The organism is Thermocrinis jamiesonii, from assembly GCF_000702425.1.
Lineage (GTDB): Bacteria > Aquificota > Aquificia > Aquificales > Aquificaceae > Thermocrinis > Thermocrinis jamiesonii.
Genome location: NZ_JNIE01000004.1, coordinates 166009 through 209149 on the forward strand (window position 1 = coordinate 166009; position 43141 = coordinate 209149).

Genomic DNA, 43141 nt, shown 5'->3' on the forward strand with positions numbered 1-43141 from the left:
GGATATTATAGAATTTGTCAATCAGCTCAATCAGGTGGATACGGAACAAATAGAAGGCTTTGAAAATCCTCCGGAAGGAACCTTTCTAAGGGAAGATGTGCCCCAAAATCCCTTACCGCGAGAGAAAGCTCTCATGAATGCTCCTGAAAAGGAAAATGGATTTTTCGTAGTTCCAAGAATACTTGAAGTTTAGCTTGGGAGGTATTAAGATTTAAAGCTATGGTAGAGGTTAAATCAAAAGAAGCTGAGGAAAAAAGGAAGGCTTTAGAAAGTGTCCTTGCCTCCATTGAAAGGAAGTTTGGTAAAGGTTCTATTATGCCTCTGAAAAATGCGGAAAAGGTAAAGGTAGAAACTATATCAACCGGTTCTCTGTCTTTGGATATAGCCACTGGAGTAGGCGGCATACCAAGGGGAAAGATAATAGAGATCTTTGGACCTGAGTCTTCGGGAAAAACAACTTTAGCACTGCATGTAATAGCAGAAGCTCAGAAGAATGGAGGAATAGCGGTATTCATAGATGCAGAGCATGCCCTTGATCCCAAATACGCCCAAAAAATTGGCGTAGATGTGGAAAACCTTTACATATCCCAGCCAGACTATGGAGAGCAGGCTTTAGAAATAGCAGAAAGTCTTCTCAGAAGTGGTGCGGTGGATGTGATAGTAATAGACTCTGTAGCTGCTTTAGTGCCAAAGGATGAGCTGGAAGGAGAAATGGGAGAAGCTCATGTAGGCAAGCAAGCCAGACTTATGGCTCAGGCACTGAGAAAGTTAAAAAGTTTAGCCCACAATGCCAATGCAGCGGTGATATTCATAAATCAGCTTAGGGAAAAGATAGGGGTGATGTTTGGAAATCCAGAAACCACACCCGGAGGAAGGGCACTGAAGTTCTTTGCAGACATGCGTTTGGATGTAAGAAGGATAGGGGATGCAAAGGAAGGAGAGAGTAAAGTAGGTAGCAGGGTGAGAGTTAAGGTGGTAAAAAATAAATTGGCTCCTCCTTTTAGAGAAGCAGAGTTTGATATGATCTACGGTGAGGGGATATGTAAGCTTTGCGATTTGGTGGATACTGCAGCAGAGCTTGGGGTTATTAAAAAAAGCGGAGCTTGGTACAGTTACGGAGAAATAAGGTTAGGGCAGGGGAGAGACCAGGCAAAAAAATTCCTTCAAGAAAATCCAGAGCTTGCTAAAGAAATAGAACAAAAAGTTAGGGAGGTGGCAGGTATTGCTACAGCTAATACTAAGGAAGGCGATTGAACTTGGTGCATCAGACATTCATTTAAAAACTGGTTCTGTGCCAGTTGTTAGGGTAAAAAAAAGACTGCTACGTTTGGAGGATTTTAAACCCATTGAAGGTGGGCAAATGGAAACGTTTTTAGCAGAAATACTGGGTAAAAACAGGAAAAAGCTGGCGGAATTTGAAGAATTAGGTGAAACCGACGTCTCTTACTCCATTCCCGGTTTAGCCCGTTTAAGAGTAAACGTGTATAAACAAAGAACAACTATAGCTATGGCTTTTAGGGTCATACCTTATAGCATCCCTCCCTTTGATACACTTAACTTACCCCCTGTTTTAAGGAAGGTTGTAAATGAACACACCAAAGGGTTGATCTTAGTTACAGGACCCACTGGATCCGGCAAATCAACTACGATAGCATCTTTGATAGATGAGTTAAACGCCACAAAGGACTATACGATAATAACCATAGAAGATCCCATAGAGTACCTTTTTAGGGACAAAAGGTGCTACATAGTTCAGAGGGAGGTAGGAATAGATACTTCTTCCTTTGCCAGGGGACTAAGGGCAGCCTTGCGGGAAGATCCGGACGTAATATTCGTAGGTGAAATAAGAGATCCAGAAACTGCGCTAATAGCCCTACAGGCTGCAGAGACGGGACACTTGGTCTTTTCTACATTGCACACGCTGGATGCCAAAGAAACTATAAACAGACTCATAGGCATGTTTAACTTAGAAGTGAGAGAGCAAATAAGGATTCAGTTGGCAGAAACTCTTGTGGCAGTTTTTTCTCAAAGGCTATTACCAAGAAAGGATAGAACCGGTGTCATACCAGCGGTGGAGGTTTTGATAAACACTCCATCCATAAAGGAATGCATACTTGATCCAAGTAAATTTGATGAAATATCCACTCTTATGGAAAAGGGTAGGACTGTTTACGGAACTCAGACCTTTGACCAACATTTGGAGGAGTTATACAAAAAAGGTCTGATAGATTATAATACCGCCTTAGCTTACGCCAGCAAACCGGCGGATTTAGAACTTAAGTTGAAGGGTATCTCTTCGGGTGGTAGAGGTTTCTTTTGATGAAGATAGCAGTTGATGGCCCTTCGGCCAGTGGTAAAAGCACCGTAGCAAAGCTTTTATCCCAAAGATTGGGCATACCTTACTTAGAAACAGGCTTGTTATACAGAATGTTTGGCTATATAGCCTTTAAGGAAAAAGTAAAACCTGAGGAGTCATTAAAGTTATTTGAAGAGGATTTTAGAGTAGTTTTTGATGTGGGAAAAACAGAAGTGTATTGGAAGGGTAAAAATCTAGCAGAAGAGCTCAAAGGGGAAGAAGTGGGAAAGTATGCATCCCTTTTAGGGGAGATTCCAGCCTTTAGAGAGAGAATGATTGAATTTTTTAGACGTTTGGTAGGGGATTCTCAGGTGGTGGCAGAAGGAAGGGACGTAGGCACCCACATATTCCCAGAAGCGCCACTAAAGTTTTTTATAACCGCTTCAGCAGAAGAAAGGGCAAGAAGAAGATACTTAGAGCTAAAGTCCAAAGGCTTGGAAGTATCATACGAGGAAATTCTCAGGGTTATTCAAGAAAGGGATCTTAGGGATGCCCATAGGCCGGTTTATCCTTTCAAACCAGCGGAAGACGCCCACATCATAGACACAACAAACATGAGCGTTGAGGAAGTTTTGGAAACCATGTTGAAAATCCTTAAGGAGAAAAAGGTTTGAGTTTGGACATTCAGAAGCTTTTGGCAACTGCAAAAGCTCTAAGAGAAATAGATTTGGGAGAAATATACTTACTGAGAGATACAGCAAAACAGGAAAAACCAAATAAACACCATCTTTTAAAACAACTTTACGAAAGGCTTGAGAGGGAAAGAAAATGCGTTCTGTATGAGTCTGCCAGCGGATACGTGTTTGGAGAGGGTGATCCAGACTCTCCTGTTGTTTTTGTTGGAGAAGCACCGGGAGAAGAAGAGGACAAACTAAAAAGACCTTTCGTGGGTAGGGCTGGACAGTATCTAAACAGCAAGTTGGAAGAAGTAGGACTAAAGAGAGAAAAGATCTATATTACCAACGTAGTAAAGTCCAGACCACCGGGCAACCGAGCGCCTACAAAAGAGGAGATGGCATCATGCCTTCCTTACCTTAGAAAGGAAATAGAGATCATAAAGCCAAAGTTAATAGTCTGTCTTGGTGCTACTGCAATGAAAGGAATACTTGGTAAAGAGTATGCCATTACCAAATACCGTGGGCATATTTTTCCCTATCCTTACGATACAAAAATAAAAGTTTTTTTAACTTATCACCCAGCTTACGTGTTGAGAAACCCGTCTGCAGACAAAGAATTCACTGAAGACCTAAGGGCTATAGTAAAGCTCATTGCTGAAGCTTGATTTTCAGGAAGCCTTCCTCAAGCTTTGCTCCAGAGGGCTCATAACTTCTGAGTTTTCTTGGTAACATTATATGGCTTTTAAAGTTTTTCCAGCGAACTATGATTTCAGCACCGCTTTTTATGACAGAAAGCCCATCTTTTGTGAGGAACGGCGCTCTTAACTTTACGGTGTATCCGCCGTCCTCCTCTATAAACTCGTAAGGTTTCTCTTTGAAAAACACTGTGTATGGGTCTTTGTCTGCGTAAATTAGGTCTGCCAAAATACTCAGTTTTTCCTCTCCTACCACCTCATCCTCCATAAGGGGAACTTTGAAGGTAGGTATTGGATAAAATAGCGCCTCCATCTCTTCCAGATATTTTTTCTGTGTTAAGACCCACTTTGACATGCTGTCACACTCACTTAAGTTTGTGGGTAAAACCTTGTTTATTATTACCGCATCTACGTTGGTGCCAAAGAGGTTAAAGTAGAGCATAGCCCTCTGGCTTTCCTTTAAAACCATCTTCTCTGGATTTGCTACAAGTCTAACCGAGGTTATCTCTGGGTCTATCAAAAGCTCATCCACTCCTTTGAGCTTTTCATAAAAGTTTTCCAAAGCTTTGAAATACTCATCGTCCGGTAGTGGGACATCGGTTATCCTCTGAGCTATTGGCCTTGCTACCTTCATTATAGTTCTTTCTACCCTAAAGATCTTCTTCATATACCACTTTAGCACCGTGGGCATAGAAACAAAACGCAAAGATTCTCCGGTAGGTGGGAGGTCAAGTATTAAAACATCAAACTCTTTTTCTCTGTAGTATTTATTCACATATAAAAGGCTAGTGACCTCTTCCATACCGGGAAGTATGGCAAGTTCTTCTGAAACTATCTCGCTTAGCCCAGTGGTGTTAAAGAGGAGTTCCAAAAACCTATACACGTCCCCCCAGTATCTGTCTATTTCTTCCTGCACATCTATTTCTTGTATATAAAGCTTATCATTTATCTTTATAGGAAGACCTTTGGCATTTATTTTTTCTTGCTCTGGTATGTCAAAGGAGTCTCCTAAGCTGTGGGCTGGATCTAAGGAAACTATTATGGTTTTGTAGCCTAGTTTGGAAAGTCTGTATCCTGTTGCTGCGGATATGGTGGTCTTTCCTACTCCACCTTTACCAGAAAAAAGTATTATTCGCATAAAATTACAATATAATACGCGTTAGCAATGAAGAAGAAGATAGTTAGTCAAATAAACCTAAGGGAAGATAGATTGCCCCCGGGGCAAAAGTGGATCTCTGCACCCATAGTTTATGACATCGTGGATGAATTGCCAGAATGGGACCTTTCTAAGTATAGGTTCAAGGTATGGGGAGAGGTAAAAAAACCTTTAGAGCTTTCCTACGAAGAGATATTGTCTTTACCTGCGGTAGAGCTTGTTGCAGACTTTCATTGCGTTACCCGGTGGAGTGTAAAGGATATAGTCTGGGAAGGTGTGCAAACAAAAACTATTCTAAGTATGGTAGAGCCTACTCAGGACGCTAAATTTGTTTTAGTCCATTGTTTGGAAGGATACACCACCAACATGCCAATAGAATACCTTTTTGAGGAAGACAGTATATTAGCCTACAAAATGTATGGCAAACCAATTCCAAAAAGGCACGGGTTTCCTCTAAGGCTTGTGGTTCCCAAGTTGTATGCTTGGAAGAGTGCTAAGTATGTTTGTGGGCTTGAGATTTTAAAGGAGGATGTGCCAGGCTTTTGGGAAAGGAGAGGTTACAATATGAGAGGAGACCCTTGGAGAGAGGAAAGGTATTGGTAAGGCTCAACGCCTTTTTGTCTATGTGTGGTATTGCATCCAGAAGAAAGGCAGACCAGCTTATTCTTGAAGGCAGGGTAAAGGTAAATGGTATAACAGTTAGGGAGTTTGGTTGGAGAATAGATCCTCAAAAGGATGTGGTAGAAGTAGATGGAAAGCCTGTAAAACCTCAAAGGTATAGATACATAGCCCTTTACAAACCTTGCTGTTATCTTACTGCCTTAGGGAAATCACAGGATGGTAAAAAGACCATTCAAGAGCTCATAAAGGACATTCCGGAAAGGCTCTATCCTGCGGGAAGGCTTGATTACAACGCAGAGGGTCTTTTGATTCTTACCAACGATGGACAGCTAGCAAACAGGATAATGCACCCGCGCTATAAACTTCCAAAAACTTACCAAGTTTTGGTAAAGGGAAAGGTAAGTGCAAAAACCTTAGAATCTATGAAAAGGGGCGCCTACTTAGAAGACGGCTTTGCAAAACCGGTTAGCGTTCGCATACTCAGATACGAGAAGGACAACACCCTTTTGGAAATTGTTTTTACAGAGGGAAGAAAGCATATCGTAAAAAGATTCACCGCCCACTTTGGACATAAGGTTTTGAAACTCAAAAGGACCGCCATAGGTCCTATAAAACTTGGAAAGTTAAGCCCGGGAAAATGGAGGGAGCTTTCAAAAGAGGAAGTAATAGCACTCAAAAAAGCTGTTAAAATGCTAAACTGATGGAAAGCGTCCTGAAGTTTTTATTTTTTGTGGTTGCCTTTGTGGTTTTCTTGAGGCTTGGACTAAAGCTTTATGTGTTAAAAAAGGCAAAGAGTAAGGAAGGTATGAAGGTTGAAGGGTTAAGTAGCGGTGTGCTTTACTTTTATTCTCCACGATGTGGAGCTTGCAAGGCTATGGAGCCCCAGATAGACCTCCTTTCTAAGGAGCTGGAAGTTAGAAAGTTTGATGTTTTTTCGGATGATGGACAAAGAGAGGCAAAGAAGTTTGGAGTTATGGCCACACCCACCACCGTTCTTGTGAAAGACGGTAAGGTGCATAAAGTTTTTGTGGGTATAGTCAGTGCAGATAGGATCCTCAAAGAGTTTAAGCTCTGATAATCCTGCTTACCTTCTCTACCCCTTCCAACTTTTTTAGCGCTCCAATTACTTTGTTTAGGTGTTCCAAACTGTTTAGCTCCACCACAAACTCCATCACCGCCTCGCCCGTATGCAAACTCTTTGTAATTGACTGAAGAATGTTTGCGTTTAGCCTTGCCAAAGTAGAGGCAACTTCTCCAAGAATACCTACCCTGTCTTTTACCCACAGACGAAGTGGCACACTTTGTTTGCCCTGCGCACTTGCCCAATTTACCTTTACTACCCTTTCTGGAAAGTGTTTTTGGATGTGCTGTAGGTTGGGACAGTTGGCTAAGTGAATGATCAAGCCCTTGCCCTTTGATACAACTCCAAGGACCTCATCCCCCGGTAATGGGCTACAGCACTTTGCTATCTGATACATAACCTTTTCTATACCTTCCAACTGAACCTTTGTGTCATTATCCTTTCCTACCTTTTCCTTAGATTCAATTTTCTTCAAACCAAGTATTTGGTAAATTCTTTCTTTACTCAATTTACCACTTCCTACCATCAGATATACTTCATCGTCCTTCTGTATGTCTTCAGCATTTTTTATCTGGTTTAGCAAAGCCTGCCTATCTATGTTTAACTTTTTGGATAGAAGGTCCAAAGTTTGCTTTCCATCTTCTATCCACTTTTCCCTTTCTAACTCCTTAAGGTAAGCCTTTATTCTGCTTTTTGCCTTTGAAGTTACTACGAACTTTAACCATTCTGGGTTTGGTTTTTTTGTTGGGTTGGTGATTATTTCCACTTGGTCTCCATTTTGTAGTTTGTAGTCCAAAGGCACGATCCTTCCATTTACCTTTGCCCCTGCACAGTGATTTCCTATGTCCGTGTGTATGTGATAGGCAAAATCCACCGGAGTAGCTCCCTTTGGAAGCACTATCAGGTCTCCCTTAGGAGTAAATACGAAGACCTCTTCCGAAAAGAGCTCTAACTTTATGTTTTCCAAAACTTCCTGCGGGTTTTTACTGCCTTTTAAGCTTTCCACCAAACCTTTTAGCCAGCTATAAACCGTGTTGTCTTTTAAGTTGATGGATTCTTTGTAGGCCCAGTGGGCTGCAATACCCTTTTCAGCTCTTTCGTGCATCTCCCAAGTTCTTATTTGCACCTCAACAACCTTTCCCTTTGGACCAATGACTGCGGTGTGCAAAGATTGATAAAGATTTGGCTTTGGCAAGGATATATAATCGTCAAACTTTCCGGGAATGGGTGTGAAGGTATTGTGTATTATACCAAGCACCAAGTAGCACTCTTCTACCGTATTGACGATAACCCGAACGCCTAAGATATCGTGCACATCCTCTAAGCGTATGCCTTTTCTTATGGTCTTCTGCCATATGCCGTATAGGTGCTTTGGTCTGTAAGTAATTTCCGCATTTACGTTGTGGGTTTTCAGAGCTTCTTTAAGCTTAGGAATGAAGAGCTTTTTTAGGTATTCTTCAAGTTTTTCCTTATTTTCCTTTATGAATTCTTTTACCTTCTCGTACTCTTTTGGGTAAAGGAACATGAAACATAGGTCTTCAAGCTCGGTTTTTATCCGCCAAATACCCAACCTGTTTGCCAAAGGCACGTATATTTCCAAAGTTTCTTTTGCTATCCTTATCTGCTTTTCCTTCGGAAGATGTTGCAGTGTCCTCATGTTGTGTAGTCTGTCCGCAAGTTTCACCAATAGGACCCTAAGGTCTTTTGCGGTAGCCAAAAGTAATTTTCTGTAGTTTTCCGCCCTCTCTGAACCTACGTCCTTAAACTTGTATTTTCCTATTTTTGTGACACCTTCCACAATGTCTGCGACCACTGCACCAAAGAGTCTTTTTATCTCCTCGTAGGATGTTTGGGTGTCTTCCAGCACATCATGAAGCAAAGCGGATATTATTGCTTCTTTTCCCAAGCCCATTTCTGCTGTTATGATTGCGACCTCCAATGGATGGATCACGTATGGTTCCCCGGATGCTCTTTTTTGTCCTGCGTGTTTTTCTTCTAAAAACTCTATAGCCCTCAGAACCTCATCCCTATCCCTTTCCTCCACAAAGCTAAACAGCCTTTCCACCTTTTTGGAAAGAAGAGCTTGCATAGTTGAAAATTTAAATCTTCAGGGCAGTTTTTCCAAAAAGAAGGTTTGATTGGTGTATATGCATATTTTGGATGCTATCAGCAGGGATTCTTTTACTATTTCCTCCGCAGAAAGGTTGGTATGTTTGTAAAGCGCCAAGGCACAGGCCCGAGCATAGTCTCCACCAGAACCTATGGCTATAACTGGCTCGTCTGGCTCTATCACGTCCCCAGTTCCCGAAACTACAAAGATACTGTTAAGGTCTGCAGCCAAGAGCACCGCATCCAACCTTCTCAAAGCCCTATCCATCCTCCACTCTTTACCAAGCTCTACGCAAGCCCTAAGGAGGTTACCTCTAAATTCTTCCAACTTATTTTCCAGCCTTTCCATTAAAGCAAGCCCATCTGCCGCAGACCCAGCAAAGCCTACGATAACTTTGTTGTTGTATATTTTCCTAACCTTCTTTGCACCATGCTTTAGCACAGAATGTCCCAAAGTTACCTGCCCATCCGAGCCCATAACAGTGTTGCCATCTCTTCTAACCGCTATAACTGTTGTCATTTAAAAGAAATATATCATAAAAGCCTTTCATTGGTGTATAATCTATAGCCTAAGGAGGTTTTTTCATGGCAGTTCCTAAGAGAAGAACTTCTAACTGGAGAAGGGATCAAAGAAGAGCTCAAAATTTCTTTTCTAAGGTCAAGCCCAAAGCTTTGGCAGAGTGTCCAAGCTGTGGGGAATGGATAATGCCCCATAGGGTATGCCCTTACTGCGGTTATTACAAGGGGAGACAAATCATAAGCATGCAATGAAAAAAATCAAAATAGCAGTGGATTGTATGGGAGGGGATTATGCCCCGGAGGAGATAGTCAAGGGCTGTATTCTGGCATACAAAGAGCTTGGCTTGGAAAGTTATTTGGTGGGGGACAAAGACGCCATACTTTCCATACTTAAGAGGGAAGGGTTTAAAGAAAACGGTCTAAAGGTGGTGCATGCGGAGGAAAAAGTTGAGATGGATGAGCCTCCATCTGTTGTCCTAAGGAAGAAGAATTCTTCCCTTTATCTTGCTGGAATGCTCGTAAGAAATGGGGAGGCAGACGGTTTGGTTTCCGCCGGGAATACAGGAGCAGTGCTAACAGTGGGAAAGTTTGTGGTGGGAACAGAAGAAGAGGTGGAAAGACCCACCATAGGAGTAGCATTGCCCAATCCCAAGGGTAAAACAGTCCTTTTGGATGTTGGAGCAAACGTAGATTGCAAGCCAAAGCATCTTCTTCAGTTTGCCATAATAGGACATACCTATGCGGAGGAAATCCTTGGGATAAAAAATCCAAGGGTTGGACTGTTGAGCATAGGGGAGGAGGAAGGTAAAGGAAACGAACTGGTAAAGGAAACCTATCCGCTTTTAAAGGCTTCAAAGTTGAATTTTTTAGGTAATGCAGAAGGTAGGGACATATACGCTGGAACCTTTGATGTGATCGTATGCGATGGCTTTGTAGGTAATGTTATTCTTAAGGCAAGTGAGAGCTTAGGCTTAGCGGTTTTGCAGATGATAAGGGAGGAGGTTAAAAAGAGTCTTTTGGCAAGAATAGGTGCCCTTCTGATGAAACCCGCACTGAACAACTTCAAAAAAAAGGCAGACTTTACCGAATACGGAGGCATACCCCTTCTTGGTGCAAAAAAGCCAGTCATCATAACCCACGGTAGGGCAAACGCAAAAGCCATAAAGAACGCCATAAGAGTAGCAAACGAGTTTTTAGTTCATCATTTTAACGAAAAACTAAGGGAAAACTTGATAAAATTGGCTCCAGAAGAGGTTAGAATCTGATGGGCATAACGCTTCAGGGTTTGGGTTACTATGTCCCACAGGATGTGCTTAGTAATTTTGACTTAGAGAAGATAGTAGATACTTCTGACGAATGGATCACCACAAGAACAGGTATAAAGGAAAGGAGAATAGCCAAGAACGAAACTCTTATTGACATGGCGGAAAAGGCCAGTAAGATGGCCTTGGAGGATGCAAAGGTGGATCCAAAGGATGTGGACGCCATAGTGTTTGCAACCATAACACCACACTTTAGCTTTCCAGCTTCCGCCTGTCTTTTGCAGGATAGATTGGGATGTAAAAACGGTTTTGCCTTTGATATTTCTGCAGCTTGCAGTGGTTTTCTTTATGGGCTGGAGGTTGCCAAGGGTCTGATAGTGGGAGGAAGCGCTAAAAAGGTTCTTTTGGTGGGTGCAGAGAAACTTTCAGAAATAGTCAATTGGCAAGACAGAAGCACATGCGTTCTCTTTGGTGACGGTGCAGGTGCAGTGCTTGTTTCATCTGAGGGAGAAGGAGAAATTTTAGCTTCTGTAATGAGGTCAGACGGGGAAGCTTGGAACATTCTCTATGCGGAAAAGTGCGGTTATATAAATATGAGAGGTAGAGAGCTGTTTAAGCTGGCGGTTAGAAGCATGGAGGAGGTTTGCCAACAGGTAATATCAACGGTTGGACTTAAGGTGGAGGACATAGACCTGGTAATACCCCATCAGGCAAACATCAGAATAATGGAAGCTTTAGCAGAAAAGCTCGGCATCCCTATGCAAAAGGTCTATTCAAACATCCACAAGTATGGCAACACCAGCGCAGCTTCTATTCCTATAGCCATGGCGGAAGCCTATCGGGAAGGCAGGCTCAAAAGGGGCTATACGGTTTTGATGACCGCCATGGGTGCTGGGCTAACTTGGGGTGCTACACTGATAAGGTTCTGATGCTAGAAGGTTTAGACGCTAAGCTGTTGGGCACATACAGACCACCAAGGCGTGTGGTAATAGACAGCAGGCAGGTGGAAGAGGGGGATCTTTTTATAGCCATAAAAGGTTCAAGATACGATGGACACGACTTTGTGGATTCTGCCTTTTCAAGAGGAGCTTACGGCGTTATTGTGGAGAAGGAGGTAAAAGTGCCAAAAGGAAAGTTTGCCCTTGTGGTAAAAGACACTCTTTCTGCCCTAAGGACTCTGGCTTTGGAAAAAAGAAAGGCTTTTGGTGGAAAAGTTGTAGCGATAGCAGGCTCTGCGGGAAAGACCACCACAAAGGAAATGATAGCTTTCTTGCTTTCAAAGGTAGGCAAGGTGTGTAAAACTCCAAAAAATCAGAATTCTCAAATTGGAGTGCCTTTGGCTTTGGCAAACTTTGAAAGGGACTGTCAGTTTTGGGTGGTTGAGATGGGAGCAAGCCAAAAGGGAGACGTCGCAAAGCTTGTAGATCTGGTAAAACCCCACATAAGAGTAATCACAGCCATAGGGGAGGAACACTTGGAAACCTTTGGCTGTTTGGACGATGTGATTGTAGGAAACGGGGAAGTTTTTAAGGATATGGAAAAAGATCACTTTGGCATCTGCCCTCACTATGTTTCTCATTGTTACGATATCCCAAATAAGATTACCTTTGGGGATGGATCGGAGCTTTTTGCCCAGAACGTGCGCATTAGCACAGAAGGTGTTTCCTTTAAAGTAAAAGAAGAGGAGATCTTTATTCCCATCCCAAGTCTTGGTGCGGTGGAGAATGCCCTCTGTAGTTTTGCAGTGCTTAAAGCCTTGGGCTTTGATTGGAAAAACTTTAAAGATTATCTTAAAGAGTTCCAACCTATTGAGGGTAGGTTTAAGACCTTCAGACTTGGCAAGTGGTTTTTAATAGATGACTCTTACAATGCCAACCCACTGTCGGTTAAAAACGCCCTTCACACCCTCTCAAGATTTGAAGGCTTTAAGATTGCAGTATTGGGAGACATGCTGGAGCTTGGAGAAAACTCTCCAGAGTATCACAGAGAGGTAGGTAGATTATGCCATCAGCTTAACATAGATCTGTGCCTTTTTTACGGGGAGTATATGAAGTTTGCTTGGGAAGAGTGTATAAAGAAGGGGTGTAGAGCACAACACTTTGTGGATAAGCTGGACATAGTGAAATATCTGAAAAACTTTTCTCAAGTTGAGTGTGTGGTGCTGTTTAAGGGTTCAAGGGCTATGGGGCTTGAAGAAGTATTGCAAAAATTAAATATTAGAATATAATAAAATTCTTATAAGGTGGAATAGATGATACTCGTAGCGCTTGTGCTGATGTTTGGTTTTGTGTTTGGAAGGGAGCTTAAGCTGACGGAACTTATCCAGTATGCGTTGGAAAACAACAGGGAGCTAAAGGCGTTTGAAAGAGAGCTTGAGGCGGGAAAGTTTGAGCTTAGGTCCGCAAAGGGAGCGTATCTTCCACGCTTTAAGTTGGAAGAGACTTTTACCCGAACTGATATACCAGCGTATAGCTTTATGAGCAGGTTAAACCAAAAACGTATAACTTTGCAAGACTTTGACCCGAATCGCCTTAACAACCCAAAGGCTATAAACAACTTTGAGACAAAGGTAGGTTTTGAGATACCCATATGGTTAGGTGGTAAGGTTCAAATAGGCGAAAGGATCGCAAGGTTAAACCTTTCCGCTCTTGAATACGAATACTTCCGTAAAAAGGAGGAAATAGCCTTAAAGGTGTATGACGCATACCTAAATGCGGTGCTTGCGAAAAAAGCCATTGAAGTTTCCGAGCAAGCTTTAAAAGACGCTATGGAGCACCAGAGGTTAGCGGAGGAGATGCACAGAGTAGGTATAGCTTTGCTTTCGGATGTACTTAGGGCAAAGGTTTATGTGGAACAGGCGAAGGAAAGGTTGAATGCGTCCAAAAAGGATTATGAAGTTGCCAAAAGGGCATTGGAGATAGTGGTGGGAACTGAACTTGGAAAGTTTGACGTGGAAGACATAAAAGAGTGTCCGATGATTGAGGTAAAAGATAGCAAGGAAACCGCTCTTCAAAGAAGGAAGGATCTAAAGGCTATGAGAAAGAGGGCAGAACTTTTTGGTGAATACTACAATTTAGAAGTCTCAAACAACCTTCCTCAGGTATATGCGGGCGCCTTTTACTTTCTAAATTCCAAGGATCATCCCTTTGGTGCAGACGGCAAAGGATACATGCTCATGCTTGGTGTTTCTTTAACCTTTGATACGGGCCTTAGCACGCTAAACAAAGCAAGGGCACATCTGGAAAGAAAAAGGGCTATGGAAGAAAGAATAAAGGGTATGGAGGACCTGATAGGCTTTGAGGTAGATAGAGCCATTGCTGAGTATCATAAAACTCTTAGCGCATTAAGTTCTGCCAAAGAAAGGGTGAGGGCAAGCAAAGAGGTGGTAAGGGTAATGGAAGTAAGATATAAAAACGGTTTGGCTCGTATGGTGGACCTTTTGGACGCCCAAACTCAGCTGGACATGGCAAGGTTTGAGGAGATTAAGGCATTAACAGAGTGTTGGAAAACAATAGCTCAGCTAAATTACTCCATGGGCACAATTTTGGAGGTCAAAAAATGAAAGGATACTTAAAGTATATCCTTTTTTTGGTAGTTATACTGCTCAGCATTCTTTGGCTTGGTGGTTTTTTGAGGGAAAGGATTCCCACAAAAGAGGTGGTGCAAGAAGTAAGATTAATTGAAGGTTTAGAAATAGGACAAGTGGAGAGGTTAGAGCAGATAGATTATGCCTATACAGGGACAGTTGTAGCTGACAAGAGGGCAGAGGTCTCAAGTAGGCTAATGGGCAGAGTGGTGAGCGTAAGCGTAAAGGAGGGTGATTGTGTAGGAGCTGGTAGGTTGTTGGTAAGCTTAGACGCAAGGGACATACAATCCCAGGTGCAAGCTTTTGAGAAACAGAAAGAGCAGGCCGAGTTTGCTTATAAATCCGCTATGGCACACTACGAAGCCATCAAAAAAACTTACGAAAGATACCTAAATCTTCTAAAAGAATCAGCCATAACCCAGCAGGAGTTTGATCAGATAAAGGCTCAATTTGAGTCTGCCAAAGCTCAGCTTGAACAAGCAAGGGCGGGTGTGGAAGCAGTAGAGCTTCAAAAGAATGCGCTAGCTCACAATTTGTCCTATGCGAACATATCCGCACCTTTTGCGGGATGTGTTGTTTCCAAAATGGTGGATGTGGGAGATTTGGCAGTTCCCGGACAACCCCTAATCATACTTGAAAGTGGTCCATACAAGGTGGAGGTCTTTTTGCCTGAAAGATACATAAATAAGGTAAAAGTAGGAGATCGCTTCAAAGTTGCGGTAGATGGACGCGTCTTAGAAGGTAAAGTGGTGGAAGTTTCTGGAGCCATAGACCCTGCTACGAGAACCTTTAAGGTAAAGCTCTCTATACCTTCAGACGGAATTAGAAGCGGTATGTTGGCAAGCGTGTTTATTCCAGAGAAGGGTCCTGTGCTTTTGGTTCCCAAATCTGCTATAGTTAAGCACTTTGACTTTACGGGCCTTTGGGTAGTAAAGGAAGACAACACGCTTGAACTCAGGTTTGTAAAGCTTGGAGAGGAGATAAATGATAAGGTTCAGGTGTTGAGCGGTGTAGAAGAAGGGGAAAGGATCGTTATAAATGGCGTAGAGAAAGCTTGCCAAGGGTGTAAGGTTGGAGGCTGATTATGTATGGACTTGCAGGTAGGTTAGCCAACTACTTCATAGACTCCAAGCTCACACCTATCCTTATACTGGTATCCTTAGCCTTGGGTGTCTTTGCGATAATCACCACACCCAAGGAAGAAGAGCCCCAAATAGTGGTTCCTATGATAGACATAATGATCTCTTATCCTGGAGCTACTCCTGAAGAAGTAGAAAGAAGGGTGGTTGTTCCCTTAGAGAAAAAGCTGTGGGAACTAAAAGACATTGAATACATATACTCCTACGCAACGGAGGGTATGGCGGTAGTTACCGCAAGGTTCTATGTGGGAACGGACCCAGTAAAGGCCTTGGTGGACCTAAACACAAAGATGATGTCCGCCATGGACTTGGCACCTCCTGGAGTAATACTCCCACCCCTTATAAAACCCAAATCCATAGACGATGTTCCTATACTTACCCTCACACTTTGGGGCAAAAATTACGACTGGTATGACCTCAGGCGCATTGCCGCAAGCTTAGAAAACGAGATAAAGAAGATAGAAAATGTGGCGGATGTTTTCATAGTGGGTGGTAGGCCAAGGGAGATAAGGGTAATCTTAGACCCTAAGAAACTAGAACACTATAGAATCTCTCCATTGTATGTAGCCAATGTGCTAAAGAGTGCAAATGTTCAGGCATACAGCGGAACCCTTTTGCAGAATAACTACGAATACAGGGTAAGAACAGGAGTCTTTTTTGAATCAAAGAAAGACGTGGAAAACGTAGTTTTGACAGTCTTTCAGGGCAGGCCTGTATACCTAAGGGATGTGGCGCATGTGTTGGATGGTCCGTCGGAGATAAAGGACTATGTGCTTATGGGCTTTGGACCTGCAGGAGCTGTGGATGGTGTAAAACCTGGTGAGCTCCACCCGGCGGTTACCATAGCGATCTCTAAGAGAAAAGGAACCAACGCAGTAGATGTCGCAAATGAAGTCTTAAAGCTGGTAGAGTATCTAAAAGCCAAAAAACTTCCAAAGGACATAAACATAGAAGTAACCAGAAATTATGGAAAAACTGCAAAAGAAAAGTCTGATGAGCTTCTCAAAAAGCTGTTCATAGCTACCGCCTCTGTTATCTTGCTGATGGCTGTTGCTCTTGGATACAAAGAAGCCATAGTGGTTGGTATTGCGGTGCCTGTAACTCTTGCCATAGCTCTCTTTATAAGTGAAGTGCTTGGCTTTACCTTAAATAGGGTCACCCTATTTGCGCTGATATTTGCCATAGGTATTTTGGTAGATGACGCCATAGTGGTGGTAGAAAACATACACAGATGGTTTGAATTAAAGCTGGCAAAGTATCCTAAGGAAGCCATAGTTAGGGCAACTGACGAAGTAGGAAACCCAACCATACTTGCTACTTTTACGGTAATTTCTGCCCTTATGCCCATGGCTTTTGTCACGGGTTTGATGGGTCCATACATGAGACCCATTCCGATAAACGCTTCTGTCGCCATGTTCTTCTCCTTGTTGGTTGCATTTATCATAACCCCTTGGGCTTCTTACATATTCCTAAAAGGTGATTTTGACAAAAAAGAGCATCAACATATAAACCTAAAGGAAACCAAGTTTTGGAAGATATACGCAAAGATAATAGTTCCCTTGCTTGTTAGCAAACCAAAAAGATACGCCTTTTACAGCTTTACCTTAGGCCTTATGGCACTTTCAGTGGGACTTCTTCTTACAAAGGCTGTGGTGGTTAAGATGTTACCTTACGACAACAAGAGCGAACTGCAGATCGTAATAGACATGCCTGATGGAACACCAAAAGAGAAAACCCTTGAGCTGGCAAAGGCTATAGGAGATTACATATCAAAGCAGAGTATAGTCAGAAACTATCAGATATATGTGGGCACCTCTTCTCCTTTTAACTTCAATGGTTTGGTTAGACACTACTACCTAAGACAGAGCCCGAACTTGGCAGATATTCAAGTTAATTTAGTGGATAAGCAATTGAGGAAAGATCAATCTCATGACTTTGCCAAAAAGATAAGGCCTGCGGTTCATGAAATAGCCAAAAAATACGGTGCAAAGTATGTAGCGGTAGTGGAAGTGCCTCCAGGCCCACCCGTATTGTCCCCCATTGTAGCAGAAGTCTATGGTCCAGACCTTAAGGTTCAAGAAGAAACCGCCCTAAAAATTCTGGAAATATTCAAAAACTCCCAATCCATAACAGACGAAGGTATATACCTAAGGACACCTACAAAGATGTTTGTCCTAAAGGCAAAGGAAGATAGGCTGAAACTTGCAGGGCTAAATAAAGAAGAGCTGGTTTATACCCTAACCGCCTTGATCCACGGACACAGTGTAGGACTGCTTCAAAATACGGACACAGAGCATACTCCAATAATCCTAAGACTTGATGAAAAATATAGAACTCCGGAGCTGTTGCTAACTTTGAAGATTCCCACAAGGGAAGGAAGGTTAGTGCCGCTCTCTGAGCTTGTGGAAATACAGCAAATAGACACACCGCAGGATATATACCGCAAAAACCTAAGAAGGGTAGTCTATGTTATAGGGGATGTCGCTGGAAGGGAAGAAGCGCCTTTCTATGGCATACTTGACGTAAGAAAGGATGTGCTTTCTATATCCACCCAATACGGAAAGCCCGAAGAACTTTGGATGAGCTTACCACTCATAGAGGACCGCATTTACGTAAAGTGGGATGGAGAGATGCACATTACCTTAGAGGTTTTCAGAGACTTAGGTCTTGCCTTTGGTGTAGCCCTATTTGTTATGTATGTTCTCATACTCGGATGGTTCAAAGACTTTAAAATACCTGGCATTATCATGGCTCCCATTCCTCTCACTTTGGTAGGTATAGTTCCCGGGCATCTTTTGATGGGAGCATTCTTTACCGCAACGTCTATGATAGGCTTTATAGCCCTTGCAGGTATAATAGTGAGAAACTCTATCCTACTTGTAGATTTTGCGGAGGAAAAGATAAAGGAAGGAGTGCCTTTACATTTGGCGGTTGTGGAAGCGGGAGTAGTAAGAACAAGACCTATACTGCTTACCGCCATAGCCATAATAGTAGGTTCTTTCGTCATCATCTTTGACCCTATCTTCAATGGCTTAGCCATATCCTTGATATTCGGAACCATAGGCTCCACCACGCTTACCTTAGTGCTTATACCCGTTATGTATTACGCTTCAAGGGCTAAGTCTTTGGAAAAAGTCCCATCTAAGGAAGAAATATACGAAGACATAGGTCTATAACTTTGGTAAAATACGATTTATGAACTATCCCATGGTTTTTGAGGATGAAGAGAAGATAGTTGTAGTTTATTCAGAAGAGCCCCATCACTATGTGGAAGAAGACAACGGTGTAACTATATACTACTCAAAACTGTGGGAAGTGGTTAAAATAGTCATCAAGAAAGATGACAAACACCACATTATTAAGCTCTGAGTTTCTATTAGTTGAAGGAGGGAAAAGGCTAAAAGGTAAGGTTAAAATCTCCGGTTCAAAGAACGCATCCTTGCCCATCATGATGGCTACCCTTTTGACGAAGGAACCTTGCACAGTAAGAAATGTGCCAAAACTTCTTGACGTGAAGAATGCAATTGAGCTTTTGGAGATAACGGGAGTAAATGTAAAGTTTGAAGATCACATCCTTTTTGCAGAGGCTAAGGAGCTAAAAAGCTATATTGCACCAGATCACTTAGTTAGAAGGATGAGGGCATCCATACTTATAGCTGGACCCCTTTTGGCGCGTTTGGGTAAGGCAGTGGTAGGTATGCCAGGAGGTTGTTCCATAGGAGCACGCCTTATAGACCAACATCTTAAAGTTTTTGAAAAGGGTGGTGCGTCCATAAACATAAGGAATGGCTACCTTCATATGGAAGTTAAAAAAATAAAACCGGTGGAACATACCTTTGAGGTCATAACCGTCACTGGGACAGAAAATGCCCTTATGTTTTTGAGTAGGTGCGACAAAAGGAGCATTCTCAGAAACGTAGCCTTAGAGCCGGAGGTTATGGATTTAGTAGAAGTATTAAGAAAAATGGGTGTGGATATTGAGGTAGAGGGAAGAACTATGGTAATAAAGGGTAATCCTGAGTTAAAAGGATTTGAGCATACAGTAATACCGGACAGAATTGAAGCAGGAACTTTGGCAGTCGCTGGGTTTATAACCGGCGGAGATGTGATTTTAGAAGGTGTGCGTCCAGAACATATGGGAAGCCAGTTGGAAAAACTAAGGGAAGCTGGAGCGGTAATAGAGATCATCGGTTTGAATAAGCTTAGGGTAATAGGTAAAGGCAAGATATATCCGTTGGAAATATCCACCTCTGAGTATCCAGGTTTTCCAACGGATATGCAAGCCCAGTTTATGGTTCTTTGTTGTATTGCGGATGGAGTTTCTCAGATAACAGAGAACATTTTTGAAAACAGATTTCAGCATGTAAATGAACTTCAAAGAATGGGTGCAAACATAAAGCTAAGAGGGAAAACAGCGGTAATTATCGGACGGGATAAGTTAAGCGCTGCGGAGGTATTTTCTACAGACCTTAGGGCGAGTGCTAGCTTAGTTTTAGCGGGTCTGATAGCAGAGGGCACCACAGTTGTAAAAGAGATCCATCACTTAGATAGGGGCTATGAGCGTTTGGAGGAAAAACTAAACAGTCTTGGTGCAAGCATAAAAAGGATGGTCCATGCAAGAAGCATTATATAGGGCAAAGATACTTCAGTCCGCTTTACCCTACATAAGGAAGTTTTATGGAAAAGTTTTTGTAATAAAGTATGGTGGTTCTGCCATGCTCAACGATGAGCTAAGGGATAGCTTTGCAAGGGATGTGGTGCTTTTGGCTTATGTGGGTATAAAGGTGGTGGTTGTTCATGGAGGGGGTCCTCAAATAAGCCAGATTTTGGAAAAGCTCGGCCACAAACCCCACTTTATAGGTGGTATTAGAAAGACCGATCAGGAGACCATGCACGTGGTGGAGATGGTCCTTTCGGGAGATATAAACAAAGACATAGTAGCCCTTATAAATACGCACACCAAAAAGCCCATCTATGCGGTAGGCTTTTCTGGAAGGGATGGAAATCTGATAAAGGCGAGAAAGTTGGATAAAGAAAGGTATTTCAGGGACTTAGGATTGCCAGTGCCAGAGGAGGACTTAGGTTTTGTGGGAGATGTGGAAGAGGTAAATGCGGAACTACTGCTAACCCTTTTGGAAAAGAGCTATATTCCAGTAATAGCGCCTGTGGGAGTAGGAGAAGGTGGTGAAGCTTACAACATAAATGCGGACATATGCGCCTCAAAGATAGCCCAAGCATTAAATGCAGAAAAGCTCATATTCCTAACAGATACAGAAGGGGTCAAAGATGGAGAAGGTAGGCTGATATCAACACTTAAAATTGACGAAGTTTCAAGGTTAATACAGGAAGGAATTGTTAAAGGTGGCATGATTCCTAAGTTGAAAAGCTGTGTGGAAGCTCTGCAAAACGGAGTTAGAAAGGTCCATATCATAGACGGTAGGTTACCTCACTCCATTCTATTAGAGGTTTTCACCGACGAAGGGATAGGAACGCAAATAGTGGTTTAAAGAAGGTAAATAAAAGGAAGCAAATACCACTCAAAGCGTGTGTTTTATCTTATAATAGTTAAACTATGGCTAAGGTGAAAGGTTTAAAGTGCAGAGAGTGTGGAAAGGAATATCCTATAGAGCCTATACATGTTTGTGAGTTTTGCTTTGGTCCCTTGGAGGTGGTCTATGATTACGAAGAAATAAAGAAAAACATCTCTAAGGAAAAGATAGAAAAAGGTCCAAAGAGCCTGTGGAGATACATAGACCTTTTGCCAGTAGAAGAACCTAAGGTTGGACTTACAGCGGGATTTACCCCCCTTAGAAAGGCGGAAAACTTAGGAAAGGCACTGGGCTTAAAAGAGCTATACATAAAGGACGACTCGGTGAATCATCCTACCCTTTCCTTTAAAGACAGGGTGGTTTCTGTTGCTCTTTCAAAGGCTGTAGAGTTTGGTTTTGACACCGCTGCATGCGCATCTACGGGCAATTTAGCAAACTCCGTAGCAGCTCACAGCGCACAGGCAGGTCTAAACTGTTTTGTCTTTATACCCGCAAACTTAGAATCTCAAAAAATATACGGAAGCTTGGTCTTCTCTCCCACAGTTGTGGCAGTGGAGGGTAACTATGATGACGTAAACAGGTTATGTTCAGAAATAGCCAATGAACTCTATTGGGCCTTTGTTAACATAAACATAAGACCTTACTATGCAGAAGGTTCAAAAACCCTTGCCTTTGAGGTGGTGGAACAACTTGGATGGAGAGCGCCGGATGCTGTGGTAGCACCAGCCGCTTCCGGTTCCCTGATTACCAAAATATGGAAAGGCTTGAAGGAAATGAAGCTCGTAGGTTTAATAGATGAGCTAAAAACAAGAGTTTATGGAGCTCAAGCGGAAGGTTGCAGTCCCATAGCCCAAGCTTGGAAAGAAGGAAGGGACTACATAAAACCTGTTAAGCCAAACACCATAGCAAAATCCATAGCCATAGGCAATCCTGCAGATGGCATATACGCTTTGCAAGTTACCAAAGAAAGTGGAGGAGACTGGGAAACCGCAACAGACGAAGAGATCATAGAGGGCATAAAGCTCTTGGCAGAGACGGAAGGAATATTCACAGAAACTGCGGGTGGAACCACCATAGCGGTTCTAAAAAAGTTAGCCCAAAAGGGCGTATTCAAACCTGACGAAACGGTAGTGGTCTACATTACAGGAAACGGCTACAAGACCTTGGAAGTGTTAGAAGGACAGTTGAAGGAAACTATAAGGATAAAACCTACCCTGTCGGACTTTAAAGAGAAGATCCTTGCGAGAGTGTGAAGGTTATAATAGCAATTGCTCTCTTTCTTGCCTTTTCTTGTGGTGAAAGGCAGAGCATTCCTCCCATAATAGTTCAAACCCTTGAAGGTAAGAAGTTATCCTTAAAAGAGCTAAGAGGGAAAAAGGTTGTTATTTACGTGTGGAGCAGAACGTGCGTAGGACATGCAAAGGATCTAAAACTGCTCAACGAGATATCAAAGAGTAGAAAGGACTTATACGTTATATCCTATGCAGTTGCGATGGTTAAAGAGGACGTGATAAATTCATACAAAGAAATAGGAATTAAACCAGAATTTATCACGCTTTTGGACCCAGAGGTAAGGTTCAACGAATACTACAAAATAGTCTTTCTTCCTTCCACCTTCATCTTTGACGAAAAGGGAATGTTTTTGGGATCTTATCCTGGACTACCGCAGGATAAACTTTCAAGCCTGAGAAGTTCTCTTTCCAGCTCCATTAACTTTTCTTCCAAATCATCAGACTCTCCAATTTTTATCTCTTTTCCTACCAAAAGCCAACCCTTTGTAAAAGGGTAAGGTACTATTAGCCTATCCCAAGTGTTTAACCTTTTGCACTTTTCAAACTTTACACAAGCAGGAACAATCCCTGCTCCAGTTTTCTTAGCCAAAAAAACAACCCCCTCTTTGACTTTAAAGGCTGGACCTTTTGGACCATCTACGGTAATTGCTATGTTCTTACCATTTCTCAAAAGCTCTATAAGTTTCAAAATCGCAGTTCTACCTCCCTTTTCCCCCTTACCATTCTCCGTAGAACCTCTAACAGTTTCAAAACCAAGCCTTTTTAGAATACCATCCGCTATGTCCCCGTCTCTGAATCTACTTACCAATACCACAATGCCCCTATCCATACCAAACAGAGCCAAACCCAAAGCATATCCGTGCCAAAGTGCGTATATCTTTCCCCTGTCCTTTTCAAAGTCATATCGGTTTTGCCATCTTATGGTTCTTCCGATTATCCTGAGGGCGAAGGATATAAGGGGTAGTAAGATTAAAGCCAACTCTCTTACAAGCTTTTTTACCATCGCTCAAGGATACTTTCTATGTTATTCTTTATCCACCTTGCATCCAACCAATAGATAGGATTTACCTCATAGCCATGGACGATAATACCAAAGTGCAAATGATCCCCAAAGGCAAGACCTGTTTTACCCGTGTTCCCTATAACCTCTCCCTTCTTTACAAACTGACCTTCTTTTACTGAAGTGTTTGAAAGGTGTCCATAAAGACTAAAGAGTCCAAGACCATGATCTATGATAATCGTGTTGCCGTATATTCCAAGATTTCCAACAAAGACAACCACCCCATCGTTTGAAGCCAACACCGGAGCTTGCTCAACAGAAGCAAAGTCATAACCCATATGTCTGCTGTAGCTTATCTGCTTGCCCTCATAGTAATAAAACCTTTCAATTCCATAATCTGATATTACCTTACTTTTTGGAAGTTGTATAAATTCACCATTCCAGAGTTTTGACTGCTCGCTTTCTTTACATATTTGGGATATTTTCTGTATGTCTTTGTGTCTCCAATCTTCGTTGATTTTTCTGAAGGCTTCCTCAGGGCTTAAACCTTTGGCTTCTTCCCCCAAAAGTGGATAGATGACCGAATTTATAAGATCATCAGTCAGTCTAATATGCTCTTTTTTAAAGTATTTCTTCCTTACAGCAAGATTTAAGCTTTTGCTGGTTTTGTTCCCCGCTAAGTCCTGTGCGGTCAAATTTATCTCCAGCCTTTCTCCATCTAAAGGAACAGGAACCAAGGCAAAATACTGATTTTCCTTTAAAGGCGTCATGCTAACCTTAAGTCCGTTTGTCTCAAGATCTACCTTAGATCCGTCGCTTTTAACCTTTATGGCAACTGTAGAGCCTTGGCTAACATCTTGGGAATAAGAAACAACTTCCAAAGATGGTGGAGTTAAATCTATGTCCGCATCTAAGGTGTAACTCTTGGTTCTTAAAAAGCCAGAACTTACCTTGAGATTGACAACCGCTTTCCCCTCTTTAAGTCCCATAGATTTGCTATTTATCCTTACCTCTATCTTTTCCGTTCCTTGGGGAAATTTTTCCTTTAACACTAAGTAAGATTTCCCTTCTTGTTCTATTAACAGCTCCACTTCCTTTATTTTTGCATTGCTTGCCCTTAAAACATAGTTACCCTCTGCGGGTATAAGTTTCAAGGATTCTACGTTTTCAATTTCAGGTTCTGCACTAATAGACAAAAAAAGCACATAAAAGCTGATAAAAACTAAGGAGAGTATGGCCAATCTCCTTATAAGCCTTATTAACAGGGGACTTTTTCTTTCTCTGTAGGTGTAAGGTTTGTATCTATACTTCACCAAATACCTCCTGTAAAGAATACACTTTTAGCCTTTTACCGCTTTCCAAATAACACCTTATAGCCTCGAGCATTGCATATCCACCCCTCACAGTGGTTGTGTATGGGATCCCTTGCTGAACTGTAGCCCTTCTGATGTGGTAAGCATCCGTTCTTGCACGTCTGCCAGTGGGCGTGTTTATCACCGCATGCACCTCTGAATTTTTTATCATATCAACTACGTTAGGTCTTCCTTCCGAAACTTTTAACACGTGTTTTACATCAACTCCCCTTTCTTTCAAAAACTTATACGTTCCAGAAGTTGCAAGCACTTCAAATCCGAGATCAATAAAACCTTTTGCCAAATCAACTACCTTAGGCTTATCCCTATCAGCTACACTTATAAATATTCTTCCCTCCGTTGGCAATTTATTACCAGCTGCAAGCTGACTTTTGTAGTAAGCCAACCCAAATTTCTTGTCTATTCCCATAACTTCGCCGGTGCTTTTCATTTCAGGCCCCAAAACCGGATCTACTTCAGGAAACCTGTTCCACGGAAAGACCACCTCCTTGACTGTATAGTATTCCCAGTCCTTTGGTAAAAAGTCACTACAGTAATGAGCTTTGCCTTCTTTGAGCCTTTCAAAAACTTCCGGAACTAAGTCCCTTAGTTTTTTACCAATGCAAACCTTAGCTGCAAGCTTTGCCAAAGGATAGCCTATACTTTTGCTTACAAAAGGTATAGTCCTTGACGCTCTTGGATTAACCTCCAGCACATAAACCTCTCCGTTCTTTACCGCAAACTGAAGGTTGATAAGCCCCTTTGTTTTAAGAGCCTTAGCTATCAGCTTGGTTTTCTCCTTTATCTCTTGGGTTACTTCTTCTGTTAGCGTGTAAGGTGGGATGGATGCAGCGCTGTCACCAGAGTGAACACCTGCCTCTTCAATGTGTTCCATAACCGCACCTATTAGAAAGTCTTCTCCATCTCCTATGGCATCCACATCCACTTCCACGCTGTCTGATAGATACCTGTCCAAAAGTATGGGCCTTTCGTAACTCACCTCCACAGCTTCCTCAAGGTAATCCAACAGCTCTTCTTCCTCATAAACTATCCTCATGGCTCTACCACCGAGCACATAAGAAGGCCTCACAAGAAGTGGATAACCTATTTCTCTTGCACATCTTAAAGCCTCTTCTTTTGTTCTTGCGGTCCTACTTTCTGTTTGTCTAATGTTGAGCTTGTTCATCAATTCTCTGAACCTTTCCCTGTCCTCGGCTATATCTATGCTTTCCGGATCGGTGCCAAGTATAGGAATACCCAAGTTTCTCAGTGGTATGGAAAGCTTAAGTGGTGTCTGCCCACCAAACTGTATTAAAACACCGTCAGGATTTTCCTTTCTTATGACTTCCAACACATTTTCCAAAACCACTGGCTCAAAGTAGAGTTTGTTCGCTGTATCGTAATCTGTGGAAACAGTTTCTGGATTGCAATTTATCATTATGGTTTGAATACCTTCTTCCTTTAGCGCAAAGATGGCTTGCACGCATGCATAGTCAAACTCTATGCCCTGACCTATCCTGTTTGGACCGCTCCCAAGGATTAAGATCTTCATTTAAAAGTATGATTTTAACCTAACAAAGTAGAGGTCAGCTCTTCAAGCGAATCGAAGGTATAATCTGGTTCAAAGTTTGCTTTTTTGAGCTCTTCTTTTCTGTATTTACCCGTGGTCATAAACACGGTCTTTATCCATCCAAGCTTCTTTGCTCCTATCAGGTCTGTGTATATATCGTCGCTTATAAGATAAACTTCGCCCCTTTCCAACCCCTCCAAAGCATAATTCAAAAACTCCTCAGAAGGCTTTCCAAGGTTAGGAAGCTCTCCCTGGTAGTTGGTAGCATGCTTTAGCATCATAGCTATAGATCCTGCTCCTGGAAAGTAAAGTCCATCATCATCCTTTACTATCCTGCTTAGGTTTACTGGGATAATCTTTGCCCCTTCCAGAAAAACCGCAGATACTGCCAGTTTTAATTTTTGAAAATCCAAATTTCTGTCTTGGGCTATTACCACCGCCTGAACTCTGTGATCCTTCACCACTTCAAAGCCCTCTTCCTTAAGATACCTCTCCACCGACTCCATACCTATCAAAAGCAAACTTTGAACGCCAACAGACTTTAAATACATAGGTAATATTTTCAACGGTGTTAAAAAGTTTTCTTCTTTGATCCTCAAACCTTTTTCATTTAAAAGCTTTACCAATTCTGACGGTGGTCTTGTTGAGTTGTTGGAAACTATCCTGAATGGAATTTTTTCAGACTCAAGCTTTTCCAAAAACTCTTTAGCTCCATTCAAAGGGTTTAATTTTTTGTCCCCTACCAAAACACCATCAAGGTCTATAAGGAAAACCTTCATTGCTTGAAGGGTATGCTAATCCAAAGTTCATCGAAGTTTTCTCTTTCCCTCTTTATATCAACTTCGATTTTGTCTATATCAAACTGAGAGTATTTGGAAAAAACATACACTAAGTCATCTTTCAATTTTTCTACAAAATTTGGGGGAAGCCCTCTTCTTTCGTAGGAAAGGACTAAAGTAAGCCTCCTTTTTGCTTCGTCCTTGCTTTTACTACGCCTAAACCTAAAAATATAATCCAACATTACGCTTATCTCCCAAATAGTTTTTCAAAGAAGCTCCTTTTTTTTCCATGAAAAACCATAGGTACATCTTCCCCCAATATTCTCTTAGCTATATCCATAAGGGCTTTTGAAGCTGGATAATCATCCTCAAGCACAATAGGTTCCCCTCTGTTGGTATAGTCCACCATTTTTGGCTCCTCTGGGATAACGCCTATTAGTGGAGCTCTAAGGATCTCCACAACATCATCCACCGAGAGCATTTGACCTTTATCTACCGCATCCCATCTTATTCTGTTTATAATCAGTTTGTAGTCCGTTTTGCCCATATTTTCTAACATACCTATTATTCTATCCGCATCTCTTACTGAGGAAACTTCAGGATTTACCACCACCAGAGCAACATCGGCCGGGGAGGCTGCTATTTGAAAACCCCTTTCTATACCAGCTGGGGAATCTATAAATATATAGTCATACTGGTTTGATTCTTTTATCTCGTTCACAAGACTAAGCCATTTTTCTGGATCGACCGCATCTTTATTTTTTGTTTGATTGGCTGGCAAAAGCCAGACACTAAAACCCCTTTTGTCCTTCACTAAAGCCTTGTGGAAAGACACCCTTCCTTCCAAAACGTCAAGCACGTCATAAACTATCCTATTTTCTAAGCCTAGAATCATATCTAAGTTTCTAAGACCTATGTCTGCATCCATACATAGCACCTTTTTTCCCATTTTTGCAAGGGCTATAGACAAGTTAGCAGTAATGGTTGTCTTTCCAACGCCACCCTTACCAGACGTGACCACTAATACCTCAGTCATGCTTTCATACCCTTTCAAGAATTATAGCACCACCTTCCACTTTTGCAATCTCCGGATAGCCAGGGGACACTCTTTCCTCTTCGTTTGATATGGCTATCTTTCTTCCGATTCTTATTTGCTGAGGTTCCATACGCAGAGCTACTACTACTGCGCTTTCATCACCAAGGGCACCAGCCACCGCTATGCCTCTAAGAGTACCCATTACGATTATGTTCCCAGTTGCTATTATCTGTGCATCTTTATTTACGTTTCCAAGCACAAGCACATCCCCATTGTGCTCTATTTTCTGCCCAGATCTTAAATGTTTTTCTACTACGAGAAGTCTATTTACAGCTTTTTCTTCAAAAGACGCTTTTATCTTTCTTATGTTTCTTAGGCTCTTTTTAATCAGGAAATGCTCAATCTTTTTTGTTAAATCTCCGTCCCCCTCTACCAAAAAATAAGCACCTTCGGAAAGTTTGGAACTTAAAAACTTCTCCAGTCGCTCGAATACCTCTGATTCCTCCGCCCCTTGATCTACCCTTATCAATATCACAGGTAAGGTTATTCCTTTTATTTCTATCATTTTTCTTAAGCTCCGGGGGAGGGACTCGAACCCCCAACCTGGTGGTTAACAGCCACCCGCTCTGCCCGTTGAGCTACCCCGGATATAGTTAAAAATTATATCAAAATCACAAACCAAGTTCCCTCATTTTTCTCCAAAGGGTAGTCCTGTGCATTCCCAGGATTTTGGATGCAAGCGTTTTGTTTCCTCCCACTTGTTCAAGCACTTTTTTTATCCTCTCTTTTTCCTCTTCCAGATCTTCCCTCCTTTGGACATCCAACTGAAGATCCTCTAAGTTTATCAGCGTCCCCCTCGCAGTTATAACCGCCCTTTCTATAATATTTTCAAGCTCTCTGATATTTCCGTAGAAAGGATAAGAAAGTAAAGCCTTCATAGCATCGGAAGATATTCCCTTTATCTTTTTACGGTAAGCCTTTGAAAACTTCTGAATAAAGTGATTTACCAAAATGGGAACATCTTCCAACCTTTCTCTCAAAGGTGGAATGTAAATTCTTATAACACTTAGTCTGTAATATAGATCCTCTCTAAAGAGTCCTTTTTGAACTAACTCTTTAAGATTTTTGTTCGTGCTTGCTATAATTCTTACATCTACCTTACGTGGTTTTGTGTCTCCAAGTCTTTCAAACTCCTTTTCTTGAACTAAGTGAAGGATCTTTGCCTGAAGGCTCAGTGGCATATCTCCGATCTCATCCAAAAGCAGAGTTCCACCATCTGCCAGCTCTACTTTTCCAGGTTTATCCCTTACCGCACCAGTAAAAGCGCCCTTTACGTATCCAAAAAGTTCAGCTTCCAATAAGCCTTCGGGAATAGCTGCACAATTTACTTTTACAAAAGGTTTGTCTCTCCTTGGAGACATGTAATGAATATACTTAGCAAGCAAAGACTTACCAGTTCCTGTTTCTCCTTCTATGAGCACGTTTGTGGGATATTCAGCCACGCTTTGGGCTAGTTCTAAAACCTTTTGGAAAGAGGGACTTTTAAAAACTATAGTATTTTCTTCTCCAAAGTTACAGCTTAGAACTTCTTGAATAGGATATAAAGATACCACATAGCCAAAGCCAGAGCTCATTGGAGAGACAAGCACAGAAGCTTTTTGTTTTCCACAGGGAGTTTGAATATAAACGTCTGCCCTTTCGCCCTCTGGCGGAAGCTCTTCTATAGACAATTCTATCAATTCTTTCACATTCTTTCCTACCAGATTCTCCTCGTAATCTCTACACAGCATACGATGGGCTATTTTATTGTGCTCCAAAACAAAACCATCTTTATCCACCACCAATATAGCCTCTACTATGGAGTTAAGTATGGCTTCTTTGTAGGACCTTTGCCTTTCTGCCTCCACTATGCAATGAACCACGTTTGTAACATCCCTAAAGGTTTCTACCAGGTAGCCATCATCCAAAAGGCTCATGCTCCAACAAACATGCCTTTTATTCCAGATTTCTACATCATAAACCTGAAGCCCTTCTCTCTCTTCAAAAACTAAGCTTGCGGGACAGCTGTTGCATATGGAAAAAAGCCCCCTGCACTCCTCCCCTGCTTTTAGATCCTTACCTATAAGCCTTTTTGCAGACGGATTGGCATAAACTATCCTCAGATTTTTGTCTATTACCAAAACCCCCTCAAACAGGTTTTCAAAAGTTTCAAACCCCATCAATTCTCATTTTATCTCCCAATCGGTGGGAACTTTTCCCATCATCCTTAAACTATCCTCAAAAGCGGACATATATTTCATGGCAGTTATCATGGAACCTTTGAACTTTAACCTTTTTGTTAGCATAGCAGCCTTTGGCCCCATGTCTCCAGTAGCTAACTTCTTCCAATTTTCCAGATTAGCCCATAGCTCAAAGTCGTAACTCTTGCTGTCTGCCTTTCCTGCTTCCTTTGCTTCTCCGTTTTGAACTATCAGATGGACCGCATCTCCCTCTCTTCCTTCTATGTAATACTTTATGCTTGCGGAGAAGTCCTTTAGCTCATTTTTTAACTTTTCGTTTTTGTTCCATTCCTCTGCGTAAGCCTTTATCCACTGCTCCGAAAGAAATTTATACATTTTTTCCTCCTGCGAAAAAAGGGGCAGGCGCGCCCCCGAGGGATGTTTTTACTTGCCCGCTTCTTCCCTTAGCACCTTAAAGACTTCGTTGAAGGACACTTCGTCGTTGTTGACAAAGACGCCTACATTACCCACCACGCACACAGAATACTTTGGCCCAGTCAGAGCCCAACCTATAAGTGGTGTCCATTCTTGTCCGGAAAGGGCTGTCCATCCTTGAGTTTGCATTTCAGCCATCATGGTGTTTGCTGCGCACATCATCGCAGCCATTGCAGCATGCTCTTCGGATATGTTGCCCTTATAGGCAACAAGTTTGCCATCTGGGGAAAACTCCCCAGCAGCCCAAACACCTTTTATGCTCATAAGTCTGTCCAAGTTTGCCATGGCTTTACCTCCTTAAATGTATTTGGATAGCACTTCAAAGGTTTTATCAAAGTCTGCCTTGCTTAGCTCCACAAAAACTCCCACATTTCCCATTATGCAAGCTGCGTATTTGCCTCCCGCAACCGCAAAGCCATAGACTGGATAAAATCCTCCCTGTCCGGTGTAGGCGCTCCATCCCTTTGCCTGCATATTACCCATAAGCTTGTTGGCAGCGCACATCATAGCCGCAATCTCGGCAGACTTTTCATCAATTTCTCCGTAGTAAGCCAAAAGCCTACCATCATCTGAAAACTCACCCGCAGCAATGGCTCCAGGTATGGACATGAGCTCTTTCAACTTGCTAAGTGTAGCCATAGCTTACACCTCCTTTAAAGGTTTTTCACTTATCTTTATTGCAAAAAAAATGCCAAAAATTACCTTTATTGTTAGCTTGATTTTCAAAGTTTTTAGAAGGTTTTACTTTTCAAAAGTGTTGCATGATGCAACATATGATGCAACACTTGGAAATGCATCAAAAAGCACTAAAATTTATTTAGATGAGAAAATGTGTTAAGTGTGCTGAGAAAGCGGTAGTTTATCTACCCCATCACAAGTTGGCTTTGTGCAAGGCCCATTACACAGAGTGGTTTGAAAACAGAGTAAAGAAGACTATCAAAAGCTTTAAAATGTTTTCAAAGTCTGACAGAATCCTTGTAGCAGTTTCTGGTGGTAAGGATAGTCTTTCTTTGTGGCACGCCCTTTGGAAGCTTGGATATGAAGCAGATGGCCTTTACATAAACTTAGGTATAGGAGAATACTCCGAGCTTTCGGAAAGAAAAGCTAAAGCCTTTGCGGACAAAATAGGCAGAAAGCTCTATGTGATAAGTCTCAAAGAGAACATAGGGGATATACCAACTCTAAAAGAGCTTCAAAACAGACCCGCATGTTCTGTTTGTGGCACTCTAAAGAGATATTATATGAACCTTAATGCAAAAGAGCTTGGTTATTCCATAATAGCTACGGGACACAATCTGGATGATGAGTGTGCAGTGCTTATGGGCAACGTGCTTTCTTGGAACATAGAGTATTTGGTAAGACAATATCCAGTGTTGGAAGAAGGTAATGGTTTTGTTAGAAAGGTAAAACCCCTGTGTTTGATAACAGAGAAAGAGAGTGCGCTTTATGCCTTTCTCTCTGGTATAGACTTTGTAGAAGACGAGTGTCCCTATTCGGTAGGAGCATCTTCCATAAGCTATAAGCTTTTGATGTCAAAGATTGAAGAGGAAAGTCCTGGAACAAAGCTTAGATTCTACTTGGAGTTTATAAGAAAGGTAAGACCCTTGCTTAAGTTCAGGAAAGATGTTCAGTTGAAATCATGCAAAATATGTGGTGAGCCTACTACGGGTGATGTGTGTTCAGTGTGTAGATTGAGAATGAAACTAAGAACCTCTAACGTTGAAACTCAGCAAAAAGCTTGAATGTTTTGCAAAGTGTCTTAACTCTCTCTTTGGCTTTTTCTATATCCCCGCTGTTATCCACTATGTAGTCAGCCTGCTTCAGCTTTTCCTCCGGATTCATCTGGTTCCTCCATCTTCTTTCAAAATCTTCCTGCGTCATACCCCTTGCCAAAGACCTTAATTTACAGACCTCGTAGGGAGCATAAACTAAAACTACAAAATCGTACTTACCTTTACTCTTTTTTTCCAGAACAAGGGAGGCTTCTACTATTGCCACTGCGTTCTTGGGTAAGGTTTTAAAGATCTGTTCTAATTTGTTGTAAAGAGCTGAATGGGTTACTTTTTCCAAAATTAGTAGCTTTTCCTTGTCCGAAAACACTATATCCGCCAACTTCTTGGTATCTATGATACCATCTTCTAAAAGTATTCCCCTTCCAAAAATCTCCAAAATCCTTTCGTATACCTCACCTCTTTCCTTGTAAAAGTCCTTTATTATTTTGTCTGCGTCATATACATAAAAACCACAATCCTCAAAAAACTTAGCTATCGTAGATTTACCAGAACCTATGTTTCCGGTTAGGGCTACCTTCAGCATCTAAAGTATAATAACTCTATGCAAATTAAGGAGAAAAGTTATGTTCTTGCACGCATATTCATAAAAGAAAACGAAGAGTTAGAGGGTGAGCCTCTCTATTCTAAGCTTTTGAAATTTTTGAGAGAAAGAAACATAGCTGGAGCTACAGTCCTAAAGGCTTTACTTGGCTATGGCACTACTGGTGAATACCATTACGAGGGTATTGAAGTGTTGTCTTACAACCTTCCGGTGATCATAGAGTTTGTAGATGAAGAAGAAAGTGTTAGTAGTATATTAGAAGAGCTTGGCAGGTACATAAAACGTGGGCTTGTTAGTGTGGAAAGGGTGTGGGTATGGGAATCCTCTTCGCAATAGCGGTAGGTGGAGCTGTAGGATCTTTGCTTAGATATTTGCTTTCAAAGTTTTTACAAGACAAGTTTGGTATAGGTTTCCCTTTGGGCACACTGACAGTAAATTTGATCGGTTCCTTTCTTATAGGTTTTTTCTTTTCTTACCTTGTGGAGAAGCTAAGCGCTTCAAGCGAAGTTAGAGGCTTTTTCATAACTGGTCTTACTGGCGGTTTTACCACCCTATCAACCTTCACTTATGAAAGCTTTAGCCTTATAGTAAATGGGGAATACGCAAAATTTTTTCTATACTTCTTTATTACTAACTTTGTTGGAATTTTTCTTACCTTCTTGGGTTACAACCTGGGTAGGTTGTTATGAAGTGGGAAGAAGCAGTTCTGCTGAGGATATTCTTTGGAGAGGACGATAGGTGGGAAGGCAAACCTCTCTATAAATACATAACTGAGTATTGTAAAAAAGAGGGTATAGCAGGTGTTACAGTCCTCAGAGGGATATTAGGCTATGGAAAATCCTCCGTTATACGCAAAGCAGGCATCTTTAAGTTCTCTTCGGACCTGCCTATAGTGGTGGAAATCATAGACAGCGAAGATAAAATAGAAAAGATCCTTCCAGAAATAGCTAAAATGATAAAAGGTGGGCTAATAACCACGGAGAAGGTTAAAATTGCTCGCTACGGAGAGTGAAGGAAATGTTTTTCAGGCTTGGCACAAGAAAAAGTAAATTGGCCCTTTGGCAGGCAAATTTTGTAAAGGAAAAGTTAGAGTCCTTAGGGTGTAAGGTAGAACTGGTGTTGATTACAACAACAGGAGACAAGATTTTAGATTCTCCTCTGGCTAAAATAGGAGGTAAAGGGCTTTTTGTAAAGGAGATAGAGGAGGCTTTGTTGAAAGGAGAGATTGATCTTGCGGTGCATTCCCTAAAGGATGTTCCTATGGTTTTGCCAGATGGTTTAACACTTTGTGCCATAACAGAAAGAGAGAATCCTTACGACGTACTAATATCTAAGGAAGGTAAGAAGTTGGAAGAGCTTCCTCCTGGCGCAGTTGTTGGTACCTCTTCCTTAAGAAGACAAGTTCAGATAAAAAGAAAGAGAAAGGATCTCAAAGTAGAGGTTCTAAGAGGAAACGTAGATACGAGGATAAGAAAGTTGGAGGAAGGGCTATACTCTGCCATTGTGTTGGCGTATGCGGGAGTAAAAAGGATGGGTTTAGAAGCTTACATAAGTCAAGTTTTAGAGGATTTTATCCCTGCAGTCGGTCAAGGGAGCTTGGCTATAGAAACGAGGGAAGATGATCCAAAAGTTCAGAAATATGTAAAAGCCTTAGATCATTGGGAAAGTCATTTGAGAGCTATGTGCGAGAGGGCTTTCTTGAGAGAATTAGAAGGAGGCTGTCAAGTTCCCATAGGAGCCTTTTCTTGGATAGAGTCGGACAAGATATACATAAAGGGTTTTGTTTCAGACTTAAATGGAGAGAGGTTTATAGAAGGTGTGGAGGAAGGAAAAGTTGAAGAATATGTGGAAGTAGGAAAAAGGTTAGCCCAAAAGCTTTTAGCCAGCGGTGGGAGAGAGATACTGAAGGAAATTTATTAACCTTTTGTAAAGTTTATGATTGTTATAATCAGGGCTAAGAACGAAAAGCCAACAGTTATAAGCCACTGCATAAAGTTCAAACGGCGCTCAAGCGCTTCAAATCTTTGGTTAATCGCTTCAAACCTCGCTTGCATTTCCCGTTCCAAAGCTTCAAGCCTCTGGTTCATTATTTCAAACTTTCTGTCCATATCCTTTTGCAAAACTTCAAATCTTTGGTTAATTGCCTCAAACCTTGCTTGCATTTCCCGCTCCAAAGCTTCAAACCTCTGGCTTACTGCCTCAAACCTTTTATCCACTTCTCTTAGCGTGGTGGAGAACCTATTTTCTTCTATAACTCTCAAAGCCTTTAGTTCTTCTTCAAGTCTTATAAGTCTCTCAAGCAGAGGTATAGCTTTTATTTCCTTTTCTTTCTCCTGAAAATATTCAGCCAGAACTTCTGGTAGGATCAGTAGGAGCATTTTTTTTAACTCTTCTTGTGAATACTGAGTTTCCATAAAGAAAAAGTTAAGGGTGTCTTACAATTTGGTCAAGAAAAAGTGAAGCAGGTTACCTTAACATAGCTTGACAGAAAAAATTTTTATGTTATATTATCTACTTAGAAAGCTTAAGAAGTTGGGGTTTTTAAGGGGTTATAAACTCCCTCCCCCTCCCTCCCTCCCCAAATTTGTTTGCCCTACCGCCCGGTAGGGCCTTTTTAGAAGATATGAAAATAGGGCCCTTTAAAGAGGCAAAATTTCTCAGAAGAATAAACAGGTTCGTTGGGGAGGTGTTAGTAGATGAAAAACCTTTACTTGCACACATAAGAAATACCGGACGATTAACCGAACTTCTAAAACCTGGTAAGAAGGTATTTCTGCGTGAAAAGAACTCTGGTAAGTATAGTTTTGAAGTCTTTTTGGTGCAAGAGGAACACTCTCTTGTGTGCATAGATTCAACCATTACACCTAAGCTCTATGCAGAGTTTCTTGATATTCCTGTTAAATTTGAACCTACCTTTGGCAATCAACGATTTGATTTGATGTATTCATCCACTGTAGTAGAAACAAAATCTGTTAATTTAGTGGAAGATGGTATCGCACTGTTTCCGGACGCACCAACGGAAAGAGGAACAAAACATGTCTATAAGCTTATAGAGATTTCTAAAACAGGACTAAAACCTGAGCTTGTCTTTGTAGTGCAAAGGGAGGATGCTAAGGTATTCTCTCCCAACTATAGGGTAGACAGAAAATTTTCAGAGGCTGTTAGGTTATTTGCACGGATGGGTTTTCCGGTGAAGGCTTTCCTTTGTAAAGTAAGCTTGAGTGAAATCATGATCTACAAAGAAGTAGATGTTATATTTTTAGAATATGGCTAAGATAATTGTTGCACCGCACGCTGGGTTTTGTTTTGGAGTGAAAAGAGCCATAAGCATCGCAGAAAAAGTTTCAAGGGAAAACAAAGGTAAAAGAATATGGACTATTGGTCCTTTAATCCACAATCCACAGGAGGTTGAAAGGTTGAGAAAGGAAGGGGTGGAGGTGTTGGAAACAGAAGAAAATCTAAGTGCTGGTGATACTGTAATAATACGTTCTCACGGAATTCCCCCTGATAAAGAAATAGAATACGTTAAGAAGGGTTTAAAGGTTGTGGATGCTACATGCCCTTATGTGAAGGCGGTTCATCAAGCTGTAGAAAAGCTTGTGGAAGAAGGCTATTTTGTTGTTTTGTTGGGAGAGAAAAACCATCCAGAGGTTATAGGCACGTTGGGTTATCTAAAGAAGGCAGGTGGAGAGGGTATTGTAGTAGAAACAAAAGAGGATTTGGAGAAAGTTAAGCATTTAGAAAAAATAGGTATAGTCGCACAGACTACTCAGAATGAGCAGTTTTTCAAGGAAGTGGTTGGTGAGTTAGCCCTTTGGGCAAAGGAACTTAAAGTTATAAACACCATATGTAACGCTACATCGGAAAGACAGGAGGATGTTTATGAGCTGGCACCAAAGGTAGATGTAATGATCATAGTTGGTGGGAAAAACAGTGGAAATACGAGGAGGTTGTACGAGATATCCCGCTCTTTGAACCCACGTAGTTATCATGTAGAGACCGCTCAGGAGTTGGAGGAAGCTTGGTTTTCCGGTGTAGAAAAGGTAGGCATAACCGCAGGTGCATCAACTCCAGACTGGATAATAGAAGAGGTCGTAAAAAGGATAGAGGAAATCCTAAGATGAGAATACTGATGATAGACAACTATGATTCTTTTACTTATAACTTGGTTCAGTATTTTCAAATACTTGGTGCTGAGGTCTTTGTTAAAAGGAATGATGAAATAGGGCTTGACCAAATAAGGGATATGAAGCCAGAGGCAATAGTTATCTCCCCAGGACCTTGCACACCAAAGGAAGCGGGTATATCTGTGGAAGTGATTAGAGAGTTTTATAAGGATTATCCGATACTTGGCGTATGTTTGGGACATCAGTCCATAGGCTATGCCTTTGGAGCAGAGATAGTAAGAGCCAAAAGGTTGATGCACGGCAAAACATCCCTGATAAGCCACACAGGAGAGGGAATATTCTCAGGACTACCCAATCCATTTACCGCAGTTAGGTATCATTCTTTAGTAATAGACCCAAACACTTTACCACCTTTTCTAAAAGTAACCGCTTGGTCTGAAGACGGAGAGGTAATGGGTGTGCAACACACAGAGTATCCAGTTTTTGGTGTGCAGTTTCATCCAGAATCTATACTTTCTGAAGCAGGCTTAGACCTTTTAAAGAATTTTCTCCTCATTGCCCAAGGGAATCGTCTATCCATTTAAGATAGTCTTCATTTCCTCCCACTATAGGCATGGCTATTATTTCTGGAACCGTGTAGGGGTGGATCTTTTTAACTTCAACTATCAGCTTTTCAAACTTCTCTACAGAAGTCTTTATAATCAAAAGACTCTCTTTGTCCTTCTCTATATTTCCCTTCCACCAGTAAACCGAACTTACCTCTGATACCACATTTACACAGGCACCTAGCTTTTGCTCTACTATGTAGTTTGCTATATCCCATCCCCTGTCTTTGGGAGCGGTTATGAAAACTACCAAATACCTCCATTCCATAGAATGGAATTATAAACTATCCAATACGTCAGGTAAGAAATTAACCAAGCACATAGCTTTTTCTGAAACCGCTATAACCAATGGCATACCCATAAAGGTAAGCCAAAAGCGTTATACCTTTCCTCCACCTGCTGATGTAATTGAAAAGGATATTACAAGTCCCTGCCCTCCAAAGGGCTTTCTAACAAGAAAACTTGCATTTTTCTTAATTTTTCACCCGACGTATTTAAAATAATACACTATGACACTAACGCTTTTGCTTGTCATTCCCCTTTTAGTTTTTGCTCAGACCTTTGAAAGCTTAGAAAAGAAACTTCAGGAAATAAGGGTGCTAAAAGCTTCCTTTGTCCAAAGGGTTAAGTATCCTTGGTATCCAAAGCAGGAACTTTCTAAAGGTTTCTTTTATGCCCAAAGGGGAGGAAAGTTTAGACTTGAATACGAACAACCAGAAAAGACCATCATAGTATCCGATGGCAGACAAATAATCCTGTACTCTCCTTCGGAAAAAAGCGCCATAATAGACCACATAGACAGGAACCAATCTGCGGTGATTGAGTCGCTTCTTTTGATCTCCAAACCGTTGAGTGAGGTGTTTGACCTTGTGGGAGAGATGGAAAGGGAAGGAAAGAGGTTTTTGGTATTAAAGCCAAAAGCCAAAGACGAGTTTTTTCACAGGGTTTTGGTAAGTGTGGGCCAAGATGGAATGCCAAAGATCATAAGGGTTGAGGAAAAAGATGGGACCACCACCGAGATAGAACTCATAGACATCAGCGCAAACTTTACACCCTCAAGCGGTCTGTTTAAAATACATCTTCCAGCTGACACCAAGGTAAAAAGAGTTTTCTAAATTATGGTAAGCATAGAGAAGGCAAACAGTGAAAGCATAGAAGAATTAGCTCGCATATACTTAGAAGGCTACAAGGGCTTAGAAGAATATGCTTACACGCACATAGAAGATGTTTTAGCCTATCTTAACTGGCTTTTCAGAAGGGATGTCGCAGGCATATTTGTTGCCATTTTGGATGGTAAAAAGGTGGGGTTCATAGCAAGCGACGGAAACTGGTTTAGCAAGAGGGAAGGTAAGGTGGTGGGTGCCATACACGAATTGGTAGTCTTGCCAGAATACAGAGGAATAGGTGTAGGAAAAAAGCTTTTGGAAAGAGCCATTCAATACTTCAAGGAAAGGGGCTTAGATACCGTAGAGCTGTGGGTGGGAGACAAAAATTCGTGGGCTTTAGAGTTTTACAAAAAACATGGTTTTGTAGAAAAGGACAGGTTCAACTATTGGATAAGAATGACAAAAGCTCTAAAAGATGAGGCTGGTAGTTAAGATAGGGTCAAACCTGATACAGACCCAAGAAGGAGATATAGACCTAAACCTTATAGCCAAACTGGGCAGAGAGATAAAAAGGCTAAAGTCTGCTGGAGATCAGGTGATTTTGGTGTCCTCCGGAGCGGTTCTGTGCGGTTTGAAAAAGCTAAACCTACAAGAAAGACCAAAAAGCTTGGTGGAAAAGCAAGCCCTTGCGGGCATAGGCCAAGCTTACCTTATGCACCTTTACGACATGGTCTTTTCAAACTACAAGCTGGTGCCCGCTCAGGTGCTTCTAACTTCTGATGTGTTCAGAGATAAAACGAAGTTTGATAACGCAAAGAATGCTTTGGAAAAGCTGTTAGAAATAGGTGCGGTGCCCATAATAAATGAGAACGACACAGTGGGCGTGGAAGAATTGCTCTTTGGAGACAATGACTTTTTGGCAGTGCATACCGCCTTTATGCTTCAGGCAGATATGCTGGTGATCCTATCTACCGCTGGAGGGCTGAGGGACGACGAGGATAATATAGTGCCAATTGTGGAGGACGTAGATTCTGCTTTCAGATGGGTAAAGGGGGTTAATTCCACATATGGTACAGGTGGAATGTTGAGCAAACTCACCGCCACAAAGATTGCAGTTAGCCTTGGCATACCTGTAGTCATAACCGGAAAGGAAGACTCACTGGAGAGCGTAAAAGAAGGAAAAACTATGGGGACCTTTTTTAAACCTTCAAAGCCCTTAAAGCAAAGTAAAAGAATGCTTGCTATGATGGAAGAACCAAAGGGGGTGTTATACATAGACGAAGGGGCATACAGAGCGCTAAAGGATGGGAAAAGCCTTCTTCCTGCGGGCATAAAAAGGGTAGAGGGAAGTTTTAACAGGGGACAGGTGGTGGTTCTTTACACGCAGGATGGCTTGCTTGCGGGAAAGGGAAAAACAAACTTCTCTTCCGAAGAGTTAAAAAAGGTCTTAGGGAAGAAAGGGGAGGAGGTCAAGAGAATTTTAAAAACAAACAAAGAAGAGGCTATTCACAGAGACAATCTGGTGGTCTTTTAGAAGATTTTCAAAGCAGAATTTCTAAAAGTCTTGCCAGTTCTAAATCTTCCGGATAGGTTATCTTTATGTTTGTTATCTCTCCCATTACTACACCTACCTTATAGCCATATCTTTCCAACAGCATGGCATCATCGGTAGCGTAAAAGCCCTCGGCCCGAGATCTAAAATGGCACTCCAGTAGAACCTTTCTTATAAAAGCCTGAGGTGTTTGTGAATGCCAAAGGCCAGCTCTATCTACAGTTTTGATAACTATGCCTTCTGAAACTTGCTTTAAAGTGTCTCTGACAGGAATGGCACATATTTTACCTTCAAACTGGCCAAGGTCTGAAACTTTCAAAAACAGCTCTTTGCTTGCAAAAGGGCGAGCACAGTCGTGTATGACCACTATGTCTGCCTCTGCACTCAAAAGCCCTTCAAACACCGAATCCTGCCTTTCTTTTCCACCGCAGACCTTTTTAACTTTACCGGGAACCTTCACTTTTTCCACATCCTCTTCCGGAAGCACAAGGATCACCTCCTCAAAAAGGTCAATAACCTTTTCCAAGGAGTGTGCATAAAGGGGTTTTCCCTTTAGCTGTAGGTATTGCTTTTTAAACCCAAGCCTTTTGCCTTCTCCACCCGCAAGGAGGATTACACCCTTTCTCATACTAAATTCAAAAGCTCTCTGAGTTTTTTTATCTCGTCTCTGAGCTTTGCTGCCTTTTCAAATTCCCACCTCTTGGCACACTCCCACATTTCTTTTTCCAACTTGTTTATCTTTTCCACCAAATCCTCTTCAGTTTTGATATCCTTTGGAAGTTTCATAGGTAATTTTACATAATCAAGTTCTTCTATTGCCAAAAGCTCTTTGACAGGCTTTACTATGCTTTTTGGAGTTATACCGTGTTTTCTGTTGTATTCTTCCTGAAGTTTTCTCCTTCTGTTTGTTTCCTCTATTGCCCTTTGCATAGATGGGGTTATGCGGTCTGCGTAAAGTATGGCTTTTCCGTTGATGTTCCTTGCAGCCCTTCCTATCATTTGAATTAAAGAAGTATAGCTTCTTAGAAAACCCTCTTTGTCTGCGTCCAATATTGCGACCAAAGAAACCTCTGGCAAGTCAAGCCCTTCCCTGAGAAGATTTACACCAACTACAACGTCAATACTTCCTTCCCTTAACTCTTTGACGATCTTTGCTCTTTCTATGGCGTCCAAGTCCGAGTGCATATACTTTGCCTTTATGTTCCTTTCGTGAAGGTATTCGGAGATTTCTTCCGCAAGCCTTTTGGTGGTAGTAAGCACCAAAGCCCTCTCTTTTCTTTTCTTCCTTTCCTGTATCTCTTTTACCAAGTTCTCCAACTGTCCCCTTGTGGGACGCACCTCCACCTCTGGGTCCAAAAGTCCGGTGGGTCTTACTATTTGCTCTACCACAACCCCTTTACTTCTTTCAAGCTCCCACTCTCCCGGAGTGGCAGAGACGTATATAACTTGGTTTATCCTCTCTAAGAACTCTTCAAACTTTAGTGGTCTGTTGTCCAAGGCAGATGGAAGTCTCCAACCGTATTCTACTAACTTTTCCTTCCTTGACCTGTCTCCGTTATACATTGCCCTTATTTGAGGAACTGTCACATGGGACTCGTCTATTATTATCAAAAAGTCTTCCGGAAAGTAGTCAAGTAAGGTATATGGAGGTTCTCCGGGAGCTCTACCTTCAAAGTATCTTGAATAGTTTTCTATGCCCTTACAGTGTCCAAACTCCCTTATCATCTCAATGTCGTGCATGGTTCTTTGATAAAGCCTTTGGGCTTCTACTTCCCTCCCTTGAGATTTAAACCACTTTACTCGCTCGTGCAGGTCCCTTTCAATCTGCTCAAGGGCAAATTCTATAATATCCCTCGGAGCTATGTAGTGGGATGCAGGAAAAAGAACAACCTTCTGAAGGTCTTTGAGCTTATGCCTGTTAAAGGCATCCATGAGAGTTATGCTTTCTATCTCGTCGTCCCAAAACTCCACCCTAACTATCTGGTCTTCCAAGTCCGAAGGTATGATCTCCAAAGCTCCACCCCTTATGGAAAAGGTTGCCCTTTTTATAGAATAGTCGTTCCTTTCGTAGCCAATTTCCACAAGCATTCTTGCAAGCTTTGTTTGACTGATCTTTTTACCAACCTCTAAGGGTATTCTCAAAGAGTAGTATGCGCTGGGAGAGCCAAGACCGTATATACACGAGACAGAAGCTACAACTATCACATCCCTTCTTTCCAAAACCGATATGGTAGCAGAGTGTCTGTATCTTTCCAAGATTTCGTTTATGGATGCGTCCTTTTCTATGTAGAGGTCTTTTTCTGGTATGTATGCCTCCGGTTGGTAGTAATCGTAGTAGGATATAAAGTATTCCACCGCATTGTTGGGAAACAGCTCCTTTAATTCTCTGTATAGCTGAGCTGCAAGGATTTTGTTGTGGGCTATTATAAGGGTGGGCTTTCCGTATTTGGCTATAACGTTGGCTATGGTAAAGGTCTTTCCTGTGCCGGTTGCACCCAAAAGCACCTGTTCTTTTACACCCTGTAGTAGGTTATCCAAAAGTTTTTCTATCGCCTTTGGCTGGTCTCCCGCAGGCTTTAGAGAGGTTTGCAGTTTAAAGACACTTAACTCTTTAACAGGCCTATCCATATTATCTTAAAATTAATGCATACTCACTCATACGTCGGGTGAGAAATTAAGAAAAATGCAAGTTTTCTTGTTAGAAAGCCCTTTGGAGGGCAGGGACTTATAATATCCCTAAACCCTACCAAAGGAGGAGCAAAAATGAATTATCTTTCTAATCTATTCCAACAAATCCAACAGACAATACCTATTTACTGCCCAACTGTCTTATCTACAAAAGTAGGAAGAACTCCTAAAGTGTCTGACGTGCAACTCTGCGCACTCTATATACTTTCCTACATCACCAACATCCCAGTGCTTAATCTCGCAAAAACACTTATTGACTCTTCCATACAATCTTGGCATCTATTCAGAAAAGAAAG

The 43141-nt window shown here is 41.7% G+C and carries 49 protein-coding genes, 1 tRNA gene and 2 pseudogenes (1 of these 52 cut by a window edge); 32 read left to right on the top strand and 20 right to left on the bottom strand.

Translation table 11 applies throughout. The features are described from left to right. The 5 genes in view from gatC to K217_RS0105170 are tightly spaced (at most 26 nt apart) and all read left to right on the top strand, a layout consistent with a single transcriptional unit that may run on beyond the window. A protein-coding gene (gene gatC / locus K217_RS0105150) for an Asp-tRNA(Asn)/Glu-tRNA(Gln) amidotransferase subunit GatC (RefSeq protein WP_029552062.1) crosses the window boundary here: on the top strand, positions 1-193 show its 3' portion. The gene continues 92 nt to the left of window position 1, outside the view; the window shows 193 of its 285 coding nt (coding positions 93-285); its start codon lies beyond the left edge, outside the window; it ends in the stop codon at positions 191-193. Between the two features lie 26 nt (positions 194-219). Then, positions 220-1254 (top strand): recombinase RecA, encoded by a 1035-nt coding sequence (gene recA / locus K217_RS0105155; protein WP_029552063.1) that lies wholly within the window; start codon positions 220-222, stop codon positions 1252-1254. Beyond that, positions 1223-2320, top strand: coding sequence for a type IV pilus twitching motility protein PilT (locus K217_RS0105160; RefSeq protein WP_029552064.1), 1098 nt, complete (start codon positions 1223-1225; stop codon positions 2318-2320). The genes recA and K217_RS0105160 overlap by 32 nt, the downstream gene beginning before the upstream one ends. After that, on the top strand, positions 2320-2970 hold the full coding sequence (gene cmk / locus K217_RS0105165) for a (d)CMP kinase (protein ID WP_029552065.1): 651 nt from the start codon (positions 2320-2322) through the stop codon (positions 2968-2970). The genes K217_RS0105160 and cmk overlap by 1 nt, the downstream gene beginning before the upstream one ends. A 2-nt stretch (positions 2971-2972) precedes the next feature. Continuing rightward, positions 2973-3638 carry a uracil-DNA glycosylase gene (locus K217_RS0105170; protein ID WP_029552066.1) on the top strand — a complete coding sequence of 222 codons (666 nt, stop codon included), beginning with the start codon at positions 2973-2975 and terminating at the stop codon, positions 3636-3638. Here K217_RS0105170 and K217_RS0105175 read toward each other — a convergent pair. Continuing rightward, the gene (locus K217_RS0105175; protein WP_029552067.1) at positions 3622-4806 is read right to left on the bottom strand and encodes a TRC40/GET3/ArsA family transport-energizing ATPase; all 1185 of its coding nucleotides are present in this window, start codon (positions 4804-4806) and stop codon (positions 3622-3624) included. The two genes, K217_RS0105170 and K217_RS0105175, sit on opposite strands and share 17 nt — an antisense overlap. A gap of 27 nt (positions 4807-4833) precedes the next feature. Here K217_RS0105175 and K217_RS0105180 point away from each other — a divergent pair, with 27 nt between their 5' ends. The 3 genes from K217_RS0105180 to K217_RS0105190 are packed head-to-tail and all read left to right on the top strand — an operon-like array spanning position 4834 to position 6520. Next, entirely contained in the window at positions 4834-5427 is a 594-nt protein-coding gene (locus K217_RS0105180; protein WP_029552068.1) for a sulfite oxidase-like oxidoreductase, read from the top strand. Beyond that, on the top strand, positions 5403-6146 hold the full coding sequence (locus K217_RS0105185; protein WP_038028120.1) for a pseudouridine synthase: 744 nt from the start codon (positions 5403-5405) through the stop codon (positions 6144-6146). The genes K217_RS0105180 and K217_RS0105185 overlap by 25 nt, the downstream gene beginning before the upstream one ends. Beyond that, positions 6146-6520, top strand: coding sequence for a thioredoxin family protein (locus tag K217_RS0105190; RefSeq protein ID WP_029552070.1), 375 nt, complete (start codon positions 6146-6148; stop codon positions 6518-6520). Before K217_RS0105185 ends, K217_RS0105190 begins: the two co-directional genes overlap by 1 nt. On the opposite strand, the gene K217_RS0105195 is transcribed toward K217_RS0105190, so the two are convergent. Together K217_RS0105195 and hslV are read right to left on the bottom strand one after the other, a co-directional pair. Further along, positions 6510-8615 carry a RelA/SpoT family protein gene (locus K217_RS0105195; protein WP_029552071.1) on the bottom strand — a complete coding sequence of 702 codons (2106 nt, stop codon included), beginning with the start codon at positions 8613-8615 and terminating at the stop codon, positions 6510-6512. The two genes, K217_RS0105190 and K217_RS0105195, sit on opposite strands and share 11 nt — an antisense overlap. Positions 8616-8633: 18 nt before the next feature. After that, positions 8634-9155, bottom strand: a complete 522-nt coding sequence (hslV, locus tag K217_RS0105200; RefSeq protein ID WP_029552072.1) for an ATP-dependent protease subunit HslV — start codon at positions 9153-9155, stop codon at positions 8634-8636. Positions 9156-9220: 65 nt separating this feature from the next. Here hslV and rpmF point away from each other — a divergent pair, with 65 nt between their 5' ends. The 12 genes and pseudogenes from rpmF to K217_RS07835 all read left to right on the top strand — a co-directional run. After that, entirely contained in the window at positions 9221-9406 is a 186-nt protein-coding gene (rpmF, locus tag K217_RS0105205) for a 50S ribosomal protein L32 (RefSeq protein WP_029552073.1), read from the top strand. Further along, positions 9403-10419 (top strand): phosphate acyltransferase PlsX, encoded by a 1017-nt coding sequence (gene plsX, locus K217_RS0105210; protein ID WP_029552074.1) that lies wholly within the window; start codon positions 9403-9405, stop codon positions 10417-10419. The genes rpmF and plsX overlap by 4 nt, the downstream gene beginning before the upstream one ends. Further along, positions 10419-11345 carry a beta-ketoacyl-ACP synthase III gene (locus tag K217_RS0105215; protein WP_029552075.1) on the top strand — a complete coding sequence of 309 codons (927 nt, stop codon included), beginning with the start codon at positions 10419-10421 and terminating at the stop codon, positions 11343-11345. Before plsX ends, K217_RS0105215 begins: the two co-directional genes overlap by 1 nt. Continuing rightward, positions 11345-12643, top strand: a complete 1299-nt coding sequence (locus tag K217_RS0105220; RefSeq protein ID WP_029552076.1) for a UDP-N-acetylmuramoyl-tripeptide--D-alanyl-D-alanine ligase — start codon at positions 11345-11347, stop codon at positions 12641-12643. The genes K217_RS0105215 and K217_RS0105220 overlap by 1 nt, the downstream gene beginning before the upstream one ends. A 24-nt stretch (positions 12644-12667) precedes the next feature. Beyond that, on the top strand, positions 12668-13978 hold the full coding sequence (locus K217_RS0105225; RefSeq protein ID WP_029552077.1) for a TolC family protein: 1311 nt from the start codon (positions 12668-12670) through the stop codon (positions 13976-13978). Then, positions 13975-15084 carry an efflux RND transporter periplasmic adaptor subunit gene (locus K217_RS0105230; RefSeq protein ID WP_029552078.1) on the top strand — a complete coding sequence of 370 codons (1110 nt, stop codon included), beginning with the start codon at positions 13975-13977 and terminating at the stop codon, positions 15082-15084. Before K217_RS0105225 ends, K217_RS0105230 begins: the two co-directional genes overlap by 4 nt. Before the next feature lie 2 nt (positions 15085-15086). Then, a complete protein-coding gene (locus K217_RS0105235; RefSeq protein WP_029552079.1) occupies positions 15087-18317 on the top strand; it encodes an efflux RND transporter permease subunit in 3231 nt (1076 codons plus the stop codon). Between the two features lie 19 nt (positions 18318-18336). Further along, positions 18337-18510 (top strand): hypothetical protein, encoded by a 174-nt coding sequence (locus tag K217_RS07775; protein WP_197017596.1) that lies wholly within the window; start codon positions 18337-18339, stop codon positions 18508-18510. Beyond that, positions 18482-19774 carry a UDP-N-acetylglucosamine 1-carboxyvinyltransferase gene (murA, locus tag K217_RS0105245; protein ID WP_029552080.1) on the top strand — a complete coding sequence of 431 codons (1293 nt, stop codon included), beginning with the start codon at positions 18482-18484 and terminating at the stop codon, positions 19772-19774. Before K217_RS07775 ends, murA begins: the two co-directional genes overlap by 29 nt. Beyond that, the gene (argB, locus tag K217_RS0105250) at positions 19755-20648 is read left to right on the top strand and encodes an acetylglutamate kinase (protein ID WP_029552081.1); all 894 of its coding nucleotides are present in this window, start codon (positions 19755-19757) and stop codon (positions 20646-20648) included. The genes murA and argB overlap by 20 nt, the downstream gene beginning before the upstream one ends. 65 nt (positions 20649-20713) lie before the next feature. Continuing rightward, the gene (gene thrC / locus K217_RS0105255; protein WP_029552082.1) at positions 20714-21943 is read left to right on the top strand and encodes a threonine synthase; all 1230 of its coding nucleotides are present in this window, start codon (positions 20714-20716) and stop codon (positions 21941-21943) included. Beyond that, positions 21940-22314, top strand: a pseudogene (locus K217_RS07835) (TlpA family protein disulfide reductase); the annotation flags it as partial. The gene thrC and the pseudogene K217_RS07835, both read left to right, overlap by 4 nt. Before the next feature lie 26 nt (positions 22315-22340). Here K217_RS07835 and K217_RS0105265 read toward each other — a convergent pair. The 12 genes from K217_RS0105265 to K217_RS0105320 all read right to left on the bottom strand — a co-directional run bounded on the left by K217_RS0105265 (position 22341) and on the right by K217_RS0105320 (position 31072). After that, a complete protein-coding gene (locus K217_RS0105265; protein WP_029552084.1) occupies positions 22341-22985 on the bottom strand; it encodes a lysophospholipid acyltransferase family protein in 645 nt (214 codons plus the stop codon). Next, a complete protein-coding gene (locus K217_RS0105270) occupies positions 22979-24295 on the bottom strand; it encodes a M23 family metallopeptidase (RefSeq protein WP_052178091.1) in 1317 nt (438 codons plus the stop codon). The genes K217_RS0105265 and K217_RS0105270 overlap by 7 nt, the downstream gene beginning before the upstream one ends. Further along, a complete protein-coding gene (gene carB / locus K217_RS0105275; protein WP_038028121.1) occupies positions 24285-25886 on the bottom strand; it encodes a carbamoyl-phosphate synthase large subunit in 1602 nt (533 codons plus the stop codon). Before carB ends, K217_RS0105270 begins: the two co-directional genes overlap by 11 nt. Positions 25887-25900: 14 nt before the next feature. Continuing rightward, positions 25901-26683: an HAD-IIA family hydrolase gene (locus K217_RS0105280; RefSeq protein ID WP_029552087.1), complete on the bottom strand. Its 783-nt coding sequence runs from the start codon at positions 26681-26683 to the stop codon at positions 25901-25903. Further along, positions 26680-26925, bottom strand: coding sequence for a cell division topological specificity factor MinE (minE, locus tag K217_RS0105285; protein WP_029552088.1), 246 nt, complete (start codon positions 26923-26925; stop codon positions 26680-26682). The genes K217_RS0105280 and minE overlap by 4 nt, the downstream gene beginning before the upstream one ends. 5 nt (positions 26926-26930) lie before the next feature. Beyond that, a complete protein-coding gene (minD, locus tag K217_RS0105290) occupies positions 26931-27719 on the bottom strand; it encodes a septum site-determining protein MinD (RefSeq protein ID WP_029552089.1) in 789 nt (262 codons plus the stop codon). 4 nt (positions 27720-27723) lie between these two features. Continuing rightward, positions 27724-28284: a septum site-determining protein MinC gene (gene minC, locus K217_RS0105295; protein WP_029552090.1), complete on the bottom strand. Its 561-nt coding sequence runs from the start codon at positions 28282-28284 to the stop codon at positions 27724-27726. A gap of 10 nt (positions 28285-28294) precedes the next feature. Then, positions 28295-28367: transfer RNA gene (locus K217_RS0105300), tRNA-Asn, on the bottom strand. 23 nt (positions 28368-28390) lie between these two features. After that, the gene (locus K217_RS0105305) at positions 28391-29938 is read right to left on the bottom strand and encodes a sigma-54-dependent Fis family transcriptional regulator (RefSeq protein ID WP_029552091.1); all 1548 of its coding nucleotides are present in this window, start codon (positions 29936-29938) and stop codon (positions 28391-28393) included. A gap of 6 nt (positions 29939-29944) precedes the next feature. Then, the gene (locus tag K217_RS0105310; protein ID WP_029552092.1) at positions 29945-30334 is read right to left on the bottom strand and encodes an SCP2 sterol-binding domain-containing protein; all 390 of its coding nucleotides are present in this window, start codon (positions 30332-30334) and stop codon (positions 29945-29947) included. A 48-nt stretch (positions 30335-30382) separates the two neighbouring features. After that, a complete protein-coding gene (locus tag K217_RS0105315; protein WP_029552093.1) occupies positions 30383-30718 on the bottom strand; it encodes a DUF2173 family protein in 336 nt (111 codons plus the stop codon). 12 nt (positions 30719-30730) lie between these two features. Continuing rightward, positions 30731-31072 carry a DUF2173 family protein gene (locus K217_RS0105320; protein ID WP_029552094.1) on the bottom strand — a complete coding sequence of 114 codons (342 nt, stop codon included), beginning with the start codon at positions 31070-31072 and terminating at the stop codon, positions 30731-30733. Between the two features lie 182 nt (positions 31073-31254). On the opposite strand from K217_RS0105320, the gene K217_RS0105330 reads away from it, so the two are divergent. Next, a complete protein-coding gene (locus K217_RS0105330) occupies positions 31255-32175 on the top strand; it encodes a TIGR00269 family protein (RefSeq protein ID WP_029552096.1) in 921 nt (306 codons plus the stop codon). On the opposite strand, the gene coaE is transcribed toward K217_RS0105330, so the two are convergent. Then, positions 32147-32749, bottom strand: coding sequence for a dephospho-CoA kinase (gene coaE / locus K217_RS0105335; protein WP_029552097.1), 603 nt, complete (start codon positions 32747-32749; stop codon positions 32147-32149). The two genes, K217_RS0105330 and coaE, sit on opposite strands and share 29 nt — an antisense overlap. Positions 32750-32767: 18 nt before the next feature. Between coaE and K217_RS0105340 the strand changes: the two genes are divergently transcribed. The 4 genes from K217_RS0105340 to hemC are packed head-to-tail and all read left to right on the top strand — an operon-like array spanning position 32768 to position 34687. Continuing rightward, positions 32768-33103 carry a DUF190 domain-containing protein gene (locus K217_RS0105340; RefSeq protein ID WP_029552098.1) on the top strand — a complete coding sequence of 112 codons (336 nt, stop codon included), beginning with the start codon at positions 32768-32770 and terminating at the stop codon, positions 33101-33103. Beyond that, a complete protein-coding gene (crcB, locus tag K217_RS0105345) occupies positions 33082-33456 on the top strand; it encodes a fluoride efflux transporter CrcB (RefSeq protein ID WP_029552099.1) in 375 nt (124 codons plus the stop codon). Before K217_RS0105340 ends, crcB begins: the two co-directional genes overlap by 22 nt. Next, the gene (locus K217_RS0105350) at positions 33453-33779 is read left to right on the top strand and encodes a DUF190 domain-containing protein (RefSeq protein WP_029552100.1); all 327 of its coding nucleotides are present in this window, start codon (positions 33453-33455) and stop codon (positions 33777-33779) included. Before crcB ends, K217_RS0105350 begins: the two co-directional genes overlap by 4 nt. A gap of 5 nt (positions 33780-33784) precedes the next feature. Then, the gene (hemC, locus tag K217_RS0105355; RefSeq protein ID WP_029552101.1) at positions 33785-34687 is read left to right on the top strand and encodes a hydroxymethylbilane synthase; all 903 of its coding nucleotides are present in this window, start codon (positions 33785-33787) and stop codon (positions 34685-34687) included. Here hemC and K217_RS0105360 read toward each other — a convergent pair. After that, complete coding sequence (locus tag K217_RS0105360; RefSeq protein ID WP_029552102.1) at positions 34684-35145, bottom strand: coiled-coil domain-containing protein; 462 nt, start codon at positions 35143-35145, stop codon at positions 34684-34686. The genes hemC and K217_RS0105360 overlap by 4 nt on opposite strands. A 245-nt stretch (positions 35146-35390) precedes the next feature. Between K217_RS0105360 and sfsA the strand changes: the two genes are divergently transcribed. From sfsA to K217_RS0105375, 3 genes are read left to right on the top strand one after another with little or no spacing between them, the layout of a single operon-like run. Then, positions 35391-36041: a DNA/RNA nuclease SfsA gene (gene sfsA, locus K217_RS0105365; RefSeq protein ID WP_029552103.1), complete on the top strand. Its 651-nt coding sequence runs from the start codon at positions 35391-35393 to the stop codon at positions 36039-36041. Beyond that, positions 36034-36891 (top strand): 4-hydroxy-3-methylbut-2-enyl diphosphate reductase, encoded by an 858-nt coding sequence (gene ispH, locus K217_RS0105370; protein WP_029552104.1) that lies wholly within the window; start codon positions 36034-36036, stop codon positions 36889-36891. The genes sfsA and ispH overlap by 8 nt, the downstream gene beginning before the upstream one ends. After that, positions 36888-37478: an anthranilate synthase component II gene (locus K217_RS0105375; RefSeq protein ID WP_029552105.1), complete on the top strand. Its 591-nt coding sequence runs from the start codon at positions 36888-36890 to the stop codon at positions 37476-37478. The genes ispH and K217_RS0105375 overlap by 4 nt, the downstream gene beginning before the upstream one ends. Here the strand turns inward: K217_RS0105375 and cutA are convergent. Beyond that, the gene (cutA, locus tag K217_RS0105380; RefSeq protein WP_029552106.1) at positions 37447-37767 is read right to left on the bottom strand and encodes a divalent-cation tolerance protein CutA; all 321 of its coding nucleotides are present in this window, start codon (positions 37765-37767) and stop codon (positions 37447-37449) included. The genes K217_RS0105375 and cutA overlap by 32 nt on opposite strands. A gap of 241 nt (positions 37768-38008) precedes the next feature. On the opposite strand from cutA, the gene lolA reads away from it, so the two are divergent. The 3 genes from lolA to proB are packed head-to-tail and all read left to right on the top strand — an operon-like array spanning position 38009 to position 40139. Beyond that, positions 38009-38614 (top strand): outer membrane lipoprotein periplasmic chaperone LolA, encoded by a 606-nt coding sequence (gene lolA, locus K217_RS0105385; protein ID WP_029552107.1) that lies wholly within the window; start codon positions 38009-38011, stop codon positions 38612-38614. A gap of 3 nt (positions 38615-38617) precedes the next feature. Continuing rightward, positions 38618-39097 (top strand): GNAT family N-acetyltransferase, encoded by a 480-nt coding sequence (locus K217_RS0105390; protein WP_029552108.1) that lies wholly within the window; start codon positions 38618-38620, stop codon positions 39095-39097. Beyond that, on the top strand, positions 39081-40139 hold the full coding sequence (gene proB, locus K217_RS0105395) for a glutamate 5-kinase (protein WP_029552109.1): 1059 nt from the start codon (positions 39081-39083) through the stop codon (positions 40137-40139). The genes K217_RS0105390 and proB overlap by 17 nt, the downstream gene beginning before the upstream one ends. Before the next feature lie 7 nt (positions 40140-40146). On the opposite strand, the gene ispD is transcribed toward proB, so the two are convergent. Then, complete coding sequence (gene ispD, locus K217_RS0105400; protein ID WP_029552110.1) at positions 40147-40785, bottom strand: 2-C-methyl-D-erythritol 4-phosphate cytidylyltransferase; 639 nt, start codon at positions 40783-40785, stop codon at positions 40147-40149. Then, the gene (uvrB, locus tag K217_RS0105405) at positions 40782-42785 is read right to left on the bottom strand and encodes an excinuclease ABC subunit UvrB (RefSeq protein WP_029552111.1); all 2004 of its coding nucleotides are present in this window, start codon (positions 42783-42785) and stop codon (positions 40782-40784) included. Before uvrB ends, ispD begins: the two co-directional genes overlap by 4 nt. Positions 42786-42920: 135 nt before the next feature. Here uvrB and K217_RS07840 point away from each other — a divergent pair. Further along, positions 42921-43141 (top strand): annotated as a pseudogene (locus K217_RS07840) (hypothetical protein); the annotation flags it as partial.

What these genes read in the sequence shown, in the direction of transcription:
- recA (WP_029552063.1), top strand. Translation starts at nt 220, where the DNA reads ATGGTAGAGGTTAAATCAAAAGAAGCTGAGGAAAAAAGGAAGGCTTTA.
- cmk (WP_029552065.1), top strand. Translation starts at nt 2,320, where the DNA reads ATGAAGATAGCAGTTGATGGCCCTTCGGCCAGTGGTAAAAGCACCGTA.
- K217_RS0105175 (WP_029552067.1), bottom strand. Translation starts at nt 4,806, where the DNA reads ATGCGAATAATACTTTTTTCTGGTAAAGGTGGAGTAGGAAAGACCACC.
- K217_RS0105180 (WP_029552068.1), top strand. Translation starts at nt 4,834, where the DNA reads ATGAAGAAGAAGATAGTTAGTCAAATAAACCTAAGGGAAGATAGATTG.
- K217_RS0105190 (WP_029552070.1), top strand. Translation starts at nt 6,146, where the DNA reads ATGGAAAGCGTCCTGAAGTTTTTATTTTTTGTGGTTGCCTTTGTGGTT.
- K217_RS0105195 (WP_029552071.1), bottom strand. Translation starts at nt 8,615, where the DNA reads ATGCAAGCTCTTCTTTCCAAAAAGGTGGAAAGGCTGTTTAGCTTTGTG.
- hslV (WP_029552072.1), bottom strand. Translation starts at nt 9,155, where the DNA reads ATGACAACAGTTATAGCGGTTAGAAGAGATGGCAACACTGTTATGGGC.
- rpmF (WP_029552073.1), top strand. Translation starts at nt 9,221, where the DNA reads ATGGCAGTTCCTAAGAGAAGAACTTCTAACTGGAGAAGGGATCAAAGA.
- plsX (WP_029552074.1), top strand. Translation starts at nt 9,403, where the DNA reads ATGAAAAAAATCAAAATAGCAGTGGATTGTATGGGAGGGGATTATGCC.
- K217_RS0105215 (WP_029552075.1), top strand. Translation starts at nt 10,419, where the DNA reads ATGGGCATAACGCTTCAGGGTTTGGGTTACTATGTCCCACAGGATGTG.
- K217_RS0105220 (WP_029552076.1), top strand. Translation starts at nt 11,345, where the DNA reads ATGCTAGAAGGTTTAGACGCTAAGCTGTTGGGCACATACAGACCACCA.
- K217_RS0105225 (WP_029552077.1), top strand. Translation starts at nt 12,668, where the DNA reads ATGATACTCGTAGCGCTTGTGCTGATGTTTGGTTTTGTGTTTGGAAGG.
- K217_RS0105230 (WP_029552078.1), top strand. Translation starts at nt 13,975, where the DNA reads ATGAAAGGATACTTAAAGTATATCCTTTTTTTGGTAGTTATACTGCTC.
- K217_RS0105235 (WP_029552079.1), top strand. Translation starts at nt 15,087, where the DNA reads ATGTATGGACTTGCAGGTAGGTTAGCCAACTACTTCATAGACTCCAAG.
- K217_RS07775 (WP_197017596.1), top strand. Translation starts at nt 18,337, where the DNA reads ATGAACTATCCCATGGTTTTTGAGGATGAAGAGAAGATAGTTGTAGTT.
- murA (WP_029552080.1), top strand. Translation starts at nt 18,482, where the DNA reads ATGACAAACACCACATTATTAAGCTCTGAGTTTCTATTAGTTGAAGGA.
- argB (WP_029552081.1), top strand. Translation starts at nt 19,755, where the DNA reads ATGCAAGAAGCATTATATAGGGCAAAGATACTTCAGTCCGCTTTACCC.
- thrC (WP_029552082.1), top strand. Translation starts at nt 20,714, where the DNA reads ATGGCTAAGGTGAAAGGTTTAAAGTGCAGAGAGTGTGGAAAGGAATAT.
- K217_RS0105265 (WP_029552084.1), bottom strand. Translation starts at nt 22,985, where the DNA reads ATGGTAAAAAAGCTTGTAAGAGAGTTGGCTTTAATCTTACTACCCCTT.
- carB (WP_038028121.1), bottom strand. Translation starts at nt 25,886, where the DNA reads ATGAAGATCTTAATCCTTGGGAGCGGTCCAAACAGGATAGGTCAGGGC.
- K217_RS0105280 (WP_029552087.1), bottom strand. Translation starts at nt 26,683, where the DNA reads ATGAAGGTTTTCCTTATAGACCTTGATGGTGTTTTGGTAGGGGACAAA.
- minE (WP_029552088.1), bottom strand. Translation starts at nt 26,925, where the DNA reads ATGTTGGATTATATTTTTAGGTTTAGGCGTAGTAAAAGCAAGGACGAA.
- minD (WP_029552089.1), bottom strand. Translation starts at nt 27,719, where the DNA reads ATGACTGAGGTATTAGTGGTCACGTCTGGTAAGGGTGGCGTTGGAAAG.
- minC (WP_029552090.1), bottom strand. Translation starts at nt 28,284, where the DNA reads ATGATAGAAATAAAAGGAATAACCTTACCTGTGATATTGATAAGGGTA.
- K217_RS0105305 (WP_029552091.1), bottom strand. Translation starts at nt 29,938, where the DNA reads ATGGGGTTTGAAACTTTTGAAAACCTGTTTGAGGGGGTTTTGGTAATA.
- K217_RS0105310 (WP_029552092.1), bottom strand. Translation starts at nt 30,334, where the DNA reads ATGTATAAATTTCTTTCGGAGCAGTGGATAAAGGCTTACGCAGAGGAA.
- K217_RS0105315 (WP_029552093.1), bottom strand. Translation starts at nt 30,718, where the DNA reads ATGGCAAACTTGGACAGACTTATGAGCATAAAAGGTGTTTGGGCTGCT.
- K217_RS0105320 (WP_029552094.1), bottom strand. Translation starts at nt 31,072, where the DNA reads ATGGCTACACTTAGCAAGTTGAAAGAGCTCATGTCCATACCTGGAGCC.
- K217_RS0105330 (WP_029552096.1), top strand. Translation starts at nt 31,255, where the DNA reads ATGAGAAAATGTGTTAAGTGTGCTGAGAAAGCGGTAGTTTATCTACCC.
- coaE (WP_029552097.1), bottom strand. Translation starts at nt 32,749, where the DNA reads ATGCTGAAGGTAGCCCTAACCGGAAACATAGGTTCTGGTAAATCTACG.
- K217_RS0105340 (WP_029552098.1), top strand. Translation starts at nt 32,768, where the DNA reads ATGCAAATTAAGGAGAAAAGTTATGTTCTTGCACGCATATTCATAAAA.
- crcB (WP_029552099.1), top strand. Translation starts at nt 33,082, where the DNA reads ATGGGAATCCTCTTCGCAATAGCGGTAGGTGGAGCTGTAGGATCTTTG.
- K217_RS0105350 (WP_029552100.1), top strand. Translation starts at nt 33,453, where the DNA reads ATGAAGTGGGAAGAAGCAGTTCTGCTGAGGATATTCTTTGGAGAGGAC.
- hemC (WP_029552101.1), top strand. Translation starts at nt 33,785, where the DNA reads ATGTTTTTCAGGCTTGGCACAAGAAAAAGTAAATTGGCCCTTTGGCAG.
- K217_RS0105360 (WP_029552102.1), bottom strand. Translation starts at nt 35,145, where the DNA reads ATGCTCCTACTGATCCTACCAGAAGTTCTGGCTGAATATTTTCAGGAG.
- sfsA (WP_029552103.1), top strand. Translation starts at nt 35,391, where the DNA reads ATGAAAATAGGGCCCTTTAAAGAGGCAAAATTTCTCAGAAGAATAAAC.
- ispH (WP_029552104.1), top strand. Translation starts at nt 36,034, where the DNA reads ATGGCTAAGATAATTGTTGCACCGCACGCTGGGTTTTGTTTTGGAGTG.
- K217_RS0105375 (WP_029552105.1), top strand. Translation starts at nt 36,888, where the DNA reads ATGAGAATACTGATGATAGACAACTATGATTCTTTTACTTATAACTTG.
- cutA (WP_029552106.1), bottom strand. Translation starts at nt 37,767, where the DNA reads ATGGAATGGAGGTATTTGGTAGTTTTCATAACCGCTCCCAAAGACAGG.
- lolA (WP_029552107.1), top strand. Translation starts at nt 38,009, where the DNA reads ATGACACTAACGCTTTTGCTTGTCATTCCCCTTTTAGTTTTTGCTCAG.
- K217_RS0105390 (WP_029552108.1), top strand. Translation starts at nt 38,618, where the DNA reads ATGGTAAGCATAGAGAAGGCAAACAGTGAAAGCATAGAAGAATTAGCT.
- proB (WP_029552109.1), top strand. Translation starts at nt 39,081, where the DNA reads ATGAGGCTGGTAGTTAAGATAGGGTCAAACCTGATACAGACCCAAGAA.
- ispD (WP_029552110.1), bottom strand. Translation starts at nt 40,785, where the DNA reads ATGAGAAAGGGTGTAATCCTCCTTGCGGGTGGAGAAGGCAAAAGGCTT.
- uvrB (WP_029552111.1), bottom strand. Translation starts at nt 42,785, where the DNA reads ATGGATAGGCCTGTTAAAGAGTTAAGTGTCTTTAAACTGCAAACCTCT.